52 protein-coding genes and 1 tRNA gene (2 of these 53 cut by a window edge) are annotated in these 56988 nt (G+C 60.3%); 18 read left to right on the top strand and 35 right to left on the bottom strand.

All coding sequences use genetic code 11. The features are described 5' to 3' along the window. Window positions 1–233: the 3' portion of a response regulator transcription factor gene (locus JJT62_RS19490; RefSeq protein ID WP_202071443.1), read on the top strand. Its footprint begins 577 nt before the window's first position; the window shows 233 of its 810 coding nt (coding positions 578–810); the start codon falls outside the window, past its left edge; its stop codon occupies window positions 231–233. Here the strand turns inward: JJT62_RS19490 and JJT62_RS04485 are convergent. Together JJT62_RS04485 and JJT62_RS04480 are read right to left on the bottom strand one after the other, a co-directional pair. Further along, on the bottom strand, window positions 227–1693 hold the full coding sequence (locus tag JJT62_RS04485) for an exopolysaccharide biosynthesis polyprenyl glycosylphosphotransferase (RefSeq protein ID WP_202071442.1): 1467 nt from the start codon (window positions 1691–1693) through the stop codon (window positions 227–229). The genes JJT62_RS19490 and JJT62_RS04485 overlap by 7 nt on opposite strands. A 257-nt stretch (window positions 1694–1950) precedes the next feature. Continuing rightward, entirely contained in the window at window positions 1951–2565 is a 615-nt protein-coding gene (locus JJT62_RS04480) for a WecB/TagA/CpsF family glycosyltransferase (RefSeq protein WP_246744680.1), read from the bottom strand. Between the two features lie 618 nt (window positions 2566–3183). Here JJT62_RS04480 and JJT62_RS04475 point away from each other — a divergent pair. From JJT62_RS04475 to JJT62_RS04460, 4 genes are all read left to right on the top strand, one after another. Then, window positions 3184–3945 carry an RraA family protein gene (locus JJT62_RS04475; RefSeq protein WP_210340542.1) on the top strand — a complete coding sequence of 254 codons (762 nt, stop codon included), beginning with the start codon at window positions 3184–3186 and terminating at the stop codon, window positions 3943–3945. 147 nt (window positions 3946–4092) lie between these two features. Then, window positions 4093–5346: a hypothetical protein gene (locus JJT62_RS04470; protein ID WP_202071439.1), complete on the top strand. Its 1254-nt coding sequence runs from the start codon at window positions 4093–4095 to the stop codon at window positions 5344–5346. Then, window positions 5343–6272, top strand: a complete 930-nt coding sequence (locus tag JJT62_RS04465) for an NAD(P)-dependent oxidoreductase (RefSeq protein WP_202071438.1) — start codon at window positions 5343–5345, stop codon at window positions 6270–6272. The genes JJT62_RS04470 and JJT62_RS04465 overlap by 4 nt, the downstream gene beginning before the upstream one ends. Window positions 6273–6626: 354 nt before the next feature. Beyond that, the gene (locus JJT62_RS04460; RefSeq protein WP_202071437.1) at window positions 6627–7724 is read left to right on the top strand and encodes a glycosyltransferase family 4 protein; all 1098 of its coding nucleotides are present in this window, start codon (window positions 6627–6629) and stop codon (window positions 7722–7724) included. Between the two features lie 294 nt (window positions 7725–8018). Here the strand turns inward: JJT62_RS04460 and JJT62_RS04455 are convergent, their stop codons facing one another. Together JJT62_RS04455 and JJT62_RS04450 are read right to left on the bottom strand one after the other, a co-directional pair. Further along, the gene (locus JJT62_RS04455; RefSeq protein ID WP_202071436.1) at window positions 8019–9254 is read right to left on the bottom strand and encodes a glycosyltransferase family 4 protein; all 1236 of its coding nucleotides are present in this window, start codon (window positions 9252–9254) and stop codon (window positions 8019–8021) included. 45 nt (window positions 9255–9299) lie between these two features. Next, the gene (locus JJT62_RS04450; protein WP_202071435.1) at window positions 9300–10037 is read right to left on the bottom strand and encodes a polysaccharide deacetylase family protein; all 738 of its coding nucleotides are present in this window, start codon (window positions 10035–10037) and stop codon (window positions 9300–9302) included. Window positions 10038–10704: 667 nt separating this feature from the next. Between JJT62_RS04450 and JJT62_RS04445 the strand changes: the two genes are divergently transcribed. Further along, window positions 10705–11877, top strand: a complete 1173-nt coding sequence (locus JJT62_RS04445) for a polysaccharide biosynthesis/export family protein (RefSeq protein ID WP_202071434.1) — start codon at window positions 10705–10707, stop codon at window positions 11875–11877. A gap of 128 nt (window positions 11878–12005) precedes the next feature. Here the strand turns inward: JJT62_RS04445 and JJT62_RS04440 are convergent, their stop codons facing one another. The 6 genes from JJT62_RS04440 to JJT62_RS04415 form a co-directional block, all read right to left on the bottom strand. Further along, window positions 12006–12665 (bottom strand): lytic transglycosylase domain-containing protein, encoded by a 660-nt coding sequence (locus tag JJT62_RS04440; protein ID WP_246744678.1) that lies wholly within the window; start codon window positions 12663–12665, stop codon window positions 12006–12008. 349 nt (window positions 12666–13014) lie between these two features. Beyond that, window positions 13015–14277: a DegT/DnrJ/EryC1/StrS family aminotransferase gene (locus tag JJT62_RS04435; RefSeq protein ID WP_202071432.1), complete on the bottom strand. Its 1263-nt coding sequence runs from the start codon at window positions 14275–14277 to the stop codon at window positions 13015–13017. Between the two features lie 47 nt (window positions 14278–14324). After that, window positions 14325–16013, bottom strand: a complete 1689-nt coding sequence (locus JJT62_RS04430) for an FAD-dependent oxidoreductase (protein WP_202071431.1) — start codon at window positions 16011–16013, stop codon at window positions 14325–14327. Between the two features lie 1287 nt (window positions 16014–17300). Beyond that, the gene (locus JJT62_RS04425; RefSeq protein WP_202071430.1) at window positions 17301–17750 is read right to left on the bottom strand and encodes an Rrf2 family transcriptional regulator; all 450 of its coding nucleotides are present in this window, start codon (window positions 17748–17750) and stop codon (window positions 17301–17303) included. 177 nt (window positions 17751–17927) lie between these two features. After that, entirely contained in the window at window positions 17928–20165 is a 2238-nt protein-coding gene (locus JJT62_RS04420; protein WP_202071429.1) for a family 2A encapsulin nanocompartment cargo protein cysteine desulfurase, read from the bottom strand. Between the two features lie 61 nt (window positions 20166–20226). Continuing rightward, window positions 20227–21174 carry a family 2A encapsulin nanocompartment shell protein gene (locus JJT62_RS04415; RefSeq protein ID WP_202071428.1) on the bottom strand — a complete coding sequence of 316 codons (948 nt, stop codon included), beginning with the start codon at window positions 21172–21174 and terminating at the stop codon, window positions 20227–20229. 324 nt (window positions 21175–21498) lie between these two features. On the opposite strand from JJT62_RS04415, the gene epsC reads away from it, so the two are divergent. Together epsC and cysK are read left to right on the top strand one after the other, a co-directional pair. Further along, window positions 21499–22440, top strand: coding sequence for a serine O-acetyltransferase EpsC (gene epsC, locus JJT62_RS04410; RefSeq protein ID WP_202071427.1), 942 nt, complete (start codon window positions 21499–21501; stop codon window positions 22438–22440). Window positions 22441–22492: 52 nt separating this feature from the next. Then, window positions 22493–23476, top strand: coding sequence for a cysteine synthase A (cysK, locus tag JJT62_RS04405; protein WP_202071426.1), 984 nt, complete (start codon window positions 22493–22495; stop codon window positions 23474–23476). A gap of 119 nt (window positions 23477–23595) precedes the next feature. Here cysK and JJT62_RS04400 read toward each other — a convergent pair whose 3' ends face one another. The 4 genes from JJT62_RS04400 to JJT62_RS04385 all read right to left on the bottom strand — a co-directional run bounded on the left by JJT62_RS04400 (window position 23596) and on the right by JJT62_RS04385 (window position 28589). Next, entirely contained in the window at window positions 23596–24009 is a 414-nt protein-coding gene (locus JJT62_RS04400; RefSeq protein WP_246744677.1) for a DUF6165 family protein, read from the bottom strand. After that, the gene (locus JJT62_RS04395; protein ID WP_202071425.1) at window positions 24006–25826 is read right to left on the bottom strand and encodes a tetratricopeptide repeat protein; all 1821 of its coding nucleotides are present in this window, start codon (window positions 25824–25826) and stop codon (window positions 24006–24008) included. Before JJT62_RS04395 ends, JJT62_RS04400 begins: the two co-directional genes overlap by 4 nt. Window positions 25827–25939: 113 nt before the next feature. After that, a complete protein-coding gene (locus JJT62_RS04390; RefSeq protein WP_202071424.1) occupies window positions 25940–26362 on the bottom strand; it encodes an MORN repeat-containing protein in 423 nt (140 codons plus the stop codon). Window positions 26363–26381: 19 nt separating this feature from the next. Continuing rightward, window positions 26382–28589, bottom strand: a complete 2208-nt coding sequence (locus JJT62_RS04385; RefSeq protein ID WP_202071423.1) for a carboxypeptidase-like regulatory domain-containing protein — start codon at window positions 28587–28589, stop codon at window positions 26382–26384. 230 nt (window positions 28590–28819) lie between these two features. Between JJT62_RS04385 and JJT62_RS04380 the strand changes: the two genes are divergently transcribed. Genes JJT62_RS04380 through JJT62_RS04370 form a run of 3 tightly spaced genes read left to right on the top strand, consistent with a single transcriptional unit; the run spans window position 28820 to window position 31000 of the window. Continuing rightward, the gene (locus JJT62_RS04380) at window positions 28820–30247 is read left to right on the top strand and encodes an aryl-sulfate sulfotransferase (RefSeq protein WP_246744676.1); all 1428 of its coding nucleotides are present in this window, start codon (window positions 28820–28822) and stop codon (window positions 30245–30247) included. Between the two features lie 25 nt (window positions 30248–30272). Continuing rightward, window positions 30273–30449 carry a hypothetical protein gene (locus JJT62_RS04375; RefSeq protein ID WP_202071422.1) on the top strand — a complete coding sequence of 59 codons (177 nt, stop codon included), beginning with the start codon at window positions 30273–30275 and terminating at the stop codon, window positions 30447–30449. A gap of 50 nt (window positions 30450–30499) precedes the next feature. Continuing rightward, entirely contained in the window at window positions 30500–31000 is a 501-nt protein-coding gene (locus JJT62_RS04370) for a cupin domain-containing protein (RefSeq protein WP_202071421.1), read from the top strand. Window positions 31001–31205: 205 nt separating this feature from the next. Here JJT62_RS04370 and JJT62_RS04365 read toward each other — a convergent pair whose 3' ends face one another. The 16 genes from JJT62_RS04365 to JJT62_RS04290 all read right to left on the bottom strand — a co-directional run bounded on the left by JJT62_RS04365 (window position 31206) and on the right by JJT62_RS04290 (window position 46654). Next, window positions 31206–31640, bottom strand: a complete 435-nt coding sequence (locus JJT62_RS04365; protein WP_202071420.1) for an Rrf2 family transcriptional regulator — start codon at window positions 31638–31640, stop codon at window positions 31206–31208. Between the two features lie 276 nt (window positions 31641–31916). Next, on the bottom strand, window positions 31917–32372 hold the full coding sequence (gene tolR, locus JJT62_RS04360; protein ID WP_202071419.1) for a protein TolR: 456 nt from the start codon (window positions 32370–32372) through the stop codon (window positions 31917–31919). Beyond that, the gene (locus JJT62_RS04355) at window positions 32353–33096 is read right to left on the bottom strand and encodes a MotA/TolQ/ExbB proton channel family protein (RefSeq protein WP_202071418.1); all 744 of its coding nucleotides are present in this window, start codon (window positions 33094–33096) and stop codon (window positions 32353–32355) included. The genes tolR and JJT62_RS04355 overlap by 20 nt, the downstream gene beginning before the upstream one ends. Window positions 33097–33121: 25 nt before the next feature. After that, entirely contained in the window at window positions 33122–33892 is a 771-nt protein-coding gene (locus JJT62_RS04350) for a hypothetical protein (protein WP_202071417.1), read from the bottom strand. A gap of 183 nt (window positions 33893–34075) precedes the next feature. Beyond that, complete coding sequence (locus JJT62_RS04345; RefSeq protein WP_202071416.1) at window positions 34076–34825, bottom strand: outer membrane protein; 750 nt, start codon at window positions 34823–34825, stop codon at window positions 34076–34078. A gap of 37 nt (window positions 34826–34862) precedes the next feature. Beyond that, complete coding sequence (locus tag JJT62_RS04340; RefSeq protein ID WP_246744675.1) at window positions 34863–37301, bottom strand: TonB-dependent receptor; 2439 nt, start codon at window positions 37299–37301, stop codon at window positions 34863–34865. Window positions 37302–37587: 286 nt separating this feature from the next. Beyond that, window positions 37588–38334, bottom strand: a complete 747-nt coding sequence (locus JJT62_RS04335; protein ID WP_202071414.1) for a cytochrome b/b6 domain-containing protein — start codon at window positions 38332–38334, stop codon at window positions 37588–37590. Window positions 38335–38372: 38 nt separating this feature from the next. Next, window positions 38373–38870 (bottom strand): cytochrome c, encoded by a 498-nt coding sequence (locus JJT62_RS04330; protein WP_202071413.1) that lies wholly within the window; start codon window positions 38868–38870, stop codon window positions 38373–38375. A 49-nt stretch (window positions 38871–38919) separates the two neighbouring features. Then, complete coding sequence (locus JJT62_RS04325; RefSeq protein ID WP_202071412.1) at window positions 38920–39474, bottom strand: peroxiredoxin; 555 nt, start codon at window positions 39472–39474, stop codon at window positions 38920–38922. A 15-nt stretch (window positions 39475–39489) separates the two neighbouring features. Continuing rightward, complete coding sequence (locus tag JJT62_RS04320) at window positions 39490–40026, bottom strand: rhodanese-like domain-containing protein (RefSeq protein ID WP_202071411.1); 537 nt, start codon at window positions 40024–40026, stop codon at window positions 39490–39492. Between the two features lie 24 nt (window positions 40027–40050). Then, a complete protein-coding gene (locus JJT62_RS04315; protein WP_202071410.1) occupies window positions 40051–40941 on the bottom strand; it encodes a dienelactone hydrolase family protein in 891 nt (296 codons plus the stop codon). Window positions 40942–40970: 29 nt separating this feature from the next. After that, entirely contained in the window at window positions 40971–41384 is a 414-nt protein-coding gene (locus tag JJT62_RS04310; RefSeq protein ID WP_202071409.1) for a hypothetical protein, read from the bottom strand. After that, window positions 41381–41725 carry a plastocyanin/azurin family copper-binding protein gene (locus tag JJT62_RS04305; protein WP_202071408.1) on the bottom strand — a complete coding sequence of 115 codons (345 nt, stop codon included), beginning with the start codon at window positions 41723–41725 and terminating at the stop codon, window positions 41381–41383. The genes JJT62_RS04310 and JJT62_RS04305 overlap by 4 nt, the downstream gene beginning before the upstream one ends. Window positions 41726–41735: 10 nt before the next feature. Beyond that, the gene (locus JJT62_RS04300) at window positions 41736–43190 is read right to left on the bottom strand and encodes a DUF1501 domain-containing protein (RefSeq protein WP_202071407.1); all 1455 of its coding nucleotides are present in this window, start codon (window positions 43188–43190) and stop codon (window positions 41736–41738) included. 22 nt (window positions 43191–43212) lie between these two features. Further along, complete coding sequence (locus JJT62_RS04295; protein ID WP_202071406.1) at window positions 43213–45564, bottom strand: DUF1549 and DUF1553 domain-containing protein; 2352 nt, start codon at window positions 45562–45564, stop codon at window positions 43213–43215. Window positions 45565–46036: 472 nt separating this feature from the next. Continuing rightward, window positions 46037–46654, bottom strand: coding sequence for a helix-turn-helix domain-containing protein (locus JJT62_RS04290; protein ID WP_202071405.1), 618 nt, complete (start codon window positions 46652–46654; stop codon window positions 46037–46039). Between the two features lie 206 nt (window positions 46655–46860). On the opposite strand from JJT62_RS04290, the gene JJT62_RS04285 reads away from it, so the two are divergent. The 5 genes from JJT62_RS04285 (at window position 46861) to JJT62_RS04265 (ending at window position 50327) form a co-directional block, all read left to right on the top strand. After that, on the top strand, window positions 46861–47364 hold the full coding sequence (locus tag JJT62_RS04285) for a heme-binding protein (protein WP_202071404.1): 504 nt from the start codon (window positions 46861–46863) through the stop codon (window positions 47362–47364). A 159-nt stretch (window positions 47365–47523) separates the two neighbouring features. Beyond that, on the top strand, window positions 47524–48174 hold the full coding sequence (locus tag JJT62_RS04280) for a response regulator transcription factor (RefSeq protein ID WP_202071403.1): 651 nt from the start codon (window positions 47524–47526) through the stop codon (window positions 48172–48174). A gap of 116 nt (window positions 48175–48290) precedes the next feature. Next, on the top strand, window positions 48291–48848 hold the full coding sequence (locus JJT62_RS04275) for a DUF3280 domain-containing protein (RefSeq protein ID WP_202071402.1): 558 nt from the start codon (window positions 48291–48293) through the stop codon (window positions 48846–48848). A gap of 272 nt (window positions 48849–49120) precedes the next feature. After that, window positions 49121–49354 carry a helix-turn-helix domain-containing protein gene (locus JJT62_RS04270; protein WP_202071540.1) on the top strand — a complete coding sequence of 78 codons (234 nt, stop codon included), beginning with the start codon at window positions 49121–49123 and terminating at the stop codon, window positions 49352–49354. Beyond that, the gene (locus tag JJT62_RS04265) at window positions 49335–50327 is read left to right on the top strand and encodes a hypothetical protein (RefSeq protein WP_202071401.1); all 993 of its coding nucleotides are present in this window, start codon (window positions 49335–49337) and stop codon (window positions 50325–50327) included. Before JJT62_RS04270 ends, JJT62_RS04265 begins: the two co-directional genes overlap by 20 nt. On the opposite strand, the gene dcm is transcribed toward JJT62_RS04265, so the two are convergent. Both dcm and JJT62_RS04255 read right to left on the bottom strand, forming a co-directional pair. Then, a complete protein-coding gene (dcm, locus tag JJT62_RS04260) occupies window positions 50307–51731 on the bottom strand; it encodes a DNA (cytosine-5-)-methyltransferase (RefSeq protein ID WP_202071400.1) in 1425 nt (474 codons plus the stop codon). The two genes, JJT62_RS04265 and dcm, sit on opposite strands and share 21 nt — an antisense overlap. Before the next feature lie 547 nt (window positions 51732–52278). Continuing rightward, window positions 52279–52363: transfer RNA gene (locus JJT62_RS04255), tRNA-Leu, on the bottom strand. A gap of 201 nt (window positions 52364–52564) precedes the next feature. Here JJT62_RS04255 and JJT62_RS04250 point away from each other — a divergent pair. Next, entirely contained in the window at window positions 52565–53572 is a 1008-nt protein-coding gene (locus tag JJT62_RS04250; RefSeq protein ID WP_202071399.1) for a complex I NDUFA9 subunit family protein, read from the top strand. A gap of 196 nt (window positions 53573–53768) precedes the next feature. On the opposite strand, the gene JJT62_RS04245 is transcribed toward JJT62_RS04250, so the two are convergent. Further along, a complete protein-coding gene (locus JJT62_RS04245; protein ID WP_202071398.1) occupies window positions 53769–54461 on the bottom strand; it encodes a sulfate transporter family protein in 693 nt (230 codons plus the stop codon). Between the two features lie 927 nt (window positions 54462–55388). Between JJT62_RS04245 and JJT62_RS04240 the strand changes: the two genes are divergently transcribed. Beyond that, window positions 55389–56084, top strand: a complete 696-nt coding sequence (locus JJT62_RS04240; protein ID WP_210340540.1) for a hypothetical protein — start codon at window positions 55389–55391, stop codon at window positions 56082–56084. Window positions 56085–56244: 160 nt separating this feature from the next. Here JJT62_RS04240 and JJT62_RS04235 read toward each other — a convergent pair whose 3' ends face one another. Beyond that, on the bottom strand, window positions 56245–56652 hold the full coding sequence (locus JJT62_RS04235; RefSeq protein ID WP_202071396.1) for a DUF3592 domain-containing protein: 408 nt from the start codon (window positions 56650–56652) through the stop codon (window positions 56245–56247). A 254-nt stretch (window positions 56653–56906) separates the two neighbouring features. Continuing rightward, window positions 56907–56988 carry the end of a hypothetical protein gene (locus JJT62_RS04230; RefSeq protein ID WP_202071395.1) on the bottom strand. The gene runs 269 nt beyond the window's last position, so only the last 82 of its 351 coding nucleotides appear in the window; its start codon lies off the right edge, out of view; its stop codon occupies window positions 56907–56909.

Here is a 56988-nt window from a genome sequence, read left to right as displayed (position 1 = left end):
TCGATGGCGATTCCAACAAATCTATCGCCCGTAGAATCGGCATCGCAGAGGCGACCGTCAAAGTGCATGTGAAAGCAATTTTACGCAAAATTCGGCTACAAAATCGGACCCAGGCAGCCGTCTGGGCTCTGAGCCAAAACCAGCTCCTGGTCGCCGAGAGCGCCAAAGGAAAGCTCGACGCCTCAAGCAATCGAGAGTCCGCCGTCGCTCTCATCGACACGCCGCCTCAATAGGCGCGCCCGAGGATAAGTGCGACCGGCGTGCGCATCAGTATCCACATATCCAGCCAGAGCGACCAATTCTTCACGTAAAGGACGTCGAAATCAACGCGCCGTCTCATGTCGCTGAGCATAGCCGTCTCGCCACGAAAGCCATTCACTTGCGCCAGACCGGTCATGCCCGGAAGGACATGTAAGCGATACACATAGTCCTGTATGAGCGCCTTATATTGAGCGTCATGCGCGAGCGCATGGGGGCGCGGTCCGACAAGCGACATATCGCCCTTCAGCACGTTGAACAATTGGGGCAGCTCGTCGATGCTCGTCTTGCGCAACACGCGGCCGACGCAATTGACCCGCGCATCATTCTTCCGCGCTTGCTCGATCGACGCGCCATTTTCCAATACGTTCATCGTACGGAATTTGTAGATGACGAACTTCCTTTCATTGAAACCACTCCGCATTTGCCTGAATATAACTGGACCTGGGCTCCCCGCCTTGATAGCGATCGCCGTCGCAAGCATGACGGGAGAAAGCAAGAGAAGCGCTAAGGACGCGAGTGCGATATCGCATCCGCGCTTGATGGCGCGCTCTGTCGCGCTCATCGCGATGCGTGGCATTTCAATCGACGTCGCGCTGCTCACCAATCTCCGTAAAGATCGGTCCGGAATGAGACGCACGGGAAGCGCCGAACAGCGCAGGCGCAGGTCTATCTCTGCGATCAGATCCACGTCGCGCCAACGAAACGCAATGACGAACTCGTCCGCGTTCGTCTCGGCGGAAATTCTCCTGGCTTCCTCCAATTTGGACTGCCCGCGCTCCGTTAGCTGGCCGTTTGCAGCGGCCTCGTCATCGAGCGTTATGCGAGCAACCTCACTGAGCCCGAAAGACAGATTCAGATGTGCGGCGCTCAAACGCCCTAGCTCCTCGGCGTCGCCGATAACGACCGCCCGACGCCCCGCTACCGAATGTTTGGCTGTGAAGGCTCGCAGGGCGCGCGCAAACGCGCGCCGGATCGCGAGCAACAACGCCAGATCGACTGCCCCTGAAGCGAACAAAAGCCCGACATAAAACGAATCCGCCAGCCGCAAGGGGTAGATGAGCGCAAGCTGCATCGCTAGCGCCAGCAACCATGAGAGAATGACGTGATTCCGATGCTGCCGCGCGTCCAGCAGCGCGCTCATGCGATAAAGACCTTTTGATTGGCAGAGCAAGGCGTAAACAACAAAACCGACCTCGCTCAGCGCAATCGTTCGGTCAAGAAAGGGCGTTAGCGACAGGAAAGATTGCCCAATATACTCGACCGCAAGAGCCCCGCCGAAAATTGCCGCAGCCTCTGACAGCGCCACACCCGCCAGCACAAAGGGATATGAGATGCGCCATCTCGATCTGTCCGAGCTGAATGTGCTTCCTGCTCCCTCCCACCACGACGATGCGCTGCGAACGACATGAGGAGATAAACGCTGCCAGAGCATTGAATATTTCTCCGCCGATAGTTTCGCCCGAGAAATATACTTTTATGTGCCCTGGCCTATTCTACTCAATTGCTTTAGGGAGTTACTCCGCCCGATTGATCTTGCTTCTATTATGCATGTGCCCCCAGGTATGACGCGCTGCTTGCTTGTTTGATCACACTCGAAGGGCCTTCCTCTTCCGCGGCGCCACGCGCGAACCACTTAAGCGTGCGGTGTGTTGAATCCGCCAGTCAGTGGAACACCTCGGCTAACACAGCTTAGACCTTCTGCACCTTCATCAAACGGCGCAGTAACAATTCTCGCGCGCTCAAACATAGGAAGGTGGGCACCACGATCGCATAACGCCGCCAGAGCCGTCTCGGCTCGCAAGCCAATCGAAAAAGCCATTCCAGGCCGCTTCGCTGCAGCCATTTCGGCGCCTCTGGTTTGGTTCCTGCCAAAAAATCGAAGGCCGCTCCGACGCCAACCATGACGGGCGCGTCGATGCGGTCGAAATTCGCCGCCATCCAGCGTTCCTGCTTGGGCGCGCCAAGGCCGATCCATAGGACATCCGGCCTCGCGGCATTGATCTCCTCGACCGTTTCGAGGTTCTCGGCGGCCGAAAGCTCCCGAAAGGGAGGACAGAGTGCGCCGACCACTTCGAGCCCAGGATGAGCGGCGATCAGCTTCGCGCTCAGCGCAGCAGCGGTTCCCGGAGCCCCGCCAACGTAAAAATGACGCAGACCGAGCCCGCATGACATTGCCGTGACTGCCCGCATGAAATCCGTTCCACGCACCCGTTCGACCCCGGATTTTCCGAGCAGCTTCGAAAGCCACACGATGGGCATTCCATCCGGCAGAGATAGGGCTGCGTTCTGATAGATTTCGTTCAACGTCGCATCCTGCCGGGCGGCGAGAAGCGCGTTTGCGTCCGTGACGCAAATATAGACTTTCCGACGCTCACGGATCGATCGCTCTACAAGCGCGGACGCTTCTCTGAGATTCGTAGCGCTGAGCCTAACCCCAAACACACTTACATCCTCAGCGATCTTTTCTCGTACACTCTCTGGACCGGCGCCGTGACAAGAAGCGTCGCAAGATCTTTCGAAAGGTCGCAATGGCCGCATCCTTCTTTCTCGAGCGCCGATACATCGCCCTCGGCTCTGATGCGGCAACGATATGCGGACGACGACAGAATGGATATTGCGCAAGCGGATGCAGCTTGGCGCCCGGGACTAACTCTCGAGGATGCCTCCGATTGGATGAAGGCTTCCCAGCGCCACTCCAACATTCATACGACATTCGCAAACCATCGCCTCGCTTTAGCGAGCGCTGCGGAGGCCCCTTAGAGGTAGCCCGTATATCTAATTCAGTAGAAGCCCAGGATGTGGCATTGAATCTGTGAAAGTTTTTTCTCTGGCGGAGAAAAACTTTTTCGACGCGGTGGGCAAGGAAGACGGCGGGCGTGGATGGAGCGCGCGCATTTCCGATCCCACGAGGGAAACATGCTCATGAAACAATTTGCTTCGACAGCCGTGTCTTCGACGGGAAATGTCGTACCGACGGGGGTGACCCCGCCGCGTTCAGCAAAGATCCACCTTGGCCCCGGATTCCGCATAAGACTCGATTTCGACAGGCCGGCGCCTGAGGTGCTGGAGGCATTCGAAGGGCTCGACGTCGCCGACATCTCCGACCAGATGAACAGGCTCTATGCTGTCGATCCCGAAATCAAGTCCCTGGCTGCGTCTGAAAAGCGATTGATCGGACCAGCCTGTACAGTGCGGGTTTTTCCTGGCGACAATCTTATGGTGCATAAGTCGCTCGATGTCGCGCGGCCTGGCGACGTCGTCGTTATCGACGCTCGAGGATCTTCTCTAAACGCTGTGCTTGGCGACATGGTTTGCACAAAGGCGAAGCATCGGGGCATTGCTGGCTTTGTGGTCGACGGATATGTGCGCGATATAGACGGCGTGCGAGAAACCGGCTTTCCGGTTTTCGCGCGTGGCACAACGCCCGTAGGGCCGCTCCATAGAGGCCCCGGCGAAATCAATTATCCAGTTTGCTGCGGCGGCGTCGTCGTCCACCCGGGCGACATTGTTGTCGGAGACTCGAGCGGAATCGTCATTGTGCCACAGGCGCACGCGATCGAAATCCGCGACCGACTGCAGGACTACCTGCGGAGAAGCGCGGATTACCGGCGGAGCCTAAGGGCAGGAACCTTTTCGAATGCCTGGGTCGACGACATCCTTGGCTCCTTGGGGTGGAGATTCTGAGCAGATTTAGAGGTCCGCGCACTGACATACTCGGAAGATTGGCGATGACGGCACCTGCCTGGCGGTCAATGATGGCCCTGCGTTCGTCACCATTTTTGAAAAAAGACGGGTTCGTCCCACCCGGCTGAAATCCTGCGAGGAGCGTTCATGGTTGATCATAGCGATTTCAGTTCCCCTCAAAAGCAACCAGCCGCCGCGATCGTTATCGACGGGACATACAATAATTTGTCTGTGGCGCGCAGCCTCATCCGCAAAGGGATCAAAGTTTATGTCCTTTGCGATGCGAGCGAACCCGTTCGATACTCTCGCGGCGTCACATGGCTACGCATGTCCGATGGCGGATCGCCCGCGTCATGGGAAAAGTTCCTGCTTGGGCCGGAGTCGGATTACCTTGGCGGAGCGGCGCTGCTTGCCTGTAGCGATCCCGCTATAAAGTTGATCTCTCAAAATAGTGAAGCGCTCTCGCGCAAATTTCTGATCGAGGAGGGTGATCCAGCAACCCGGCTTTGCCTCCTCGACAAGCTGCAAACCTATTATAGAGCTCGGGAGGCCGGCGTGCCGACGGTCGATTTCGCGCTCGTCGATTCCGCTGCTCAACTCTCCGAGCTGACGTCCAAGTTTCGCTTTCCGTTCATTCTCAAACCCCTCTACTCTCCGGACTCGGCTCGGCTCGGCGGAAAATTCCTGATGGCTCGCAATGAGAGCGAGCTGCTCGCTCTCAAGGATCGGCTCGCGACAGGGATCAAGACCGTTGCAATGGAATTTGTTCCGGGCGGCGACGATCTCCTCTGCAGCTATTATTGCTACATGGATGAAAGAGGGGAACCGATCGTCGAATTTACAAAGCGATTGCTTCGCCGCTCCCCGATACACACGGGCAGCGCGTGCTACCATATTTCGGACTGGAATCCCGAAGCCGCCGAGCTGGGACGAAAATTCTTCAAACATGTGAAGCTCCGCGGGATCGGAAATATCGAATTCAAACGCGACCTACGGGATGGCCGTCTGAAGGTCATCGAAGCCAACGCCCGCTTCACCTTGGGAGACCCTTTGCTTGTGGCAAGCGGCGTCGATCTTGCCTGGATCACCTACGCCCGTCTGACAAGTCAGCCAGTGATCCCGACGCAGGATTATAAGAGGGATCTCGTATTTTGGCTGCCTGCTGAGGATCTCCGCACCTTTTGGCAATTGCGATCGCGAGGCGAGATTACCCTTTTTGAATGGCTGCGCAGCATATCGCACGCGCGCGTCCTTCCCTATTTTTCATGGAAAGACCCAGCGCCGAGCCTCTACTGCAATGCGCAGCGCGCCTTACGGCTCGTCGAGATGTGCCGCGCGAGACTCCTCGGGAAATCTATCGACTTCCGCCTTCCCGGAGTCCAGGCGGGTAAGAACCCATGAGCCGAATTGCACTTTTGTCGCCCGGAGGGCTTGGCGCGGCAATCGGGCGCGCTTTGGCGGCGACGGGCCATGAAGTCTTCTGCGACGTTTCCGGTCGAAGCCAACAAACCAGGCGGCGCGCCGCCGAAGCCGGCCTTGTTCTGACGACATCGCTTCCTGAGGCAGTCGACGCGTGTGATGTGATCCTTTCTTTTGTGCCCCCTGCCCAGGCATTATCTGTCGCTCGACTGGTTGCGCGGCGCCGGAGCGAGCGCGACATTCTGACATCCTCCTCTCGGCCCCTTTATGTGGATGGCAACTCTATTTCGCCATTGACGGCGCAAGACGTGCTCGACGCGCTTGTGCCGGCCGATGTCGCTTCTGCGAAGGTAAGCGTGTTCGGTCCATCGGATAGCCTGACCATAGACAACATCATCGTCATAAGCGGAGAGAACGCCCGTGAAGCAGCGGCGCTTTTCGAACCGCTTACGCGAGTCAAAATAGCAGGCGACGATTTCGTCGCAGCCGCCGCCGTTAAAATGTCTATGGCGAGCGTGACAAAAACATTGCCGGTTCTTTTTTTGGAGGCGATGGGCGCCGCCGCCAACTCCAGCCAGCTCGAGCTCACGATAAGCCTTTTTGAGGAACTCTATCCGGGCATGTTGCAGTTTCTGCGTCGAACGCTTCCAACCTATGTCCATCACGCAAGGCGCCGGCTGGATGAAATGCGGGAAATCGAAACTTGGGTCGACGCGATGGGAGGAGACGCCGCGATCACGAGGAGCGGCAGGCTTGTCTTGGAGCGGCTTCGATTGGAGGAAATACCGGCCGAGGAGTCCAAGAACCTGGTTGCTCTTATAAAGGCCGCGCTGACGCGAACTACTTTGCCGCGGGATTCGAATGACGCCGAGCAGAACGTCCGGCATGAAATTCATGCCCAAGCATAGCCCAAAGGTTTAGAATTATGCGACTTCGGATTATCTCCGAAGAGCATTTTCCAACCTGCAAGGGACGCCTTTAAGAATTTGCTCAAGGTCCGCGTAGCGCATCCTCGCGCCTCGCAAAACCCTCCGATCCGTTTAACGTCAATTATGCGGGGCTTTGCTGTGAAGATCCTCATGAGCGCATTTTCATGTGGCCCGGGGCAGGGATCCGAGCCTGGCGTCGGCTGGAATATGGCGATCGAAACAGCTCGATTGGGTCATGTTGTTCATGTGCTGACCCAAACAGAGTTCCGTCCCGAAATAGAAAGAGAGATCGGTGCGGGAGCTTTGCCGCCAAATCTTACTTTCGACATATACATGCCGCCCTGGCTCGAGGCGTTGCGGGACCGCGGCTTGAAGATGGGTTTCTTTTCCCTCACCTGGCACACGGTGAATTTCCTATGGCAGTTTTGCGCGCTTCAGCGCGCCTGGCGCCGTTATCGACACGCAGGCTTCGACATTATTCACCACGTTACGCTGGCGGGAATCCGCTATCCGACTCTTCTCGCGTCACTTGGGCTTCCCACAGTGATCGGGCCCTTAGGCGGCGGCGAAAGAGCGCCGCTCGCGCTACGCAAAAGCATGCCACTGAAGGATCGGCTTTCGGAGCTTTTTCGCGACATGCACAATGTGGTGTTGCGGATCGACCCGTTTACCCGCTCGGCCTTCCGTAATGGCGCGCTTATTTTCGTGCGTTCTGAAGAATCTCTCGCAGCGGTCCCGCCTCGATACCGGGACAAAGCCGTTGTCGACGTCGGAATGGGCATCGCCGAGGCTGAGGAAACGCGACCGCAGCGTCGCGTCCCGGGTCGTCCATTTCGGCTGCTTTATGCGGGACGGCTGGTTTATTGGAAAGGCGGCCATCTGGCCATCCGCGCGCTCGCCGCTGCCCGTTCGCGCGGCGCCGAAGCGACATTGACGCTTGTCGGAAGCGGGCCTGCGCGAGCGGATTTCGAGCAGTTGGCGCGGCGTCTTGAGGTTTCCGAGCATGTCCGATTTCGTGGTCAGGCGCCCCATGATGAAACGCTGACGATGTTTCGCGAACATCACGCCTTTCTTTTTCCCAGCCTGCATGACGCAGCCCCGACCGTGGTGCTCGAAGCCTTCGCCAATGGATTGCCCGCGATCTGCCTGGGGTTGGGCGGTCCGGCGAAAATGGTGGACGAGACCTGCGGATGCGTCATTCCGGCCGCGGGGCGAAGCGAGGCGGAATGCGTCGGCGCCCTTGCCGATGCGATAGCTTCTCTTGCGCTGGATGAGGACAAGCGTCTCGATTTGGCAAATGGCGCAGTCCGACGCTACCAGCGCTACAAGTGGCCGTCCGTGACGGCGGCGCTTTACGCCGAGATCGAAAAGCGTTTACCGGCGCGGTACATCGAAAGTCGCGACGCGGAGCAGAGCTTATCCGCTCGATGAAGGTCGTGATCCGCTTGCGTCGGGCGCGGTTCCCGGCCGCAAGCGCGTGATCGGGAATCCAGAGCCACAAGAGCGCTGGTTTTGCCCAGAGCCCGTCATTGCGAGCGAAGCGAAGCAATCCAGGGCGGCGATGCGGCCCTGGATTGCTTCGTCGGCTCCGCCTCCTCGCAATGACGGCGGTGATTTCCTGTGTATCCAAACGGCGCGAGCGTCGGGGACGGCGCAGAACCAATCAAGCGAATCTCGTATGACAGACACCGGTGCGAGCCAATTCCGGAAATTGTTCGACTCGATTTACTGAGGCGTTTTTTGTCGGGTCTCGGCGTAAACGCGTATAGATTGGCGCCGCCTGCTCTTTCCGGCGTCCGCCGTCGCGATAGCCCTTTCGTAGATTCGCATGAGCGACTTGTGATTGGCGTCTTCGGTAAAATTGTCAGCATAGGCCCGATAGGCAGCTCGGCGCATATGAGCGCGCGCTACTCCATCCGCCATCATGCCTCGAACTTTCTGCGCGAGATCCGATGCATCGCCCGGTCGAAACAACAGGCCGGTCACGCCATTTTCAATAATCTCCACAATGGGCCCGAAGCCTGGCGCGATGACGGGCGTTCCTTTGCCAAAGGCCTCGACGATCACGCGCGGGAAATTTTCGTAGCATCTTGACGGCACGATCAGCGCATCGGCGTCTCCAACGAGTTCGTAGACAGCTTCTATGTCGAGCTGGCCCAGCCACTCGATCGCAGGCTCTTGCGAGCAAGCATCTTTTACGCGCCCCGCCATCGGGCCGTCGCCGATAATCTTGAGAGGAACCTCGCGGCCGAGCGCGCCCCAGGCCTCCAGCAATAGATCGACGCCCTTCTCGCTAGAAAGGCGTCCAGCATATATGACGTAGCCGCCGCGCCCGGGACCCGGCTGGGCGTCACGAGCGAGGAAGTTAGGCTTCGTCGCTACTCTACTGGCTGGAAAGCCGCCCGCGACGAGCTTGCGTCTGCCGAATTCACTGAGTGCAATATACATATCAACGGCGCTGCGCCATGTCCCTGCGAGTTTATGGATCGCGAGCATCCCGGAGATTGTCGCGGTCGCTGCGCGATTTGCTCGGTAGCACTTATTTTTGATCGCGGGCCAAGGAACCATTTTGCCGCAGCAATCTTCACACACCCTTCCCTGACGGAAGAAAAGCCCGTTGGGGCAAAGAAGCCGGTAATTATGCAGGGTCTGAACGACTGCCGCGCCGTGCTGCTTGGTTGCGTAATATGCAGAAGGAGAAATCAGCGGCAAAGTGTTGTGGAAATGCACGACCTGGGGGCGCCGGTCACGCACGATCGCGCCAAGGTCGTTGAATGCTTGTCTGCTCCAGATGGTGTTGGCGGCGAGCGTGAGGGGCGGCATCCCCTCGAGAGAGTCGTTGTGGACAAAGTATTCGATCACATTGTGGCCGTGCGACCTCAGCATTTTCACCTCGTCCTCGACGCACTGATCCTCTCCGCCTCTTTGCTGATAAAAGTCGTGCGCGACGACGATGTCCATCGGGGAGCCCTCGCTGCCTTCAAAATTTGGAGATGTATCGCCGTCTCAGCGACTCTCTTCGGCGCATAATTGCCCGTTCGAGAGCGTGCGCGCGTCTTTTGCCAGATCGCCGAGAAGCGCGAGGATATATTCCAGACGCTCCCACTGATTATTGTCTTGCAGCTCCCATGAATGGCCCCAGAGGTGAAACACGCCCCCTCTTGTCGTGGCCTCGCAAGCGAGCGAGCGCGCCAATACGGGCCAATCGCGCGAGCGGCCATGGGTGACGAAGCGCCATATGCTCCTGAGCGCCGCCCGCTTTAATGTATTTCTCGCATAGACCATCGCGTCGTGGGGGTGGGCCTGGATCGTCGTCGGCATCAGCATGATGCCGCCCACGCGTTGCGGAAGATCGAGAGACAGCAGCGCAACGGTTCGAAACCCGACATAGCCCGCCCGCTCCGCCATGAGCATATGCTGACGGCTGTATCGCCCCTGAGGGGGGCAAAACATTCTGCAAGAGACGCCGGTGACACTCTCGACCCAGCTTTTCGAGCCGGAGATCTCCGCCTCTGCGCGTGGAAGGGAAACCTCGGTCAGAACTTGATGCCCAAGCGTATGCGCGCCGATTTCGAACGCCGCGCTCAACTCGCGGATTTCGCATTCTGTCAGAGTTGCTTTCTCATTGGCGCGAGGGATGTAGAAGGTGCCGGACACATCGAATTTCGCCAGTAGCTCCGCCACGCGCAGATCGAGCGGATGTCCGTCGTCCCAACTGGTCGTAATAAAGGTTTTGGAGGCCACGGATTCGGTTCTCCTCAATCGGAAGCGGCGCTTTCGAAACGAAAAAGCGCTACTCGGTCGCTGAGGCATTAGCGCCCGGGCGCGCACATCTTTGAATTGGTCAAAGGTAGCGGCGCCAATCTCTCACGCTCGAAGTCGTGGTAATCCGGACTTGCCTTGGCATAGGCGCGTTCGCGTCTTGAGCGTCCGCTCGACCCGCCAATTTCGAATGTCCATATGCGGTGAGCAGAGCGACACAGCGGCGCCCGGACCTCGCCGGTGTTGCCGAGATGATCGTGCAAAGCCCGGCGACCGATCCGAGCGCGACCTTAACTATAAGAACGCGGATTTCGCCGGGATAATGCTCAAGCCCAAGCATCTCGTCGCGGTAATTTTCGTCGACCTGGCGACGGAGCGCGTCGCAACTAGGTCAACTCCCAGTAAACATTGAGATTACCTCGAAAGTTGACGCCTTGTGACGCCATTCTCTTGGCGCCGGAGGGTTCCAATTATCTGGGTCTTGGCCATTTTGCTTGTTGTGAGATTGCAACAGTGAGCATAAACTCTCGTACGTACGTAACATTCTCGATTGCGTAAATTGGCAGAGGCATGAGACGTTCATGCAGAAATATCTATAGCGTAACGCATCCTATCGCCGTGTAGCTCAACGAAAAGGATTACCCGATCCATGCGAGGCTTGATCCCCTTCACGGGCTTGCTGTTGCTGCCGCTCGCCCTCGAAGGATGTTTCACGCCCGGCTCAGGGCCGCAGATCGAGGCTGTTTACGCGAATGCGGTAACCCAAGATGGCGAGGTACTCCGTCCGAACTATGAGCTGATCGAATACTCCAGCCCGATCCTCGAGATCCTGCGGCGCCGGTCCAGCGACAGCCTCTATGGCCACTTCGGCGGCGGCCGCTTGGGTCCCTCGCAGGTCACGATCGGGGTTGGCGACGTCATCGGACTTTCGGTCTACGAAGCCTCCGCGGGAGGGCTCTTCACGCCGGCCGCAACGGACACGATCCGACAAGGCAATTACGTGAATTTCCCGCAGCAGGTCGTCGAGCAAGACGGAACCGTGAGCGTTCCTTACGCCGGCCGCATTATGGCGAGAGGAAAGACAACCCGTCAGCTCGAGCAGGAAATCGTCAGCCAGCTCAAAACGCGAGCGGTCGAGCCGCAGATTGTCGTCAGCCTCGTCGATTCGCGTTCGAGCCTCTTTTCGGTTCTCGGCGAAGCGCAGAGGCCCGGTAGCTTCCCAGTCAACTGGGCTGGCCAAAAACTGCTCGCGGGCATCGCTCTCGCAGGCGGCCCGAAGTGGGCCGATTACGAGACTTCCATCACGATCAATCGTGGGGGGAAGACCGCGACGGCCATGATGCAGAACATCATCGCCGATCCTCGCGAGAACATCTTTCTGCGCCCCGGGGATTCGGTCTTTTTGCGACGCGAGCCGAGATTCTACACAGCGCTCGGAGCGGCAGGCAAAAGCGGCCATTATCCAATCGACGTGCCCAAGATCACCCTTGCGGAGGCCGTCGGCCGCGCGCAAGGACTTCTCGATACGCAAGCCGATCCGACAGGCGTGTTTCTGCTCCGCTGGGAGAAGAAACAAGCGCTCGAGAAAATCGGGCGCCCGGTGGCGAGCTACGTTACGCCGACCGTCCCGACCATCTATCACTTTGATCTAAGAGATCCCAATCATTTGCTGGCGTCCCAGCAAATCGACGTCATCCACAGCGACGTCATCTACATCAGCAACGCGCCGACGGTCGAGCTGAGAAAGACGCTTCAGGTGCTGGCGGACCTTTCCTACATAACGCTGAACGCCGCCCAAACGAGCTTCGTGTTGCACTACTGATACGAGATCCGTTTGATTGGGTGTCATTCCCGACGCTCGCGTAGCGAGCGATCGAGAACCAGGGTAACATCAGCGCGTTTGCGGCTCTGGATACCCGCTCGGGGCTTAAGCATGGCCTAACCCGGCCGTCAGCCTCTGTTTCGGGCAAATAGGAAACGCCCCCATTTGGCATGGACCTTTTGCTTGAGCGCCCGGATGCGCGCCTCATGCCACACCCAGAAATTTTCGGAGCTTTTGAACCGTTTTGGCGATTGCGGCCTAATAAGAAGTTTGGCCGGAAGCGGCGCCCCGGCTGACACATTTAAGGTCGGGGCAATCGCGCGCGGTTCAGCATTCGCGCTTGAAATGAGTCGCGGCGCGATTGCGTCCTCGCGCTTGAACCCGGAGTCGATCTGCGAAAGATACAGCTTTGCGCGCCGACAATAGTCGATCGAGCGCGCGGTCATGCGCTCTTCTCCGAGGCCCGCTCGGTATTTCATCAATGCGCGACAGATGTCGCCGTTCGACAGACGCCAGGCTTTGGCGAGGTAACCCACGCCGTAGTAGATATTGGTTTGCGGCGCAGCTAGGTCGCTCATGGCGCCCTTGAAGCCCATCATGGCAGCGGTGCTGGGAAGCACTTGCATCAGCCCAACCTCCCCCACCGCCCCCTTCGCCTCCGGATCATAGGCGCTTTCGATATAGGCGACGGCTTCTGCGAGGTCTTCTGGAAGATTCCTGATCTTTGCCTCGGCGCGCACCATGCCGATCAACCTGGCTCGAGGCGAGGTGAGATGCGCGTCGATCAAGAGCTTTGCTTGCGCTGGCGGCTCCTCTTGCGCCGTCAGGAGCTTGATGCCGCTCGTCGCCTCGCGCGCGGACATAGGGGCCTCGATAGGCGCCGGCTTTTGCGGTCGATTGCAAATATCTGAAGCGAGCGCGCCCGATAGCAGGCAAATCCCAAAGGATGTGCGCGCCGGGCGGAACAACCCGGACAATTGCCGGTTCTCACGTCGCTGCATTGGATGCTCGCATGTCAGCAGGTCTCGCGTCGGAGTTGAAAAAGTAATGGCGCCGATGAACGCCTCGCGCCGACCGATTGATCTATTTCCTCGAGACCAGCGCGCTCGCCGCCGGGTCTCGTGAAACGCAAAGCGCCTAAACTCTTTCCTTTGGCGCGTTGTCGATACTCGGAGATTGGACATCCTGCGCGTAGTTCGCCAGTACCTCGGCGACGCAGCTTGCCAGCTCCTCGGCGTAAGACGCGGTGATTCTCGGATGCGTCGGCAGCGTGAGAATGGCGCGCACGAAGGCGGAGATCGTGCTGGAGCGTCCTGGAATGGTCGCATTCGCGGGAAGCTCGTGCACATTAGGATACAACATGAGGCCGATGTCATAGCCGCGCCGCAACACTTCCCGATAGACGCGCTCCCTGTTCTCTTTTCCGACGACGATCGGATAGCTGAACCAGGACGAGGACGCGCGCGTCTCTTCGTCCGTTTCCGTCGCCGCGCAAAGGTCTCGGAATCTTTTGTCATAGATCGCAGCGATCTTTCGCCGATGCGCATTGATGCGCTCGACATCGCGGGACTTGTAGTTCCATTCCGCAAAGGCGCCCAGTGACGGACGGGTCGTGATCGTCTCGTCCAGAGTTGGCGTTTCGATCAGAACGCGGGGAATAAGATCGGCGATTTTCCCTTGCTGCACGCTTAGTCTTCGTGCCCGAAACGCGAAGGGAAACACCAGCGGACTTGTCAGAAATGCATAGCGAAGCACCGTCTTCGCCATTCCGAGATACTGCCGCGGCCGCAGACGTGGCCAGCGCGACACTTCGCGCGAGAGCGCGTCGAAAAGCTCGGCATCTCTTGTGGCGATAAAACCGCCCCAGATGAAGTTCTGAATCTTGAAGCCCGACAGGCTGAACACGCTGGCGTCGCCGAACGCGCCGACCGGCTGTCCGTCGAGCGTCGCGCCGAGAGCCACGGCGCAATCCTCGAAGACTTTCACGCCGTTACTGTGGCACAGGCCGACAATCTCCTGCGTCCTGTTCTGGGTGACGCAATAATGCGTGAGCAACACGCAAGCCGCGCTGTCGTCGATGAGAGAGCGCAGATGGGCGACATCCATATTCGTGGAGTGGGGAAGGCAATCGACGAACACCGGCTCGCCGCCGGCAAATCTCACCATGTTGACGACATCGGCAATCGTCAAAGGCGACATCAGGACGCGCCGCCTCGTATCGGTCAGCGCGCTTTTGACCAGAAGGTACAACCCCGCCCGCGCCCGACCAAGCGGGAGGATATAAGCGCCGCCCAGCCTCTCCGAGCTTTGCGCAATGAAGGTTCTTTCTGATTGCGCGTTTCCCGAGACCCACGGCGTGAGGTACCGCATCGGGTAGACGATCTGCCTCGGCTGGACCATTCGAACAACTCCACATTTGCTTCAGGCGCACAACAGGACCGAGCCTGTCATGGCGTTCGAAGCGTGCTTTCTGCGTTCGCCAGTTTCGTAACGATGTCGGCGCTCGAACCACGCTCCAGAGTGGATGCGATATGATCGGCGAGTCGAAGCGCCAGAGCGACGATGGTCGTCGTTGGAAAATCGCCGCCTGCTGTGGGAAAAATCGAGCTGCCGGCAACATACATATTCGTGATTTCGTGAATGCGGCAGTTGGGATCGACGACGCCGAGCTTGGGCGACTCATGCATGCGCGTCGTTCCCATATGGTGCCAGCATCCCTCCTGCGAGAAACTTTCCGGCCAGCCATTTTCGACGATGGGCGGGTCGAGCGCTATGTCGGCGACTCCGGAGCGGCTCAACTCTTCAGCGACAAGAGCGACCGTACGGTCGATGGTTCTCTTGGTTTGGTCGCCGAGGCGCCAATCGACTTTCACCCGGTTCAAGCCGAGCTGATCCCTCGCCATGGAAAGCGTCACGCGGCTATCGGGATTGGGAGCCGGTTCGCAAATGACCTGGAGCCGTGTGTGGTCGATGAGCGAGCGCATCTGCAGCGAGCCCATTTGCAGATAACGCGCGGCGATGAAGCCGAGAGTATTGAGCGGCTGCCCCGCCAGCGTCAGGAATTCGCGCAGCAGGGAGCGTTGCGTTTCTTGAACGCCTTCGAGTCGGCGCTTGAGGCGGACAAGCGCGTCTTTGACGCCGGTGTATTCGCCCGGGAATATCGGCACGAAGGTGATGTTGGTATTCAACAGCCGCTCGCGCTCGCGCGCTTTGGGACTTAAAGAGAGATGCCCGGCGATGCAGGTGCCGTGGGCGGCGACGGCGTCGTTGCGGTAATGGAATTTCGCGTCATAGAGCATGTTGTCGGACCATCCGTCGCGGAAGCGGACGGTTGCCGTCGTCAGGCAGGGATGATCCATGAAAAAGCGTCCGACCAAATCATGATGATTGCCGAGCCCCTGCGGCCGATCCTTGTTGGACAGCAACAACAGGCGCGCGTTCTCTATGCCCCCGGTCGCCAGAATGAAGATTTTGGCCGAGACGGTCGCCGAGCGCCCGTTCAACATTTTCAGTTGTGCATAGCGAATCGACTCGCCCCCTCCTGTCGAAATGTCGGTGACATTGGCATTGAGGAAGACGGTGACATGACGCGCTTGCTTCAATTGCGGGCGGTAGACCTGTCCAAATCGAACCGGCGGGCTGAACTGAGAAATAACGTCGATAACATCGTCGCCGGCATAAGAGTGGCGCCGGACGTTGCTGCGTCCGATCGCGTCCACCCAGAAAGACGCGTCGAAATTGGTTGGGCCAAGCTGCAGAATGGAATGGGTGCGCTCATAATAGCGCTCGAGCTCCGATCTTTCGAACGGCCAGCCGCTATAGGGGACCCAGTGGCGCGCGACGAAGTCGTCTTCTTCGAAGGGCCTGCACCAGCCGCCCCAGCAGTTGCTGCTTCCGCCAAGGTAGCGGCTACGGCAGCCATCGGCGAAACGATAGGGCAGCCCAACGCTCTCCCCACGATAAAGGTCGCGGTTGGCCTCTTCGCTTTGGAAGCCGCCGCTCTCGATAAGAACGACCTTTATGCCGCGTTTCTCGAACTCGAGCGCGAGGGTGATCCCCGCAACGCCCCCGCCTATGATGCAGATCTCGGATTCTATCCTGTATTCATCGTCCAAACCTAACGCGTCGATGAACATGATCCGCTTTTCCTTGAATAATTACGGATCGATCAGACCATGAGAGCAATATTATATCAATAACGAGCGGCGTTGAATTCTGGATATGCTTGGCTGGCAAAAAGGTCTAAGCCGAATGGGCTAAGTATGATTTTTTCGAGACAGGGACATTCTTCATCATTTGCGCTTGTGTGGTGAAACGCGGTTGCGCTCGAACGGTAGCAACCGAGAGAGAAGGCGAGGCGCCTTTCCGACCCTTGCCGCTTGAGTCGCGCTTGGCAACGAATACTTAGGCGTCGGCGGGAACGACAACCGGCTCATGTTTACGGGAGGCGCCAAGCTGCAAACCGCCATTGCGAGCGAAGCGAAGCAATCCAGAGCAGCGGTGCGGCCCTGGATTGCTTCGTCGCTTACGCTCCTCGCAATGACGGCGTCCAGTTGGAGTCCGGTGCCGGCATCACGGCGCCAAGATTATCGCGAGGCAGGCATGGCTCGCAAAGAAAAGCGCGCCGCTGTCATGAGCGCTTGGGAAAAGCGCGCCTCGGCGTCAGCCCAAAGCGCAGCAAGACGCCGGAGTCAGCCGTTTGCTGGCTCCGGCGAAATTCAGAAGTGAGGAAGAGTTGGCTGTCAGCCGATCAAACCGGTGATGTTGTGAAGCACGATGATGAATCCCGCTGCGACTGCAGCGACGACAACGAGGGCCCTAAATAGTTCTTTGCTGTTGTGGGCTGTCTGCATGATTTGTTTCCTCCAGCAGTCCCCTTATCGGGCTTTGCGAGGAAAGGTTAGGACCGGCGCCAAATTATCTCAACGAAGATTACATGCGACAAATATACGCATCTCTGTTTATTTTAATAGTTCTATATTATAGCATTTCTAATCTCATCTTTTTCTACAGCATTCCCGCATTCAAATCCGTTTAGGCACTCTGGTGTCGTCGTGCGCTGCCGCAGGTGCGAACCGAGAACACACTAAACTGCCTGGTTGGTTCATCGTCATTCCCGACGCTCGCGCAGCGAGTGATACCGTTTCCGTTTGAATGGCTCGCATTGGCGCTTGTCATTCCCGATGGGCCGAAGGCCCGATCGGGAATTCAGAGCCACAAAAGCGCAGGTTTGCTCTGGATTCCCAATCACTCGCTGCGCGAGCGTCGGGAATGACACCGAACCAATCAAGCGGATTTCGGATGATGGGGAATTCAGTGCAGAACCAACGAGGCTCTGGATTCTCGCCCGTCGGGAATGACACATCCCAATGCGAGCTGTTCAAACGGAGATAGCGTGACGCGCCCCAATGCAAGTGCACGGGTCAGATCTCGAAAAAGATCGCTTCCGCGTTGTTTTTCGCTCGGTCGCCCATCTCTTGAAGAGAACAATTGTCGAGCACGTTCGACAAGGCTTCCTGGGCGCGCTGCATGATCTTGCGCACGGCGCAGGTGTTTTCGTCGAAGCAATCGTCACAGCGCCGGTAGCGCGTCTTGCTGGCGCAAGGCACCGGCGCCAAAGGCCCGTCGATCGCGCGCACGAGCTCGCCGACGGTAATCTCGCTTGCCGGGCGCGACAGGGCGTAGCCGCCGCCTTTCCCCATCTTCGAATGGACAAATCCCGCGTTGCGCAGCTCGCAGAGGATCGCGTCGAGAAACTTTTTCGGGATGCATTGCTTTTCGGAAATTTCAAGCACGGGAACCGGTCGCCCGGGCTCCGACTGCGCCAGATGCACCATGGCTTTGAGGCCGTATTTTCCCTTTTTTGTCAGCACGCGGATGACTTCCCGAAAGCGAGCGCTTTCCGCTGTTATCCCCATGCAGCTAATCAGTCAACTATTTCCATAGATTATACAGGCTTCAAAACAGACAAACGGTCGAGCTTCTAAATCAGCCGATCAAGCGGGTGAATGGGCGGCTGACGCCATGCCGCCCCTCTCTTTTGCCCCAGCTCAGAAGCCGCCGCGGCCCGCCTGCAGCTTCAACAGCGCCGCCACCAGCGCATCGACGTCCGCGCAGGTGTTGTAGAAGGCGAGCGAAGGCCGCACCGTCGCCTCGAGGCCGAAACGGCGCAGGATCGGCTGGGCGCAATGATGGCCCGCGCGCACGGCGATGCCTTCCCGATCGAGCGCCTTGCCGACCTCCTGCGTGCTGTGGCCGTCGAGCACGAAGGACAGCACGGAGGCCTTCTCGGCCGCCGTCCCGATAAAGGTCAGGCCAGGCACCAGGCGCATTTTCTCGGTGGCATAGACGAGAAGGTCATGCTCGTAACGGGCGATGACCTCCATGCCGATGCTCTCGACATAATCGAGCGCCGCGCCGAGACCCACTGCGTCGGCGATATTGCCCGTACCCGCCTCGAAACGCTCCGGCGCGCCCTGATAGATCGTCTTCTCGAAGGTAACGTCGGCGATCATATTGCCGCCGCCCTGCCAGGGCGGCATATTCTCGAGCACTGCGTCCTTGCCATAGACGACGCCGATGCCGGTCGGCCCGAAGACCTTGTGGCCAGAGAAGATGAAGAAGTCGCAGTCGATCGACTGCACGTCGACCGGCATATGCGAGACGGATTGCGCGCCGTCGATCAGCACGCAGGCGCCGTGGCGATGCGCCATGGCGGTGATCTCGCGCACCGGCGTCACCGTGCCGAGCGCATTGGAGACCTGCGTCACGGCGACGATGCGCGTCTTTGGATTGAGCAGCTTCTCATATTCTTCGAGAATGAGCTGGCCGCGATCGTCGACCGGCGCGACGCGCAGCCGCGCGCCTTTTTCGGCGCAGAGCATCTGCCAGGGAACGATATTGGCGTGATGCTCCAGCCAGGAGACGACGATCTCGTCACCCTCGCGCACATTGCGGCGGCCCCAGGCCTGGGCGACGAGATTGATGCCCTCCGTGGCGCCGCGCACGAACACAATGTCCTTGACGCTGGGCGCCTTCAAAAAGCGGCGAACCTTTTCGCGCGCGGCCTCATAGGCGTCGGTCGAGCGCGCGGCGAGCGCATGGGCGGCGCGGTGGATGTTGGAGTTTTCATATTCGTAGAAATGCGACAGCCGGTCAATGACCGACTGCGGCTTCTGCGTGGTCGCCGCATTGTCGAGCCAGACGAGCGGCTTGCCATGAACCTGCTGCTGCAGGATCGGGAAGTCGCGCTTCACCCGATAGGGATCGAAGACCTGGCGCGTCTCTGCGGAACTGGGCGAAAGCTGCGGCGCGAAGCCCTGCGGCTCGGCGGCAGGCTGCGCCGGCGCGGCGGCGGGATGGCCGCCCGTATGGCTCACGAAGTAAAGCGCGTCGCTCGCGGCGGAGCCGGATTGGCCGGGCGTCGGGAAGCTCTCGAAGCTGCTCGAAAACTGCTCGCCGCCAACGGGCGGCGTCGCGAGCGACGCGGAATCGGACAGGCGGTGCGGGTCGGCTTCCGACGGTCCTGAGATGGCGAAGCGCTCCGGCGCGGTGGGAGCCCTGGCCTCAGCTTCCGACGGCGCGCTCGGCGCGGAGACCGGAATGTTCGGCTGTCCAAGCTCCGGCTGCGGCGCGACCGCCGGCGTATGCGGCGGGAGATAGGACGGTGCGGGCGCGGACGGCGCGCTCGTGGGGGCCGCGCGCTCATGCAGGAAGTAGAGATTATCGACCGCAGGGCTCGCGCTTACCCCGGCGGGGCCGATGGCTTCCGGCGCGCCAGAATGGCTCTGCGGCACAAGCGACATGTCGGCGGAGAGAAGGCGCGGAATGAGGCTGTAATCGACGTCCGAGGGAATAGCGGAGGGCGTGGAGCTGCCGAGCGACGCGCCTGGCTGCGGAATTTGGTCGAGACCGAGCGGGCGCGTCGGCGACTGCAAACCCGTCGGCGCGGCCGGCGCGGGGATGTTCGGCGTCGGGATGACGGAGAGAATTGTCGTTGGCGGCACGTCCGGCGGTCCCATCTGGGCGCGCGCGGGGGCGAGCGGCGCGACTGTCGTCACGACCGACGGCGCCGGCGCGTCGGGCAGGCTCGGCGTCAGCGCCGGCGGACCGAAGGGCAGCGAGGAATTGGCGAGCGGCACCGGCGGCTGCTGGAAAAAAGCGTTGGCCAGCCGCGCGATCATATTCGGGTCGATCGTCGGCGCAGCGTGATGGCCGGCGTCCTGAACGGGGAGATTGTCGAGCGGCAAATCAGCGGAAGCGGGAATGGCGGGCTTCGCAGGCGACATGAAGGCGGCTTCCTCGGCGTGAAAGAGAGCCGGCGGCGCTGGGCCGCCGGCGTTGTTGCGATCAGACGCGCTTGTCGTCGTATTCGTGGAACTTGCTCACGTCGACATCCTCGAGCACGCCGAGGGCGTCATGCGTCAGCACTGCGGCCGAGCAATAGAGCGAGATCAGATAGGAGGCGATCGCCTTGCGGTTGATGCCCATGAAGCGAACCGACAGACTCGGCGCCACCTCGCCGGGGACGCCCGGCTGGAACAGGCCGATGACGCCCTGCTTCTTCTCGCCGGTGCGCAGCAGAAGAATATTTGTCTTGCCGTTCTCGTCGATGTAGAGCTTGTCGCTCGGCACCAGCGGCAGGCCGCGCCAGGTGATGAAGGGCGAGCCGAACAGCGTGACGGTTGGCGGCGGCACGCCGCGGCGGGTGCATTCCCGGCCGAACGCCGCAATGGCGCGCGGATGCGCCAGGAAGAACGCCGGCTCCTTCCACACTTTGGAGATCAGCTCGTCGAGATCGTCCGGCGTCGGCGGACCCTTGCGGGTCTTGATCCTCATCGACGGATGCGCATTGGCGAGGAAGCCATATTCCGCATTGTTGATGAGTTCGGCCTCCTGCTTCTCCTTCACCTTCTCAGTGAGGAGACGGACCTGCTCTTGAATCTGATCATAGGGATGGTTGTAAAGATCCGAGACGCGGGTCTGAACGTCGAGGATCGTCGTCACCGCGTTCATCGAGTATTCGCGCGGCGCATCTTCGTAATCGACGAAGGTCTCCGGTAGGTCCGCATCTCGATCGCGCGCCGGGCTGCATTGCACGACGGCGTCGCTCAACGCCGACGATTCCTTGACGCGGTTCAGGCGGTAGATGCCGGCTTCGACCGGCACCCAGGGGAGGAAGGACACGAGCCAGCGCGGCGTGATGCCCGACCATTGCGGGCGGGTTTTCGTTGCGTTGGCGAGCTGGCGCGCCGCCGCCTCGCTCAATGTTCGGCGGACTTCGGGTTCTGCAGTCATGCAATCGTCCTAGGAGGGTCGACGGGAACAGACGGGCGCCGCGCGGGAGGGCGCGTCGTCTTTTCAAATAGAAGAAATCGCTAACATGTTGCTTGCGACAGCGTGAACTCTACACGCTATCGTTCTGGATTCAAGAGTATTTCATGGAATTAATACATGACAAAGTTCTACTATATTAGAATACATATACTAATACGACCAGCCGTACATGCTGCTGACAGCCGAGGCGAAGATAGCAAAGCGCGTTTTGCGGCTATTGCCCTTTCTGATGATATAGTCTATCACTTTTATCGATTAATTCGCGCGCTGCTTGAAGGCCGTGGAATGACGCAACAGTTCGAGACAATTTTCCTGGACCCGGACGGATTCGACGTCGAAGACATCGTCTCAGCTCTCGCCGTCTTGCGGCGAAAATCGCAGACGAATCGTTACGGAAACGGCCGGCTTCCCGAGCTGCCGTCGCGCGCGGCCATACTCGACACTGTCGAGGATTTGACCGCGGTTCTCTATCCACGGCATTTCGGCCCTTATGAGCTGACGCCGGAGACGACGGACGCCTTCTTGACCCGGACTCTCGGCCGCGCGCTGCGGATGCTGCGTGAGCAGGTCCGCCGCGAGCTCAAGCTCTTCGAACCCGAAGCCGCCGACGATGCGCTCGCGACCCGCGCCAGACTGATCACAGAAGAATTCGCGCAGGCGCTGCCACAGGTCCGCATGCTTCTCGATACGGATATTCGCGCCGCCTTCACAGGCGATCCGGCGGCCAAGAGTCTCGACGAAGTCGTCTTCTGCTATCCTGGCGTTTCCGCCATCATCCGCCATCGTCTCGCGCATCGGCTTTATTTGCTCGGCGCGACGATGATCGCCCGCATCGTCGCCGAGATCGCGCATTCGCAAACCGGCATCGATATTCACCCCGGCGCGACCATCGGCGAAAGCTTCTTCATCGATCACGGGACAGGCGTCGTCATCGGCGAGACGGCGGTCATCGGCAAGCGCGTGCGCCTCTATCAGGCCGTTACCCTCGGAGCCAAGCGTTTCGACGTCGACGAGAACGGCGCGCTCGAAAAAGGCAAGCCGCGCCATCCGATCATCGAGGACGACGTCGTGATCTATGCGGGCGCCACCGTGCTCGGCCGCATCACCATCGGCCGTGGCTCCGCCATCGGCGGCAATGTCTGGCTCACCCAGAGCGTGCCGCCCGGCGCTAACATTTCCCAGGCGAAGGCGCGCGTGGAAGTCTTCGACCATGGGGCAGGCATATGAGTTTCGATCGGCGGACCGGAAGCGCTTCGGCAGGAAGTGAAAGGATAGACAAATGACTATTCATAGCGTGAATTTCACGCCGGCGGCGCGGCCAGGGCGCGGCCGGATCTACGACTCCATCACCCAAACCATCGGCGACACGCCGATCGTGCGGCTCGACCGCATTGCGCGCCTCAAAGGCGTGAAGGCAAATATTCTGGCGAAGCTCGAATTCTTCAATCCTATCTCGAGCGTCAAGGACCGCATCGGCGTTGCGATGATCGAGACGCTCGAGAAGGAGGGGCGTATCGCGCCCGGCAGGACGGTTCTGATCGAGCCCACCTCCGGCAACACCGGCATTGCGCTCGCCTTCGTCGCCGCCGCGCGGGGCTACCGGCTCGTTCTGGTGATGCCTGAATCGATGTCGCTCGAACGGCGCAAGATGCTCGCTCTGCTCGGCGCGGAGCTCGTGCTCACGCCTGCCTCGCAAGGGATGAAGGGCGCGCTCGCGAAAGCCAATGAGCTTCTTGCGCAGAACCCCGACGCGCTCATCCCCCAGCAGTTCGAGAACCCCGCCAATCCCGAAATTCATCGCGCGACCACGGCGGAGGAAATCTGGAACGACGCCAATGGCGAGATCGATTATTTCATTTCAGGCGTCGGCACGGGCGGCACGATCACCGGCGTCGGACAAGTGCTGAAGCGGCGCAACCAAAATCTGCGCGTCGTCGCCGTGGAGCCGGAGGACTCGGCGGTGCTCTCCGGCCGCCCGCCGGGACCGCACAAGATTCAGGGCATTGGCGCTGGCTTCGTGCCGCCCGTTCTCGACCGGAGCGTGATCGACGAGATCGTCCCCATCGGCAATCAGACGGCGCTCGACACCGCGCGGCTCATTGCACGGACCGAAGGCGTCCCCGTCGGCATTTCTTCCGGCGCGGCGCTCGCGGCCGCATTGGAGATCGGCGCCCGCCCGGAGGCCGAAGGAAAGAATATTGTCGTGATCGTTCCGTCTTTCGCGGAGCGTTATCTCTCCACGGCGCTTTTCGAAGGGTTGTAGCCGCCGTCATTCCCGGCGGGCTGCAAGCCCGACCGGGAATCCAGAGTCCGCAACAGCGCTGTTTCGCGCTGGATTCCCGACCGCTTGCTTTGCGAGCGTCGGGAATGACGCGACGCGGCTCAGCAGTAGGATTTTTCCTCGACCAGAGACGAGCCGCAGAGTTGGTTCAGCCGATATTTCAGCGCGGCGCGCCGGTCGTTCTGGTGATAAACGCTGCGCGCAAGCTCGATGAAACGCGGGCCGAAATCGCCCTTGCGCTCACAGTCGCGGATTTCGTCCTCGATCGCCCAAAGCGCCGCATTCACCTCGTCCAATTGGCGACGTACGAACTCCAGATCAGAGCCCCCGAGACCGAGACGGAACTCCGTTTCGCGCAAGAGCTTCAGCTCCTGCCGAACATTGGCAAGCTTCTTTGCATCTTCGATGTGATGCTCCTTGAGCTCCAATATGGAGATGCGATCGAAGAGCTCTCCGATCGAAGACGGAAGCATCAAGGGATCATTGTTTCCGAAGATCGACTGCTTCGTCGTCATAGCCTCGCTCGCAACGCCTCCGTCATATCCGCAATCACGCCGCCCCAATCGCCCGGCGCGCTCTGTCGAAAAAGCTGCGCTGTCGGATACCAGGGGCTATCCTCGCGCTGCAGCAGCCAGCGCCACTCGGGCACATATTTGAGGGCGATCCATAGCGGACGACCGAGCGCGCCCGCGAGATGGGCGAGCGACGTGTCGATCGTGATGACGAGGTCCATCGCCTCCATCGCCGCCGCCGTATCGAGAAAAGCATCGGGCCCCGCGTCGAAATCCGGGCCCAGCTCCTCGATCCGAAACACCCCATTGGCCTTCGTGATTTCCTGCACGCCCTCGTTCTTCTGCAGGCTGATGAGACGAACGCCCGGAAGCTCGGCGAGCGGCGCGAAAGCGGAAAGCGGCGCGCTGCGGGTATCATCCGACTGGGCGGTCGAGCTGCCGCGCCAGGAGACGCCGATCTTGAACCCGTGGGCGCCGATCCGCTGCCGCCAGACGTCACGCCGCCGAGGATCGGCCGCGAGGTAACGCGCGGGCGCCGGTATGCTGTCGACCCTCGTCCCTAAGACGAGCGGAAGGCTGCAAAGCGGCGTGAAGAGATCGAACTCGTCGACCCGCACATCCGTCACCAGCCCGGTCGGCGGGTCGAGTGTCTCGATCAAAACGCGCATGCTCGCGCGACAACCAAATGCAACTCGGCGCGCAGGTTCTCGCGCCAATAAGGGAAAATAGCGGCTATATTGGATGACGTCGCCGAGACCGGCTTCATCCATCACCAGCAGGCGCTTACCTGTTAAATCCTCGCCGCGCCATTCCGGCCAGGGCAACCGCGCTTTCAAGTGTAGAGTGTGGCTATTCGCCCGCCGATATTCGAAGAGCGGAAGCCCCTCGGGATAGCGGCCAAGCAGCAACAAGAGAGCGCCCTTGTTGCTTTTCACATCTTCATTTTCGGGGTTGATCGCCAGCGCCGCATCGAATGTGCGCAAAGCGGCGTCGACCTCTCCGAGTTCTTTGAGCGCAATGGCCTGGCCGCTCAAGGCATCCGCGTCATTGGGGGAGAGCTCCAGCGCGCGGATGAAGGCGTCCCGCGCCGTCTCAAACAAGCCGAGCTTCAAAGCAACAGTGCCATAGGCGCGCCAGGCCAGCGACACGTTTGCGTCGCAAGCAAGGGCTTCCTTTGCGCTGGCGAAGGCTTCGTCCCGCCGGTTGAGCGAGAGAAGCGCCGTAGAGCGATTGACGAGAAGCTCGACATCGCGCGGTGAGAGGCGCAACGCAGCATCGTAGACTTGCAACGCCTCGTCGAAGCGTTTCGCCGCGAGCAGCGCATCGGCCTTGAGGCGCAAGGCGCGCTGGTTGCGCGGGTCTTTCTCGAGCAGCCGATCGCAATAGGCGATCGCCTCCAGAAAGCGCCCACGCTTGCTCTCGGCGAAAGCCGCCGAATCCGCGGCAATCGCATAGCTCGGGTTGATTTCCAGCGCCCGCGCAAAGGCGAGAAGCGCGTCGTCGACCGCGCCGAGCCCCAATAATGAGACGCCGAAATTGTACCATAGATCCTCTTCTCGCGGCGCAAGAGCGAGCGCGGCGTCGTAATCGAAGAGGGCTTCATTGTCGCGGCCCAATGCGTGCAGAGACAGCGCGCGTCCCCTCAGCGCGTCGATGCAGTTTTTATCGAATTTGAGCGCCTTGCTATAGGCGGCATGCGCCTGCGCATAGCGCCGCGCCAAAAGCTCGGCCGCGCCTTTCGCGACAAAATACGCCGCGCCTACTGGCGGCGCGAAGGCGCTGGGCGCATGTCGTGCTGTCTGATGTCGAGACCGGGCCATAGGCAAAGGTGAGCCGAAAAAAGGAAGTCGCCGGCTGCAAGCCTATGAAGACAAGCTTTCCGCAAGCTGACTGCCTCGACCGGTCCAATTTGCGCCAGGCATATGCGTAGCGATCAGCGCGGCGTCTGCGCGCCCTGCCCCGCGAAGGCGCCGTCGACCCAGACGCCTTCCTTCAAAATCTTTCCCGATTTATCAGTGAGCACGCCGCGCCCATTCGGTCTATCATTTTTGAATTCGCCCGACCATTTGTTGCCGTTCTGGCTCGTATAGACGCCTGCGCCTTCGCGGCGGTCATTCACGAAGCCGCCGGTATATTGCTGCCCATCCGGATAAGTGATCGCGCCCTGCCCATGTCTTTTATCGTCTTTGAAGGCGCCGACATATTTCGACCAATCGTCATAAGTGTAAGCGCCTTCGCAATCGGTCCACACGACCTTTCGGCTCGCCGGGCAAGGCGGGAGCTTGCCGGCCGCAATGACTGATTGCGGCGCCGACATCGACAGCAGGAGCAGCGTCAGAAGCAGAAAACGCGACAAGGGGCCTCCTCCTCGGTTCTCAATGTGCAAGCGGCGACGGGCGAAGCTGGAAGTTCACGACAAGCGGCGCCGAGTAGGTTTCCGGCGTCTTGCCCGGCGCGCCCGGCGCAGGGGCGTCGATCGCTTCGATATGGAAAGGCGTGCGATTGCCGGAAGTCGTCCAAAGGCCGCGGCCTTTCCAGCCAGCGGACGGATCGTCGATGCGGCCGTCGACGCCCTTTGCATAGAAACCCATCGGATAGGGGACGCGCAGCTCGACAATCTGTCCGTTCACCAGCGCGTGCAGCGAGTCCGATTGATTGCCGGTGGCGAAGGGCGTGTTCGGCCCGAGGCCCAGAATATCGTGCTGATCCACCCAGGCGTAATAGGGCGTCTCCGCCGCGCCCGGCGCGCCGGCGAAACCGGGGCCCGGCAGCGGATAGAAGCTCCAGCCCTCAGGGCATTTCTCGCCATTTTCGGCGCCGGCCCCGTTGAGCGGCCCCTTGCATTTGCGGCGGTCGAAGCTCGCCAGATGCCCGCTGCCGAGCGCCGCCCAAAAGACGCCGTTGCGATCTACGTCCGCGCCGCGAATGCCATAGCCCGGCGACGGCACTTTGTAGATTTCGGTGAGCGCCGTCTCCGGCGGATTGGCGCCGAGCGCGACGCGCACCGCATAGCCGGGGAAAGTGAGATTGGAGCCCCACACGGAACCGTCGAGCGGGCTGGAGGCGACGCTGTAGAGCCCGTAAGGCACGCGCGTGTCTTTCGTCGCGTCGATCGGCTTGCCCGGTTGGTTGTAGTCCTCCGAGCGCTTGCCGTCGCTATTGGTGTCGACGACGAGCGCCGTCCACCCCTGCGATTGCGCGCTGTCGCCGGTCTCCCAGAATTTCCTGGTGTTGACCCAGCCGAGGACGGCAAGCTCCCCCTGCCCCACATTGTTGAGGAACAGCGTGTCGCTCTTATCCTCGGCAAAATTCAAATGATGCGAGCCGAAGCAGGTGTCGATGAAGGCCCATTTCTTCGTCTTCGGATCATAGACCGAGACCTGACGCGCATTGCCGACGAAGCCTTCGGGCTTAGCGGGCAACGGATAAAGCTGCGCGGAACGCAGTGGGGAGTCCTTCGTGCAATAATCTGGCGTGTTCTTTGGCGAGCGGATTTGCGCCGCGAAATAGACGCGGCCTTGCGAATCCATCGTCGGCGTATGGGCGTTGAATTTGCTGTTCCACAAGGCCTCATTGCCGAAATAGGGCGAAGGCGCGATCACCGGATTGGCGAGGAGCGAGCTTGGCGCATCCGCGTCGCGCAACTGCGCGGGCAGCAGCGATTTCGTGTTCCTGACCGGATCGAGAACCGGAATGTCGTCGCTGCCGAGTTCGGTCGCGCCATAGATCAGGCCATAGGGATTGACGGTCGGCTTGCGCTTGTCGGTCAAAGTCAGGTCGTGGAGATAATGCTTCGCGTCCGCATAATCATGCACGGTGACGACGATGTTGCGCTCGACACCGGACGGGCGAGGCGGCGTCTCATTCGGCAACTCTCCGCCGGCGATACGGTCGGTCCAATCAGCAAAAAGCGCGAGCTGTCCGCCATCCGGCGAATCGAGACGGGCAATCCCGTTGATCATTGCCGTGCCGCCCTGACCCGATTGCAGGCGCCGCCGCCAAGCCTCGATGGATGAATCGAAGTGCCCCAGCGAAGCGGGAATGGCGCGCGTGGCCAGATTGCCGAGCTGATGACAAGGACCGCAACCATTAGTCTTCACAAGATCGAGCCATTGCTCTTGCGATGTAAAATTCTCAGGCACACCATTGCCGCTCGCTCCCGTGCCGGGAAACTTCTCACGGCCGGGAACTTTGAGCAGGGAAAGCCAGTAGATCGGCGGATAATATTGCGCCGCGGCCGAGAGGCTCGGCGCAACGACTGCCTGCAGATCGATCTTTTGTCCCGGCTCCGCGGCGACCTTTGGCGAATCGACCAGCCCATAGCCGCGCACCCAAAGCCGGTAATGCGCTTTGGGCAGATCCGGGATGACGTAGCGCCCCGCCTCGTCCGTCACCGCGATCTTCGCGAAACGAGTCCCGAGTTCCGTCGTCTCGGCGATGACCCATACGCCCGCCTCGGCGCCGACGCGGCTCGTCACGACGCCGCCGATGTCGTCGGGGTCGAGCGTGAGCGCTGTTTCGGCGCCGGCTTGGGCCGCGGCGGACAGCGAGAGGCTCAAAGCAAGGACGACGGATGATTTCATAGGCGCTTCCTTCGAGGCGACGTCTTCGGCGCGGCAAACTAACATGTTCTTACCTATCCACAAGAAGGATATTTTATATTGCCGCGACAAGCGCACGCTCGTCATGCACAACTTTTTCCTTATATAAAAACACCAAACACTCTATTCTCCTCGTCCCGGTCGCAGGCTATTGCATACCAAAACACTATAGTTATAATCGCCTCAGTTCCAGGCGACGGAGAGGTAGACTCATGGCTCATTCGACGGCTTGCGCGCTCGTTCAGAACCAATCTCGCAAGCAGCGGCTCCTCGCTTTGACGGGCGCCGCTTTCTTTTTCTTCGCGATGCGCGCGGCGCCGCCCGCCCACGCCGAACCGAGCGTCTACCCCACCGGAACGACGATCTACGATCCGGCCAAGGCCTATAATTCCTACGTGCTCTTTCCGGGCGGCGACGACGTTTCCCGCTTGATCGACCTCACCGGAAAGGTCGTGCACGAATGGAAATATTCGGGGCAGCCCGTCGCCTTTATCGATCCGGCGCTTGTCGGCGGCGCGCGCGGCCATGTCTTCGTCACGCTGGAAACGGAGGAAGGCAAAGGCACGGATCTCGTGCCGGGCCGCACCTTCACGCGAATCCGCAAAAGCGTCGGCGAGGTGGACTGGAACGGCGCCAAGCTTTGGGAATTCGGCGCCAACGCGCCCGGCGGCCGTGCGCAGCAACATCACGACATTGCACGGCTGCCAAACGGCAATACGCTCGTGCTCTCGAATATCGTCTATCCTCTGCCGGGCTTCGCCGCGCCGCAAGTGCTCGACGACGTCGCCTATGAAGTGAATCCGGAGGGCGACATCGTCTGGACATGGGCTGCATCGGACCATATCGACGAGATCGGCTTTACCGCCGAGGAGCTGAAACTCGTAAAGAACTCGAAAAGCGCCGACTATCTTCACGTCAATGATCTGAAGCCCGTCGGCCCGAACCATTGGTTCGACGAAGGCGACCAGCGTTTCGCGCCGGACAATCTCATTTTCGATTCGCGCTCTGCGAACTTCATCGCCATCATCGACCGCAAAACGCGCAAGATCGCCTGGACCCTGGGGCCGCATTATCCGGGGATTTCGGAAGATGGGAGCCCCGCCTCGCGGAAGGTGCCGCGTCCGGTCGATCAGATCTCCGGCCAGCACGACGCGCATATCATCCCAAAAGGCTTGCCGGGCGCGGGCAATCTCCTCGTCTTCGACAACCAGGGCGAGGCCGGCTATCCGCACGCCGCCGTCTCCATCACCGGCGGCTCGCGCGTGCTCGAGATCAATCCGGTGACGAAGGAAATCGTCTGGCAATATACGGGCGCCAGCTCGGGCCAGCAGGGATGGGCGTTCCGAAGCACGCATATCAGCAATGCGCGCCGGCTTCCCAACGGCAACACCTTCATCGACGAAGGCCAGATCGGCCGTTTCTTCCAGGTGACGCCGGCGGGCGAGATCGTCTGGGAATATGTCAATCCTTATCCGCGCCGCGGCAAAGATCCCGAGACCGGTCGCGCCACCGTGAGTTACGCGGTCTATCGGGCGCAGCCGGTTCCTTACGAATGGGCGCCGGAGGGAACGCCGCATAGCGAAGAAAGCGTGACGCCGCCAGAGAACGCCAGCTTCCATATTTCGGCCAAGGCAAAGTAAGCGCGGCGATCGAGCGAGGCCAGCGATGTTTCACGTCTATTTGATCAAAATCGGCGTCGACGCCGTCGGCGTCGTCGCGGACGGACCCGAGGGCTACCGCTTCTACGCGATCGAAGACTCTTTTCGAGAACTCGAAGACCTCGTGTTCGACCGCGCGGAGGATGCGAGAAGCGCTGCGGTCATCTTGTCCGATAGCAAATGAGGTCGGTGCATGGCCGCTCGAGCCGCTCGTATCCGGGAGTGAGATAAGACATGGGTAAATTGCTGAACGCGTCGCTCGGCGCGGGTCTTGTTTTGAGCCTCGCGGGGGCGCTTCAAGTCGCCCTCCCGAGCCGGGCGGACACGGAAAACGGATTCATCCGCCTTTTGCCCGAGCAGGCGCCCTTCAAATCGCCGCTTGGCGCAGGGCCGTCCCAGGCGATCATCTATGGCGATCCTTCCAAGCCCGGCCTCTATGTCGTGCGCAACCGCTTCCCACCCGGCGCGCATTCCAACCCGCATTTCCACTCCCAGGACCGGCACGCGACCGTCATCAAGGGCGTCTGGTACACTGGAGTGGGCGAGAAGATCGACTTCAACGCCGCCGCGCCGCTGAAGGAAGGCTCTTACATGCTGCATCCGGCCAATGGCGTGCATTGGGACGGCGCCGGCGCGGAAGAGGTTGTCGTGCAGATCATCGGGGTCGGACCGGTAACGACGACGCAAGTCGGCGCGCCGGATCCGCAGAGCAGCAATTGGCCGAAACCGAAGTAAACGCGTGCGGAGCGAAAGAAGGCTTCGACGCCGTTTGCGCGTGAACAGCTCCCTTGGGGATTTTGTCCATTGCCGGCGGGCTGAAAGCCCGACCGGGAATCCAGAGCCGCAGAAGCGCTGGTTTTGCTCTGGATTCCCGATCGCACGCTGCGCGAGCGCCGGGAATGACACGTGATCAAACGCGTTTCGTACGAGTTGGCGCTCGTCACCGCAAAATCTGCGTCTCTCGATTGCCGCGATTGCGCAGCGACGCAATGCTGGTGCGGTCCAGAATGAGCGCGATCGAATCGCGCACGTCCAGCATGATGTCGCGGATCGCGCAGGCGTCTTCGTCGGGGCAGTCGGCGCAGCGCTGATAGGCCGTGCGGCTCGCGCAGGCGATCGGCGCGAGCGGGCCGTCGAGGATGCGGATGATCTGGCCGACGGTGATCTTCTCCGCCGGGCGGGCCAGGTGATAGCCGCCGCCCTTGCCCTTCCGGCTGTTGAGGATGCCGGCGTTGCGCAGCTCGACCAGGATAGCGTCCAGGAATTTTCGGGGGATGTTGTTGGCGGTCGCGATATCGCCGGCCAGACATTTGTCGTCCGCCTTGGCGAGATGGATGAGCGCCTTCAGCCCGTATTTCGCTTTATTCGAGAGCATTCTTCTTTCGAGGCCAAATCGGCCTGCCCGCGCGCTTGGGAGGCCCTCCGATGCGGACCCGCCCCGATCAACGCTAGCTATCATATAGGAACATCCGGCGAAAGCAGAAGCGCAAATCTGCCCGCCTATCGCGCCTCCGCCGCTTGGACGGCTGGGGCAAGCAACTGATTTTATAACCTGAAATTATCAAAAAACACGTCCCGGGCCCGGGAGAAACTGGGCGCTCCGAGGACGGCGGAGCGCCTCGAGGAAACGAGCCCGGGACGTTTCGCGCGCCTATTGCGCCGCCGAAGCGGCCCTGGCGCCCGATCCAGCGCCCTCGGAGACGAGAGCGACCTTCACATAGCCGGCGGCGTTGATCACGCCCATCGCTTCGGCGACCTTGCCATAGGCGACGGCCTTGTCTGCGCGCAGATGGATGCGGCGGTCCTTGTTGTTCTCGCTGTTCTCCTTGAGCACGGCGAGCAGGCCTTCGACGCCGGTCGCCTCTTTCTTGTCGACGAAATAGGAGCCGTTGGCGTCGACGCTGACGACGATCGGCGGCTGTTGGTCGTTGAGCTGCTTGGCCGCCGTCTTGGGCAGATCGACAGGCACGCCCGAGGTCATCAAGGGCGCCGCCACCATGAAGACGATGAGCAGCACCAGCATGACGTCGACGAGCGGCGTGACATTGATGTCGGCGATAGGCTGCGAATCGAATTCCGAATCGTGCTTACGCAACGCGAAGGCCATTGCGCTCTCCTCTCTTGGACAGATGACGGGACAGTTCCACCTCGAAGACGCCGATGAAGGCGGTCAGGCGTTTGCCATAGGCGCCGATGTCGCCGCTGATGCGGTTGTAGAAAATGACGGCGGGAATGGCGGCGACGAGGCCGAGCGCGGTCGCGAAGAGCGCTTCGGCGATGCCGGGCGCAACCACCGCGAGGCTGGTGTTGTTCGACGCCGCAATGCCCTGGAACGAGTTCATGATGCCCCAGACCGTGCCGAAGAGGCCGACGAAGGGCGCCACTGCGCCGATGGTGGCGAGGAACGGCAGCCGCAACTGCAGTTGATCGAGCGCATGGGAGCTCGCAAGCTGCGCAACGCGGTGAACGCGGTCTTGCAGGGAGTCGCGCTGCGCCTCCGTATAAACGAGATCCGCCGAACGTGTCTGCTCGTCGACCATCGCCCGATAGACCTGCACGAGCGGATCGTCCTCGGAGGCCGAGCTGAAGCTCTCCGCGACGGCCGCAACCGGCAAGCCGTCCTGAACGCTGGCGATGAGCTTGTCGGCGCGCTTATGCAGAATGCGAAGACGGATGAGCTTCTCCGCGATCACCGCCCAACCCCAAGCCGAAGCGATGATGAGCAGGATGATGACGCTCTTCACGATGGCGTCGGCTTGCAGGAAGAGCTCGATGGGCGTCAGCGTATGCGCGAGCGCCGTCGAGGCCGTGTTGGTGACAGGATCTGCCATTTATCTGCCTTTCAATTGCTGGGAATCAGGGGCTGAAGGTGAAGGAGCCCGAAAGCGAGACCGGCTTGCCGGGCGCGGCGACGGAGCCGCAACGGCCCCCGAGCCGGTTGGCGACCGCATCGAAAGCGCCATTACCCGAAGGCGTGATCGAGAAAGAGGTCATCGATCCCGTGGCGCCGAAGGTCGCGCGGTAGCCGATATGCGCGGTGCGCGGCGCCTGCGAATCCGGATAGGCGTTGGCGGCGGCGCGCTGCATGCAAGCATGGAACTGGTTGGCGATCGCCGAGGGTGTTGCACCCGAGGGAGCCGCCGGCGCACGAACAGCAGGCGCATCCGTTCTCGCGGCCGTCGGCGCGCGGGCGGCCGCCGGCTTCGCGGCGACCGGCTTTTCGATTTTCTTCTCGAGCTTGGGCTTGATGGCGGGTTTCTCGATCGGCTTCGGCGGCTCGATCGGCGCAATCGGGTCCAAGACCGGCGGGGGCGGCGGCGGCTCGTCAGGGAGCACGAGCTCCTCGGGCGGCGGCGGCGTGTCCTCTGGCGGGGGCGGCTCCTCGGCCGGCACGGGCGCAAGTTCGATCACTTGCTGCTCTTCGACGGGCGCCTCCGCGGCTTTGAAAGACAGGGTGACGATCAGGCCGAGCAGAAGAGCGTAGAGGGCGGCCGCCCCCAATTGGGCGGGATAATTCGGCCGCAACCCACTCGGCTGCAGCAATCCCTGCACACCCTGCGGATCAACGAGGAAATCATCGCCGGCGGCGTCGGCGGAGTCGAAATTCGGCGCGGCGGCTGTCGCCATCGATGTCGCCCTTTCTCATGAAAACCAGACGCCCAATGACTAGCGTATATTTCCTATAGACGCAATGTGATTATAGCTGCATCGCACATTCTTTTCACTTCATCGCGCGAGCCACAGCCGCGCAACAAAAAAAGGGCTCGGAACAAATGCCCCGAGCCCAAAGCGCTGCAAAATCGGCACAAGCTATTTGACGAGCGCCGGCGGCGCCGCGAGCGGGCCAGCGGAGAAATGATAGTTTATTCCAGCGCGCACCACATGTCCGGCGCTCGAAACATTCGCATTGAGGACGCCGCGATTAGTGTTGTAGGCGACGCCTGTCTCGGCAAGCCAGGCATAGAGATATTCGCCCTTGATCGAGATTTTGTCGTTCCAGGCATATTCGAAGCCGGCGCCGGCGGTCCAACCGGGACGCAGCGTCGGCCCCGAGCTCAACTGCCCATAGGTGAAAGGCGGAAGGCTCGAAAAATTATTCGAGATGAAATTCGTTCCGTAAGCCAAGCCGGCGCTGACATAAGCGAGCCAGCGCGGCGCGAAGGCGTAGCCCACTCTGCCACGCAGGGTCCCGAGCACCCCCGAGTCGGTCCGGCCGGGATAGCTCCAACCCGTGCGACCAGGCTGAATGCTGCCGCGGTAGCCGAAATCGGCTTCTGCGCCGAGAACGATCGTATCGGTCCATTGCCAATTATAGCCGATCGTTCCACCACCAACGAAAGCCGAGCCGCGCAGGGGCGTTTGATTGACGAGCGTGAATGCGCCCTCGCCGAGAATTGCGCCCGCGTAAACGCCGACATAGCCGCCCTGCCAGCTAAACACCGGCGGCGGCGGCGGGGGCGGTGGAGGCGCTTTGGCGCTCGGCAGATCGGCCGCCGCCGCCGATCCTGCGAGCAGCGAGATCGTCATAGCGGCCAGATGGAAGACGGTAATTCTCTTCATCGTACGAACTCCTGAACGTGTAGCGGAAGGACGTTGCTCAATAGAGCTTGACGCGCAGCGTCGCGCCGAAGGTGCGTGGGTTGTATGCGTCGAAGGTGACGGTGGACGGCGAGGGTGAAAGGCCCGTAGACGCGATCGTTTGTGCGACGATGATGCGCTCGTCGAGAAGATTGCGGACCCAGAGATTGAAACTGTAGACATCGTCGTCAGTCTTCAGACCGACGCCAGCGTTCCAGATCGCGTAGGCTGGCATGAACAACGGATAGATGGACAGCGGATTGGAAAGCTGCGTGCGCGCCCGCCATGCGGCGTTGGAATAGCTGAAGAGCGTCACCGGCCCCGTATAGCCGACGTCGCGGAAGATCGCGCCAAGCGGATATTCGTGATTGAAGCCGAGATTGAAGGAGAACGGCGCAACGGGGTTATTTCCCGAAACGCCGCCGGTGATGCTGTGGCCCGAGAGGCTCATATAGGCCGGCGCCGCCACGCCGCCGATATTGCTCGAGGCCGGCCACAGGAATTCCGGCGATGGCGAGGCCTTGGGGAAATCGACGTATTGGGCGTTGGTATAAGCGCCCGAGAAGGTCAGCCACAGGCGATCGATCGGGCTCCAGCGTCCGTCGATTTCGAAACCGCGCAGACGCACATGACCGATGTTGCCGAGATAGTTCTTGCGAATCGGCACGCCGGAGACGTCGGTATAATCCGTGTTCACGAGCACCGACTGGAAATTGTAGATATCATTCCAATAGGCGTTGGCGTTGAGGATGAGCCGGTTGTCGAACCAGTTTGTCTTGACGCCGATTTCATAGTCCCATGAGACTTCCGGCTTGGTGATGACGGGCTGCCACCCTTGGAAAACGCCGGCGCTGTTGAGGATCGGCAAGGCCTGGGTGTTGACCGCGCCGGATTTTTCGCCGCGCGCCACCGAGCCATAGGTCATGACGTTTTCGTTGATGCGATAGGAGGGATTGAAAAGTCCCGAGATCGAATTGACGCGTTTCTGCTGTCCGCCCGTGTCGAAGAACGTCGTGCCGCCGGTCGCCTGCCTGACCGCCGCGAGCTGGCTGAGGCTGGAAAGCCCCTGAATCCAGCCGAAATCCGAGCCCTCGCGTATCTCGTAAGTGTCGCGCAACCCCGCCGTCAGCGCCCATTTTTCGTCGATGTGCCAAGTTCCCTGGCCGAAAGCAGCCGTGCTGAAAGTGCGCGCGACGCCGTCGTTGCGATAGGAGAGGCCCCAGAGATTATAGGGATTGGCGTTGATGTTGTTGGCGAACCACTGGCTCGCCTGTGAACCGAAATCGACGTGGTTATACGACCAGACATGTTCGTAGAGATTGTAGTTGCCGATCGTCCATTCGAATTCCTGGCCCTGCGGCGAAGCAAGGCGCGTTTCGTGCGAGAATTGATCGACCTTCACGTCATAGGCGTTCGCGCTGATGTCGGTGAGCTGATTGCCGGTCGTGTTGTTGGGATGCAGAATGAATTGACGCCAGGCCGAGACGCCGGTCAGCGTATTCTCTCCCAAAGTGTAATTGAACTCGTTCGAGACGCCGGTCGTGCGCTGATCGAGCTTGCCCAGTCGCGTGAGATAAGGCTGGTAGGGATCGAATGTGAGGATCGGCGTGCGCAGGCGCGTCCAGAGATTTTGCGCATAGGTCCTCGCCAGAGCGCCATTTGCCCATAGCGGGAAGGAGTTTCCGACGACGCCGCTGTAGTTGTTGTACTCATCGGAACGCAATCGGTCGAAAATCAGGCGATCGGTAAAGTTCTCGCCGACATAGAGCAACTGCCCGCGAATGCCCCAGCGATTGTTGTCCAGGAGCTTCTGGCTGTTGAACTGGTTATGGATCCAGCCGTCGCCACGATCGTAATAGAGCGTCACACGATAGGCGAGCTTGTCGTCGATGATCGGACCGGTGACGTTGAGCTTTTGCGTGACGCGGTTGTAGGCGCCGATGGTCGTCTCGGACGTCGCAGATCGGGCAAAGGACGGCAATTGCGTGCGGATCACGACGGCGCCCACCGTCGTGTTTTTGCCGAGCAGCGTGCCTTGCGGGCCGCGCGCAACCTCGAGCGATTGCAAATCGACGAAGTCGGCCCATTGGAAGCCGACATGCGTGTAGAAGACGTTATCGACGATGAGGCCCACCGCCGACTCGGAACCGTCTGCGCCGCCAGAGATGCCGGAAATACCGCGAATCGACATCGCCGAGGTGCGCGGATTGTTGATCGACGGCACGAAATTCGGGACTTTCTGCGCGAAGTCCTGCAAGCGCTCGAGACGCTCTCTCTCCTGCGTCTTGGCGCCGACCACGCTGACCGGCAACGGCACATCCTGCGCTTTCTCCTCGCGCTGACGCGCCGTGACCTTTACCTCCTCCACCTGCGCATCCTGGGCGCGGGCAGCGTCGGCGACCAGCGTCGCAAGCGCGCCAAGAGACAGCGGCGCGAGTGCGGCGCTGGAAAGAAGCATTCTACGAAACGCGAAGCCGTTACGGCGCATTGGAACACCACCCGTTTGCTTATTATATCCACCAACTATGTATATTTCTAACTGCCGGTCAAGCTGGCAATCGCTTTCGCGCCCGATCTCGCCGCCAGACTGCGCCCAATATCGCCTGATGTTGCAAAACAGCAACAAAACGCACCACAAAACAAAATCGGCCGCGATCTCGTGAGAGATCGCGGCCTTGTCGCCACGTAGGAGAACGCGAGGGGACCTACGCGACTATTCCATCGTTCGTGACTATGGATAAGGTTCAGAAAGCGGCGATATCGACCTGCGCCCCGGGCACAAAGCGCAGGCCGAACGCGAAAGCGGCGACGATCGCGACGAACAGGAGAAAGGCGACCGCGCCGCGAGAAGATCGCAGCGTTTCCTCGGGCGGCACGAATTCACTGGGTTTGCTTCCCGTCACCATGGCGCGGATGATCGGCTCCCGCGCAACGACGACATGCGCGAGCACTGCGGCGACATGCACGAAGACCGCCGCGAGAATGACGTAGAAGAGCTTGCGATGAAGTGAGGTCAGAAGGAGGCTTGCGTCCTTGCTGACGAGGGGGGCAAGCGGCCCCGCATTGAATATCTCGTCGTCGCCGAAGAGCCCGAAAGCCGCCTGCGCGCCGAGCGCCGCCAGCAGCGCGATCACCATCAATGCGCCGAGCGGGTTGTGCCCAACATAGCGTGTATGTCGACCGCGTCCAACCGCGCTCACATAATGCAGCACGCTGCGCGGCCCTTTTAAAAAACTGGCGAAACGCGCATGCCGCGCCCCGACAAAACCCCAGACGATGCGGAAAGTCACGAGGACGATAACCGCATAGCCGAAAAACAAATGCAGCGAGAAATAGGCCGCGCCGAGCTTGTTGGACGCATAGGCTCCGGCGAATGCGGCGACGAGGCTCCAATGGAAGAAGCGTGTCGGCCAATCCCAAACCTTGCGATAAGTCCTCGTCTCACTGTACGACGTTGCAGAAGAGAGACGGTCATTCTCGATGGTGGTCATATCGGCCTCGTCACCGTTTTAGTCTTATTTCACCTTGGTTATTTCGCCTTGTAGGTCTCGTGGCAGCCCTTGCAGTCACCCGCCAGAGCCGCGACGGCCGCTTTGAAAGCGTCGGTCGCGCCCTTTTCTTTAGCGTTGACCTCGACGAGCGCCTGGGCGTGCGCCTGGAAATCTTTCAGCTTCTTGTCGAAATCGGCGCGGTTGCTCCAGACGTCGGCCTTGGCCTTGGATTCGGGCTCGCCGGGGTTCGAGCCTTCGGGAAAGGCGTCTTCGACAATCGTCGACAAAAAGGCGATTCTTGACGCGCGCTTTGTCGCCTCAGCTTCGTCATACGGGGCGGTCCCCTTCGAAACAGCGCCGAAATAGCGGAAGTAATTGCCGATCAGCAGGAAACCGGCCTTGCGGTTCTCGACGGCTTGCTTGCCAGGCGCGGGCGCGTTCTGCGCCTGAGCGCCAGCCACAACGGCGACGCTCACGAGAGCAATGACGCCGGCAGCGATCGTGAGCGGCGCGGCGCGGTGTGATAGACGAGACATATGCAACGAACTCCATTTGCGATGAGTAATAGTGGTGGAAACAGCCGGCTTACGGCTTGTGCTCTTCACGCCATTTGCGAACGAACTCGAGCGTGCTCTCGACATGCCGGCTCGGGTTGGAGTCGGTCAGTGAGAAAGCGACTTTTCCGTCCGGCAGGATCACATAAGAGATGCGGTCGGCGACCGTATCTCCCGAGGCGCTCGGTTTGAGCCGCTTGGCGTCATAGGCGTTGATCACCTTGAAGGCCGGGTCCGCCGCAACAGGAAATTTGTCCCGGCACTCTTTCGTCGAGAATTCTCGCTGCGTCTCGATCGTGTCGCTCGATACGCCGATGAGGGACGCGCCCGCCGCAGCGAAACTGTCATAACTCTCGGCGAATTCATGCGCCTCGATCGTGCAGCCGCGCGTAAACGACTTCGGATAGAAGTAGAGGACGACGGGGCCCTTCTTCAAAGCCTCCGTGAGGGAGAAGTTGAAATCCTTTCCGCCGATCGCCGCTTGCGCGGCGAAGTCCGGCGCTGCGTCGCCGGGCTTCAACGCGGCATGCGCCGCGCTGACCGACAAAGCGAGGAATAGCGAAATGATAACGCGCGTGATGTTCATCGCGACGGACCTTTTCTATTTCGCCTGTTGAGCAGGAGCCGCGGCAGCGGTTTGCGCGGCCCCGGGCGCGGCGGCGCTCTGCGCAGGCGGCGCGATCTTCAACAGGGAACCGCCCTCGTCTTCATAATCGCGCACGCCGATGGCGCCGACGACACGGAATCCATAAGACGAGAGCAGGTCACCGACAGCGCCGGCGCGATGCGCGCGATTTGAAACGACGACGATCAGCCGATCCCGCGGGATATAGGCGAGACTATTCTGCACCTCTTTGGTCTGGATGCTGAGATAGACAGGAAAGCCGCCAACTTTCGTAAGCTCGTCGGGCCGCCGCACATCGAGAACGAGCAGTTCACCGGGACGCGCCGCGAGCGCATCGAAAGCCGCGCGATTGAGGCGAAGCGTCTTATAAGTATAGGCCGGGTCATTTGCCGGCGTGACAGGCGCCGGATTCGTCGCCGCGGGCGCCGCCGCTGCGGGCGCAGCCGGATTGTCGGCGGCGAAGGCCGTCGTGGCGGCGAGAAAAGAGACGAGGAACAAGAGCGGTGTCTTCATGGCGTGTATCCTTTGGGAACTCTGTCAGCCGCGCAGATGGGCGTTGAAGAAATCGATGGTGCGCCCCCATGCGAGCTTCGCCGCAGCCTCGTCGTAGCGAGGCGTGGTGTCATTGTTGAAGCCATGCTGCACGCCAGGATAGACGTGCGCTTCGTAGGAGATCTTCGCGTCCTTGAGCGCCGCCTCATAGGCCGGCCAGCCTGCATTGATGCGATCGTCATTGCCGGCGTAATGGAGCAGCAGAGGCGCCTTGATGTTCTTGACGTCCTCGGCCTTCGGCTGGCCGCCGTAGAACGGCACGGACGCCGCCAAATCCGGAACTTTGGTGGCCAGGAAGTTGGAGACGCCGCCGCCATAGCAGAAGCCGACCACGCCGACCTTGCCATTGCCGTCCGGCAGCGCCTTCAGCGCCGAAACCGCAGCGAGGAAATCCTTGCGTGTTTTTTCCTGATCGAGCTTTTGGAAAAGTTCGCGCGCTTTGTCTTCATCGCCAGGATAGCCGCCGACTGGCGCCAGCGCGTCCGGCGCAAAAGCGATGAAATTGGCGAGCGCCAAGCGGCGCGCAATATCTTCGATGTGCGGATTGAGGCCGCGGTTCTCATGGACGACGAGAACGACAGGCAGCTTCCCGCTGACATTCGCCGGCTTTACGAGATAGCCCTTCACCACGCCATTGCCGTCGGGCGAGGGATATTCGACTATCCGCCCGACAATACGCGCATCGTCTTTCTTGACTTGTTCGGCCTCGGCGAAGCGCGGATTCAGGGCGTCGAGCATCGCAGCCGCGCCAGCGGCTCCGAGGCCGAGCTTGCCGACGCGATCGAGGAAGCCGCGCCGGTCGATGTCCCCATGGACATAGAGATCGAAAGACTTCAGCACAGCGGGACTGAAATCCTTAGCCGTCTTGCGAGTCATGTTGTTCCCTTTGGCGTTGGATTGAAGGCCTAGCGCGCGAGACGCGGCTTGTAGATCTCGTGGCAGGATTTGCAGAGGTCGGGCGCGCCGCGCGCTGCCGACGCCGCCGCATCGAAGTCGTTGCTGTCGACGCTCGCCAATACGGCGCTGATGAGCTTCACGCCCTTGCGCGAGATTTCGACGGCGTCGTCGGCGCCCTTCTTGGCGAAATAGTCTTCTGTATATTTGAAGCCGTCGAGCAGCACCTGCGCATCTTCCTTCGCCGCATCGGCATTCTTCGCGGTGATGTCGGGCTCGAAATATTTGACGGTCTTATCGAGGTCCCGCATGAGATCATTGTCGTAGTCACGCAGATCGATCGCTGCGATGACGGGCGCGCTCACGAGAACCGCGGCGAATGCAATCAGGAAGTCGACACGCAGTAGCTTGAGAAACTCGATCATTTGGTCACCGTGATTTTCCCTTGCATCCCCGAGTGCACGCCGCAGTAATAAACCGCTTCGCCTGGCGCTGAGAGCACGACGCCGAAGCTCTCGCCCTCGTCGAGCTGCTCCTTGGAGCGAAAGGTCTCGCCATTCGGCCCTTCGAGGACAATCGAATGGGGAATTTGGTCGTTGTTAGTGAATTCGATCCTCTCTCCGACTTTCACGCTAAGAGCCGGCGGACCGAATGCATAGTGTTCGATGACGATCTTTGCCGGCGCGCTTTGCGCCCCTGCTGTGGAAGGACTGGCGGAGACCGCCAGTCCAAGGAGGAGAAAGAAAGATCCGCGACCAGGCTGCATGCAGCGACGCCTAGGCGAGGATGTCTTTGACGACCTTGCCATAGACGACGGTCGGACGTTCGGCGCGGCCAGCGCGCAGATAGATCGTCTTCAGGTGATCCAGGCCGAGAAGCTGAAGAACCGTCGCATGGACATCGTAGGTGTCCACCGGATTTTCGACGGTCTTCAAGCCGATCTCGTCGGTCTGACCATAGGTGAGACCGTGCTTCAGACCGCCGCCGGCGAGCCATTGCGTATAGCCCCATGGATTATGGTCGCGGCCGTCGCCACTCTGGCCGTAAGAGGTGCGGCCGAATTCCGAGGTCCAGATGACGAGCGTCTGATCCAGCAGGCCGCGCGCCTCGAGGTCGGCGAGGAGAGCGCCGATCGGCTTGTCCACCGCTTTGACATGCATGCTGTGGTTCTTTTCGAGCTGGCGATGCGCGTCCCAGTTCGAATCGTCGCCGACGCCAGAGCCTTCGATGGGGCCCGAAACGACCTGGATGAAGCGAACGCCGCGCTCGACGAGGCGACGCGCGCGCAGCAGCACCGTGCCGTAGTCCTTCGTGGCGTCATCATTGAGGCCATAAGCCGCTTTGGTGGCCTCGGTTTCCTTGGAGAGATCGACAGCCTCCGGCGCCGTCGCCTCCATGCGATAGGCGAGATCATAAGAGCGCGTGCGCGCTTCGAGCTCGGTGTCCTCCGGATGCGCTGCGCCGCGCAGATCGTTGAGCTGCTTCAAGAGGTCGAGGCTCTCGCGCTGCTGCTGCAAGCCGATGAGATCCGGCGGCGCCTGATGCAGGATCGGCTGCGCGCCGGGACGGAAGGCCGTGCCCTGATAGACAGCCGGAAGGAAGCCGGAACTCCAGTTCACCGAGCCCGCGCGCGGTTCGCGCTTGCCGCTGTAGAGCACGACATAGGGCGGAAGATCGGGATTGGCGGAGCCAAGCGCATAAGTGACCCAGGCGCCGAGCGACGGGCGGCCCGGCGAGAGGTCGCCGGTGTTGAGCTTCAGGATCGAAATATCATGCGTGGCGCCGACGGTGACGCTCGATTTGATGAAGGTGAGCTTATCGGCGTGCTGCGCGATGTTTGGAACCCAGTCGGAGAACCAGGCGCCGCTCTGGCCATATTGCTTCCAGGTGCGGTTGGTGGCGAAGAGCTTGCCGACGCCGCCCTGCGTCGAAGTCTTGATGCCCTTGAGGAAGGATTCCGGCACCTCCTGCCCGGCGAGGCGCACGAGCTCGGGCTTGTAGTCGAAGAGATCGAGCGTCGAGGGCGCGCCATCCATGTGAAGCCAGATCACCGACTTCACTTTCGGCTCGAAATGCGGGGCCTTGGGGGCCAGCGGATCGACGAAGCTGGCGGCGTTGGCCGCTGGAGCGCCGAACCAGCCGCCCCCCGGCATCATGCCGCTGACGGCGTAGCCGCCGAGACCGTAAGTGGCGCCGCGCAACCAGTCGCGACGAGAGGTCTTGATCAACATGACGAATGTTCCTTTCGAAGGATCAGAAGCGATAGACGAAGTCGTTGGAGTTCATGACCGTGTGCACGAGATCGACGAAGGCCGAGGCGCGCAGCGGATCGGAAGGCTTTTCCTTGGCGCCGATCGGCAAAGCGATGGCGAGCTTTCCGTCTTCGGCCTTTTGCGCGATCGTCTTCTGGTGCTGATCGAGGAAGGCGCGCAGCGCATCCTTCTCGGCGTCGGTCGCTTTGCGCGAGAAGAGGATTTGATAAAGGCGGTCGATGCGCGCCGTCTCGTCCGGACCGGCTTCATTGATCACGCGGCCGGCGAGCGCCTGCGACCACTGGAAGAACTGATCGCTGTTGTAGAGCGTCAGCGCTTGCAGCGGCGTCGTCGTCACGTCGCGCTTGCTGTGAATCTGCTGCGCGTTCGCCATGTCGAAGGTTTCGAGCAGCGGATAGGGCAGACTGCGACGCGTGAAGATGTAGAGGCTACGGCGCGCATGGTCCTTCGGGTCTTTCGACGTCGTCCAGGCCGGGTCCGCGTTGAAGTTGTTGCCGCCGCTCACATTGGCGGGAAGCGGCGGAAAGACGCTCGGGCCGCCGATTTCTTCATTGAGCTTACCCGACGCGACGAGAACAGAGTCGCGAATCTCTTCGGCCTCGAGACGCTTGCGCGGGAAGACGGCGAGGAGCTTGTTCTCCGGATCGGCCTTGGCGATATCCTCGCGGAAATCGGAGGATTGGCGATAGGTCGACGAGAGCAGAATGTCGCGATGGAGCTTTTTGACGCTCCAACCGTCCTTCACGAAATGATCGGCAAGGTAATCCAGCAGCTCCGGATTGGTCGGCTTGTCGCCAGCCTTGCCGAAATCGGAGACCGTGCCGACAATGCCCTTGCCGAAATACTGGTTCCAGACGCGATTGACGAAGACGCGCGCGGTGAGCGGATTCGTCGCGCTCGCCAGCCAGCTCGCCAGAGCCGTGCGACGGCCCGACGATGTCGCCGTCGGCTTGATGTCGGGCTTCTCGCCGGTGATCGCCTCGGGGAAAGCGGGCTGGACTTCTTCCAGAGGCTTCTCGTGATTGCCGCCGAACAGGACATAGGTTGGCGGCGCATCCGGATGGCCGAGTTCCGTCGCCGTCGTGAAGGTGTTGGCGCCGCGCGCGGGCTTTTTATCGGCGAATTTTTGCAGCTCACGCTGGAGCTTCTGATACTCCTCGTATTTCTGCACTGCCTCTGGGCTGTGCTCGGGCGCCGATTTATCCTCGGCGGCGTAACGCAGATAGGCGGCGAGCTGCGGCCGGTCTGTCACCGCGTCGAGACGATGATTGACCCAGCGATCGAGCGCGTTCCACTGGTCCTTCGGCTTGAAGATGGATTCGCGGCTGTCGGTGAGGTAGCGCTCTTTGTGATATTTGAGCGCGGCTTCGTAAACGCCATCGATAATGGCTTTCTGCTTGGCCCGAATATCCTTCGTGGCCTCGTCGTAAATCGCCTGCGCCTTTTCATAGGCGAGCTCCTGCTCGCCTTTCTTCGCGGGCGCCTTCTCCTGGAAGGCGGTATTGGCGAAGAATGCCTGCAGCGAGAAATAATCTTTCTGGGTGAACTTGTCGCTCTTGTGATTATGGCAGCGGGCGCAGCTCACCGTCGTGCCGAGAACGGCCTGGCCGATCGTATCGACGATGTCCGTGGTGATCTGATACTTGCGCTGCACGAGGTCGCGCGAATTGCTGTTGTCGGGATATCCCGCGAGAAAGCCGGTTGCGACGAGGACGTCCTGATCGTTCGGGGCAATCTCGTCGCCGGCAATCTGCTCCTGAATGAAACGCGAATAAGGCTTGTCCTCATTGAACGCCTTGATGACATAGTCGCGGTAGCGGAAGAGATTGGGCCGCGTATTGTCGTTCTGGAAGCCGGTCGAATCCGCATAGCGCGCGAGATCGAGCCACAGGCGCGCCTGACGCTCGCCGTAACGCGGCGAGGCGAGAAGGCGGTCGACAAGCTTCTCATAGGCGTCTGACGCGGTGTCGTTCACAAAGGCGTCGACCTCCTCCGGCGCCGGGACAATGCCCCAGGCGTCGAGCGTGGCGCGCCGAATGAAGGTGGCGCGGTCGGCGTCCTTGGAGGGCGCGAGGCTCTTGCCTTCGATCTTCGCGAGCACAAAGGCGTCGAGGGGCGAGCGCACCCACTCCTTCTGCTTCACGACAGGAACGAATTGCGCCTGGACGGGCAGCCACGACCAATGCGGCTTAGATGAGGGGCTTGCGGCCTTCGGAGCTTCGGGCGCCGCCGCGGCGGAATCATTGGGCTTCACCTCCGCCGCCACGGCAAGCGCGGCGAGGGAGACGCTCATGAGCATCGCAAGGTAGGCTTTCTTCGCAGTTTTCTTCATTTCTTCTGCCTCGATCCAATGGCTCTCTGCGGATTCGCTTTTGGGATAGGCGTGTCCCGAATGAGCGAAAGCTAGCCTACCTAAACTATGAAGTCTACCTATATTGTATGTTTTAAATCCAGATTTTTTGGCGCGGCGGGCCTGGCGGTTTTGACGGCTAGCCTTCGGGTTTCGCTATAGCAATTGAGAGGCCCCCCTGCCCCGAGGGCGAAGGGAGTCGCACATTTCGAGGACCGTCATAGGCGAGCTTGTCCCGGCGCCCCCCGCCCCGGGCGCAGCTCAACGAGACGCGTTATCGCTATGGATAAAGCTCGGTACAGGCTTTGCGGTCACGCCGACCTATGACCGGCATTCGCCGTTGTTTGCGTGGCGTGAGCGGCCGGGAAAAGCCCGGCCATGACGAGGGCGGCGACATGAAGATATGTGCATGCGAGCAGCCCTTGCGGGGCCGGCCCAAACTGATCGAATTGTCTCAAAGCGCCCCGTCTGGAGGGCAAAATTCATAGGACATGACTAGATAAAGCGTCGCAGGCGCGTCGCCGAGGTTCCGATACAGGTGCGGCACATCGGCCAGGAAATCGATGGCGTCGCCCTCCTGCAGAATTTGCGGGCTCTCACGGCCGACGACGATTTCGATCGCCCCCTTGGCGACGACCAGATTCTCTTTGGTGCCGGGCGCATGCGCCTCGACATGCTGGCTATGGTGGGGCGCGAGCGTGATCTCGTAGAACTCCGCGCTACGGAGCCCGTCATAGGGAAAGAGAGGACGCGTGCTGAAATTTCCGTCCTGCGACGTGACGCTCTGACGCGAGTCGCTGCGCAAAACCAGGACGCCGCGGCGTCCCGCCGAGGCGACGAGACGACCGAAGGGAACCCCCAGCGCATTGGCGATGCGCCAGAGATGGTTGATCGTCGGCGCCACCGCCCCCGCCTCGATCCGCAAAAGCTCGGAAGGATCTATGCCGGTCAGTTGCGCAAGCCTCTTGAAGGAACGGCCCTCGAGCGTGACGAGTTGCTTCAATCGATCGGCGACAAGCGCGGCAAGGGCGCTTTCCGCTGCGGCCTCGCGCTTCTGACCATGCTTGTTCATGTCTATAGACCCTATCATCTAACCATTTATGTCTCCAACTCAGCCGTGGTCAAGGAGTTTTGTTGGTTAGGCAGAAAGGGATGGGTATGCCTACCCATCTGGCGCGATATGGGTGCGATCTGCGCCGCTGTCTTGACTGAGTAAAATGCATAATCCTAGTATGAATATGCCTGCCGACCCGGCGGCCTCAGTTTGGAGCTGAATTTATGAGGTTTCTTGCCACTTTCGCCGCCGTCGCGACGCTTGGCGCTTCTCTCGGCGCGCCCTTCGCTTTGCCGGCGCGCGCCGAGCTTCTCTCGCTCAAGGCGCTGTCGGCGCCCATCGCCTTGAGCATTGCTCAAACCGCCTATGACGCCTGCCTGCAGCAGGGCTATCATGTGTCGGTGACTGTCGTTGGTCTCGAAGGCCAGCCGCTGATCTCGCTTCGCGGAGACAGCACCTCGCCTCACACGATCGAGAATAGCCTCCGGAAGGCCTATACCTCGCGCACCTTCCGCATCCCCTCCGGCGAATTTGCGCAGCGCGTGAAGGACAATCCGACCTCGGGGCAAGTGCATCTCGCCAATATTGTCGCCGCCCAGGGAGCCCTGCCGATCAAGACCGGCGACACAGTGATCGGCGCCGTCGGCGTCTCCGGCGCGCCCGGCGGAGAGAAGGACGAAGCCTGCGCGAAGGCGGCGATCGACAAGGTAGCGGATCAGCTCAAGTAAAACGTCTGCGAGAAGAGAGAGGCCGCGAATGGGCGCGGCCTCCATAGGCAATTTGCCCGACGTCATACCGTGCCGGCCAAAAGCGCGCCGCTCATATTGCACTCATCCTGATTGCTGATCTAATGGCCGCTCCCTTGGGCCCCGATCACACAATCGAACATGAGCGATGTGAGAATCCTTCTCGTCGACGACCACCCTGTTGTTCGGGAGGGCTATCGCCGTCTCCTGGAGCGCCACGCAGGCTTCTCGGTGGTCGCGGAGGCCGAAGACGCCGTTGCGGCCTATCGCCTATATCGCGAGACCTCGCCTGATGTCGTCATCATGGATCTGTCGCTCCCGGGCGCCGGGGGCATAGAGGCGGTGCGCCATATCCGGCAATGGGACAAGCAGGCGCGCATTCTCGTTTTCACCATGCATAGCGCCGCGGCCTTCGCGCTCAAGGCATTTGAAGCGGGCGCCGCTGGCTATATCACCAAGAGCAGCGACGCCGCGGAGCTGCTGCGGGCCGTGTCGACCGTGGCCCATGGCGGGCGCGCCCTCAGCGACGACATTGCGCGGGAAATCGCCGCCGAACGCCTCGGCGAGGGCCGTTCGCTCGCCGACGAGCTCGGCCCGCGCGAGACGGAAATATTGCGTCTTGTGGCGTCGGGGCGAACGAGCGACGAGATCGCCGCGCTGCTCAACCTCAGTTGCAAGACGGTTCAGAATTATCACTACCAAATCAAATCCAAGATCGGCGCGAAGACGGACGCCCATCTGGTTTGGCTCGCCATCGGCGCAGGACTCGTCGGCGACGCCGACGTGACGTGATCTCCGGGAATTTTGCCCGGCAGGCGGCGGGAAAAGCGCCGAGGCCGGCATTCCGGGCCCTCTCCTAGAATAGCCGCGCAGACGCAAAGTCTGCGAGACGATTTCAGGAGACGCCTATGCGCATCCGCGCCTTCAAACTGGCCGCACCCGCCTGCCTGCTCGCCTTCGGGCTGTTTTTATTTCAGCCCTTGGCGGGACGTGCCGAAACCCCGCGCCCGATCAAGCTTGCCGTCTTCGATATGGAGCTGGACGATTTCAGCGCCGGCGGCCCGCTCGCGGGCGAGAGCCCTGCTGAGACCGAGCGGCTCCAGCGCATGAATCTCCTGGTGCGCGACTTATTGGCCCGCTCCGGCCTGTTCGAGATCATCGACGCAAGCAACTCCAGTCACCCGATGGCCAAGGATCACTGGCTGCGAAAATGCAACGGATGCGAAGCCGACGCGGCCCGCGAACTCGGAGCCGACATGTCCTTCATGGGCTTCTTCCGCAAGATCAGCGTCATGGAGCAAAATCTGGAGTTTCGTATCCGCGACGCCAAAACCGGCGCGCTCGTCAATGTCTCGCAAACCGACCTGCGCAACGAAACCGACGAATCCTGGAGCCGGGCGCTGAAATTTCTGATCCGCTACAGTCTGGTGGAGCCGGAACTCGCCAATGGGAAGAACGAGCGCTGACCAGCATCGGTGGCGAACGCCTGAGTCTTACGGAACGATCCTTGAGAGGATGGTGCCCAGAAGCAGCCGAGCCCTACCATGAGGCCATCACTAACTATCTGACAAATAAGAATCTGTGCCAGAATAGGATAGCGGGATTGCCCAGTAAAATTACCCATTCTCGGAAGGCGGTCAAGGCTTCTCACCCTCGGACAAGGCATGAGACTGAATAAGCCACCCCATGTGACGCATTGTCCGTGGACGCAAAGGCATCACCCGTATTCCATTCGGCGATGCCGAAGTCACTGATTCCTCTGGGAGAAAGCGTTCGAAAGCGCAGGGAAGCTCTCGGTTTTTCACAAGAAGAATTAGCCGATAGATGCGGTTTTGATCGGACCTACATCAGCATGATCGAGCGCGGCAAACGAAACCCCGCGTTTCTCAATCTTCTGAAGCTGGCAGAAGGGCTCGAGACCTCGGTTTCTAAATTAACCGAGGTGTATAGCCGTGGCACTGGCACCGATTGACGAAACGCATGCGCTTCAGATTCAGGCAGGAACCATAGGAAGAAAAGCAGGCCACGCCTTCGAGGATGAAATCACCCTACGCATAAATTCGATGGAATACCCGCTGCCAACGAGCCGCCCGAACGGCGCGAAGCACGTTATAGTGGGAGATCCTGCCATGACCCTGCTTAATTACATTGGCTCAAGCTTGGGATTTAAAGTCATTTCCCGAGCTGTTGCTATTTCAACCGGCGCGCTAGCAACCTCTGAAGCTGGGCAAAAGTGGCTTTCGATAAACGGCGCAAACGTAAGGCGGTGTAAAAGCGACATAGTCATTACGATCTCCGACTCCCACGCCAGTCAAACAGTGGGGATTTCAACGAAGCAATGCAGCAAAAAGACCCCGACTAACGCCCAGCTCTTCTTTACAACCGCTAGGGGGTTTGTGAAGCTTCTACGGGATAATGGTATAGCCGTTTCAGATGCTGCGTTGAGTGGGTTGAGGGAATTCTGCGGCGACGCCGGTTTTAGGCCGCTCGACAACGCCGAAATACTTGCCACGCGAATCGTGGACCCTCGAAGGTTTTTCTGGGAAGAAATAGACGCCGATGCCAGGGACGAATGGGAGGTAACGCTTGCGCGGCATCAGGAAAAAATAACGCGCCTACTCTTGCAAAAGGCCTACATCGATGACCCATTCATCCCCGATTTTATAACGCATAAGACCAAACTGGCCAACGATTGGCACACTTCGGAAGTGGCTTTATATTCGATTGATGAGCTAGTTAAGCTCTCTTGTAAATACCAAGGTTTCGTTAGGCGCCCATACCGAGTCAACAAGGGTAGCTACCGCGACCCCCAAGGGGTGCAGCATTTGGCTCCGCGTTTCGGAATTGTTCAAATGCAAAGGGGCGGACAAGCGCAGCATCCTGAACAGTTGCAATTCAACCTTGAAGCCGGTTATTTCTATGGCCTAGAGAAACTCAGCGATTAGGTGTTGAGCTACAACTCGGGCCAATAAGGGAGGAACGGCGTTCCCTATTCCCGTGCGAATTGTTCCGGCGGAACCTTCGAAGCGGAACGAGTCGGGAAAGGATTGTATCCGAGCGGCCTCCCGAATTGTCAAAGACCGAGTCGCGATCGGATGCACGTTTCGGCAACCAGAAATCATACCGAATGTTGTCTGGACCGTCGAAGCAGGTTCTCGCCAGATCTGCCGTTTGTAAGTTGTATTGTAGCCCGACGGAGGGCGCTTCGCTGGGTCAGCATTGTCGTGAGCGCTAAAGCCCTCCTTTACATCCCAGAGCCAATCTATGACGTGCTTGGGGTGGGACACGGAGACATGCAATGGGTCGCCCGACCCCTCCCCCGACTCAATGTATGCCAGATCAGAACAAGCATCAGCAAAAGTGAGACAGGGAAGCTTCTCTGAAAACAGGCCCACTTCCTCGCCATGCGACGCCGTCGGAAAGGAAGGAGCTTTATTGATGTCTTCTCGCACAGCTATGAAAAACACGCGCTCCCGATGTTGCGGAACCCCGAAGTTTTTTGCATTGATTTCGAACATGCGCGCGCTGTATCCATGATCTCCAAACTCCGACCTAATCTGATTCTTAACATAATTACCGTCTGGTGATCTCATCGAAGTTAATAGACGAACATTTTCCAAAATCGCAACTTTCGGCCTGTAGACATCAACAAAACGAAGATAATGCCGAAATAATGCATTGCGTGGATCGTTCACATCTCTTTTGCCCGCGAGGCTAAATCCCTGACAGGGCGGCCCTCCAATTATTACTTCGACTTCTCCAGTCGATCGCTTTATATCCTCGATGTCAGACGTCGGAACAGCCGCAATATCGCCGCCGATTTTAACAGCTTCAGGAAAGTTTTTCTGGTAAATAACCTGTAGGTCTTTCTCCTTTTCCAAGAACCCCCGTATCTCAAACCCTGCCGAAGCGAACCCGAGAGTAAAGCCACCACAACCAGAGAAGAGGCTAATAGCCCGGTGGCTATAGCGCTTTGGTTTGGTCTCAAGCATTTTCAACGCAGAAAGATATGCTTCATTACCGTTGGAAGGCGCATGCCGAGCCACACGCTTGGAATCGTGCTTAACCTCAACATAAGTATGCTCACGGTAGCGCTTCTTTCGAGCTACTATCGCTCGCAGCCCTTCAGAGTTTCTAAGGACGGCGAGAAGAGCTTGCTGGTGAGCGTCAGCCAACTCGTTCTTGCCTAATTCAAACCCAGACAAAATGTATTGCGGAATGCCGGATGCTTCCGCCAGCTTGGCTTGGGAAAGACCAAGAGAGTCCCGAAGGTCGCGAAGAGTGTTGCCAGAATCGAGTCGCATGTGGCTTATTGTCTGCAGATACCCTGCCCTGTCAAACTTCATCATAGGCGATCTAGTGGCCTGTTAACAAAGCGCTTAGAAGTATGGATTTAAGAGATTCTAGCGAGCTTCAGGCTGAGCCCGTCTTTGAACGAATCCTCCTCTCGTTCCCACGAAGTCAGCAGCCCGCATGGCGCGCGTTCGGCAGAAGAACACTGCGCCCGAGCTTGTGTCGCCAAGCACGGCGTTGCGGCTTTACGAACTTCAGGGACTGGGAGGTCCGGGTCGCCGCGCATGGCCTTCCACAGCGCATCATTATCTGCGGCTATCTTAGCAGCCTTGAGAGCCGCAACGCTTTCGTCAGTAATCCGGAGGCTGACTTTCTTCCGCACCCTCCCGCCGAACCTTGAACGTAGCTCCCCGGGGGTATTTGCGGTTGTAGTAGTAGTATAGCCCCCCGCCAACGAGGGTAAGGTGCTTTGCCACTAGGAAGATACCGGAAGACAATCTGCGGATAAGTTTCATGGAGGTTGCCCAGAAAGTTGCCCACCTTGCAAGCAAGGCGGTGACTTGGCTAACCTGCTGAAATGTTGACGGATTTATCGCGTTAGGATGGTGCCCAGGAGAGGACTCGAACCTCCACGGCTTTCACCACTGGTACCTGAAACCAGCGCGTCTACCAATTCCGCCACCTGGGCACGTGGGACGCTCTCTTAGGGGCGCCGCATGGCGTCTGTCAATGTGGCTCTGTGGGAAAATGCGCCTTCGAACGGAAAAAGAGCGTCGGCGGGGCGGCCAAAGCCTCGCGGCGCATTTCCTTCCCCACCGAATTTCGCTAGAGCACGGGCGACGAATTTTCCAGCCGGCCCGGCCGGCGCGGCGAACGGAGCAAGAGAACGATGAACGGCGTGAACGGTGGCGCGGGGCGCGTTGTGACGGTATTTGGCGGTTCGGGCTTCGTCGGGCGCTATGTCGTGCGGGCGCTGGCGCGCGACGGCTGGCGCGTGCGCATCGCCTGCCGCCGCCCTGACCTCGCCTTTCACCTGCAGCCGCAGGGCCGCGTCGGCCAGGTGATGGCGGTGCAGGCCAATGTCCGCCATCCCGAATCGGTCGCCGCCGCGCTACGCGGCGCTTCGGCCGTGGTGAATCTCGTCGGCATCCTGGCCGAGAGCGGCGCGCAGAAATTCTCCAAGGTGCAGGCCGAGGGCGCCAAGACCATCGCCGAGGCCGCCAAGGCCGCCGGCATCGACACTCTCGTGCATATTTCGGCGATCGGGGCGGACCCCAATTCGGCCTCGCAATACGCCCGCAGCAAGGCCGCGGGCGAGGCCGCTGTGCTCGCCGCGGTTCCCACCGCCGTCATTTTGCGCCCCTCGGTGATCTTCGGCATCGAGGACCAGTTCTTCAACCGCTTCGCCACCATGGCCCGCTATTTCCCGGCAATTCCGGTCGTCGGCGCGGAGACGAAGTTCCAGCCGGTCTATGTCGGCGACGTCGCTGAGGCGGTCGCCGCCGCTGTCGCCGGCCGCGCCAAGGCGGGCGCAGTCTATGAGCTCGGCGGCCCGGAGGTGCGCAGCTTCGCGGCGCTGATCGACTTCGTCCTGAAGGTCACCGAGCGCGAGCGGCATGTCGCCAAGCTCTCCTTCGCGACCGGCAAGCTCGTCGCCTCCATCACCAGCCTCTTCACCAAGCTGTCGCTCGGGCTGTTCCCGACACTGCTGCGCATGACGGCCGATCAGGTGGAGCTGCTGCAGCACGACAATGTCGTGAGCGCTGCGGCGATCAAGGAAGGCCGCACGCTGCAGGGGCTCGGCGTCGAGCCGCAATCCTTCGAGGCCATCGCGCCGACCTATCTCTATCGCTACCGCAAGACCGGGCAGTATCAGGCGCAGCGCCTGGAGGCGTGAGAGGAAGGCGGGATGCGCTCGCGACGCCCCCTCCCTGTCCCTCCCCCGCCATAGGGCGTCTGAAGGACGCCCGTCTTTCGACGGGCTATGGCGGGAGAGGGGACGCTCCCGATCAGCATTCTTGATGAAAGCGACAATCTGCTCCCTCTCCCGCGAAGCGGGGGAGGGTTGGGGAGGGGGCTTCCAGACGCTTGGATTACCGCCCCGCCCAACGCGCCTGCCGCTCCGCCGACAGCATTTTGTGAATCCGCGCCATGAAGGCGACGCCGAAGAGCGGCGTCAGCACATTGAGGCCCGGCGTCACGACGAAGGCGGCCATGAACAGGCCGGCGAGGAAGAGCTGCGGCGCATAGCGCCGGCGCAGCTCCGTCGCCTCCTCGAGCGAGCGGAAGCGCGTCGCGGCGAAGAGGAAATATTCGCGCCCGAGCAGATAGGCGTTGGCGAGCAGAAAGGCCACGGCGTTTATGCCGGGCAGAAGCAGCAGCAGCAAAGCGAGAAAATTCACGCCCGCCGACACGGCCGCGAATTTCACGCCCATCATGACCGCCTGAGAGACCGGTATGGCCGTGCCCCTTTCGCCGGGCGGATAAAGATCGGCTTCGACGACATCGGCGAGATCATCAAGAAAAAGCCCCGTGACCAGCGCCGATATCGGGCCGATGAGAAAGGCGAGAAAGACAAACAGCCCGACGCCCGTCGCATAAGTGAGCGCGAGCTGCAGCCAGGAATGGTCGACGGAGATATAGGACAGAGCAAGCTTATCGAGCCCGACCCATGCCAGCGCCAGCAGCAGGAAGGTCATCCCTAAGCTCTTGAACAACACATTGCGGAACGGCGGCGAGACGATCTCGCGCAGGGAGGCGAGGGCGGCGTCGAACATGAAAGTCATGCATGGCCTCTTCTTGGAAGCGCGCCTTTGATGAAAACCGGCGATCGTTGCGCGCTCCGGCAGCCGCCCGCGCGGCGACCGCCCAGCAAATGGCGATAGAACGGCACGGACGCAAGGGGGCTTGCATCCAGCGTTTCATTGGATGGGCCAGGGGGCGATGCAGCCAAGGCGACCTCTCTCCAGCAAATTCACCGACACGAAAAGCCCCGCCGTCTCTCGACGCGAGCTGTAAGGGAAGTCCGGAACGCCCCGGCCCCGTTCGGCCGAGATGTATTTTGTTTATGCGCACCGGAGCTAAAGCGTCCCGGACACGGTCTTTATACACGCGCACCTTTTCCCGACGGAGTGACCTCGCTCCCGGACACGGCCCCTGACAGGACCGCTTCTTTCCCGCCTGACGCAAAACGCCAGACGGGCGCGCGCTCGAACGCCGCGGGCAATGTCATTCCCGCAGTTTTCCAATGCCGTCTTCCTTGGGGCGCGGGCTCCCTTTTCAGGAGTGACCGCGGCGCAGCCCGAAGGAATATTGAGGCCCAGCCTTTTGCGCGTGAGCGTTCACGCGCCCCCCGCCAAGGGGAAGCCCGACCGACGACCCGCCCACATCCGCCGAAAGGCCCGGCGGACGCTTGACCGACCCCGCCGCGCCGCCGACCTTGACGACGCCCCTTAGGTGGCGAGGCGGGGGGAACGTAAGGGCGAGTCTGGGGGATGGGGATAGATTTATTTGACGCAGAAGGAGGCCCGGCCCGTCGTCCCCAGAGTGGAGGGTGTGATGGCGGCGTTCGTGAAGATTCCATAATGGAGGGTTTTATTCGAACTGTGACGCGCTGGGTTCAGATAACGTTCAAGTATGGAAACGCGATTTCGGCAGCCCGCAACGGATCGCCTGCCTCTAAGTGGGCCTAATTCTTGAAGTAAGCTGCACGTATGATTCGATCCAAAGATATGGGCGCGGCAGTCCGCGACGAACTCGATGAATTGATCGATCGAGCTTGCGAGGCCGATCCCCTGCCGCACTATGACGAAGAGCTTGAGCCGCCGCGTGGACCGCCCCTATCGCCCGACGAGCGCCGTGATGGGCATCTGTGCCTCGCGATGTCCCAGATGCCGGCCGAGTTTATCGCGAACACAAATACCTTGTGCGGCCGCTGCAACGCGGAGGATTTCTTCAATCGCCCATATCTGAAATTTCTACATGATGCTCACGTCCTTGCCAAATTCGTGGAGCTGACGGCGGTGGAGAACGTCCGTCTCGCCGGCGTTGCGGAGCAGTGGCCAGATGGCTACGTGACGCTAGCAGGCAAGACCCACAATATCGAAATTACCAGCACGCATGGAGGGCGGAAGCTCGGAAAGGAATATCGAGGCCGGTGGACGACAAAAATGGACCCTGTGGAGAGCTGGGTCGCACGCGCCGAGTCGATCCCGTCCAATCTTCGTGAAGTGATAGAAGCCAAAAGCAAAAAGAACTATGCGAGTCCTTGCTGGCTCATTGTCTACCTCAACATCAATGAATGGGGAATTCGCCAAGTTGAGACGGAAAAGGCTATCGAAGCTATAAAGGCAGAGTTTGCGGCTCCGTTCGAAGCGATTTCCGTGTTGTGGAAGGAAAAACTCTACTAAGCCGCTCGCGCGTTGTGCAAAACTCCAGCTTTTTACAACAGGCGGACCCCTTACTTTTCAAGCCCTTCCAACGTGCAGAAGTCTGTTGCGAAACCCGGACTACCCCTCTCCCCGCGCGCGGGGAGAGGCTGGGCCCTCGCGCCCCAATTATGATCTCGGCTCACTCCTGTAGGAGGCCCGCCTGATAACCTCGGAACAAGATGACGAACAGTAAAGCAAGCAGAGTCGCCATAACAGCAAAAATTTGCTGTTTGGTCGCTGCCCGCTGATGACCTTCAACCGCCTCGTCTGGTCTGCGCGCCGGATAGGTCAGTATAATGGCTTCGCCCAGTGCGGGCTGCACACGGCGCATGATTCGCCGTTGGTAGAGCTTGCCGTCCACTTCATATTCTACCCTGCATCGAGTGACCCACCGCGAACCGTTATCGTCCTGCTCGAGGAAGGGCTCGACGTCCGAAATCCTTCCCGCGACTTCCCGTCTCGCGCCCAGAAAAAAGCGCAGCTGTCGGCGAATCGAAAATCCAAAAACGACGATCACAATCGCGGCGACAAGAAGAAATTCCCACATAACAACACCTTTTTGGGGCAGCCTTCAGCGCGGATACAGTCTGGATTTTTTTAGCGCTTTTGACGACCTAAGCTACCTGCCTCCACTTGGATTAGCCCATGATGATCATCGGGCCGGTCTTCGGCATCTCATAAGGTCTATAGAGTCGTGCAAAATATCAAGAATTATGCATATGGGCGCAGCGCTAAGAAAAGGACGCGGTAAAGTGCAAAAGCCCGCCGGAAGGGCGGACTTTTGCGTAATTTGAGCTGGTATCACCTGACGAAGGAAAGCGCCTCCTGCGAGAGGCCAAGGGCCGTTAAATCGTCGGTCGTGACGACCGCCCACTCTTTCATA

It is taken from the genome of Methylocystis sp. Sn-Cys (assembly GCF_016745395.1).
Classification (GTDB): domain Bacteria; phylum Pseudomonadota; class Alphaproteobacteria; order Rhizobiales; family Beijerinckiaceae; genus Methylocystis; species Methylocystis iwaonis.
The sequence above is the reverse complement of the archived record's forward strand: the minus strand, read 5'-3'. Positions and strand labels throughout refer to the sequence as shown.

Bases quoted from the DNA above. Each gene is read 5' to 3' on its own strand.
- JJT62_RS04465 (WP_202071438.1), top strand. From the start codon at position 5,343: ATGAGCCGAATTGCACTTTTGTCGCCCGGAGGGCTTGGCGCGGCAATC.
- JJT62_RS04250 (WP_202071399.1), top strand. From the start codon at position 52,565: ATGAACGGCGTGAACGGTGGCGCGGGGCGCGTTGTGACGGTATTTGGC.
- JJT62_RS04355 (WP_202071418.1), bottom strand. From the start codon at position 33,096: ATGGCAGATCCTGTCACCAACACGGCCTCGACGGCGCTCGCGCATACG.
- JJT62_RS04420 (WP_202071429.1), bottom strand. From the start codon at position 20,165: ATGTCGCCTGCGAAGCCCGCCATTCCCGCTTCCGCTGATTTGCCGCTC.
- tolR (WP_202071419.1), bottom strand. From the start codon at position 32,372: ATGGCCTTCGCGTTGCGTAAGCACGATTCGGAATTCGATTCGCAGCCT.
- JJT62_RS04365 (WP_202071420.1), bottom strand. From the start codon at position 31,640: ATGCTCTCGAATAAAGCGAAATACGGGCTGAAGGCGCTCATCCATCTC.
- JJT62_RS04370 (WP_202071421.1), top strand. From the start codon at position 30,500: ATGGGTAAATTGCTGAACGCGTCGCTCGGCGCGGGTCTTGTTTTGAGC.
- JJT62_RS04340 (WP_246744675.1), bottom strand. From the start codon at position 37,301: ATGCTTCTTTCCAGCGCCGCACTCGCGCCGCTGTCTCTTGGCGCGCTT.
- JJT62_RS04270 (WP_202071540.1), top strand. From the start codon at position 49,121: ATGCCGAAGTCACTGATTCCTCTGGGAGAAAGCGTTCGAAAGCGCAGG.
- JJT62_RS04345 (WP_202071416.1), bottom strand. From the start codon at position 34,825: ATGAAGAGAATTACCGTCTTCCATCTGGCCGCTATGACGATCTCGCTG.
- cysK (WP_202071426.1), top strand. From the start codon at position 22,493: ATGACTATTCATAGCGTGAATTTCACGCCGGCGGCGCGGCCAGGGCGC.
- JJT62_RS04485 (WP_202071442.1), bottom strand. From the start codon at position 1,693: ATGCTCTGGCAGCGTTTATCTCCTCATGTCGTTCGCAGCGCATCGTCG.
- JJT62_RS04460 (WP_202071437.1), top strand. From the start codon at position 6,627: ATGCCGCCCTGGCTCGAGGCGTTGCGGGACCGCGGCTTGAAGATGGGT.
- JJT62_RS04400 (WP_246744677.1), bottom strand. From the start codon at position 24,009: ATGACGACGAAGCAGTCGATCTTCGGAAACAATGATCCCTTGATGCTT.
- JJT62_RS04430 (WP_202071431.1), bottom strand. From the start codon at position 16,013: ATGTTCATCGACGCGTTAGGTTTGGACGATGAATACAGGATAGAATCC.
- JJT62_RS04305 (WP_202071408.1), bottom strand. From the start codon at position 41,725: ATGCAGCCTGGTCGCGGATCTTTCTTTCTCCTCCTTGGACTGGCGGTC.
- JJT62_RS04470 (WP_202071439.1), top strand. From the start codon at position 4,093: ATGGTTGATCATAGCGATTTCAGTTCCCCTCAAAAGCAACCAGCCGCC.
- JJT62_RS04415 (WP_202071428.1), bottom strand. From the start codon at position 21,174: ATGACTGCAGAACCCGAAGTCCGCCGAACATTGAGCGAGGCGGCGGCG.
- JJT62_RS04380 (WP_246744676.1), top strand. From the start codon at position 28,820: ATGGCTCATTCGACGGCTTGCGCGCTCGTTCAGAACCAATCTCGCAAG.
- JJT62_RS04285 (WP_202071404.1), top strand. From the start codon at position 46,861: ATGAGGTTTCTTGCCACTTTCGCCGCCGTCGCGACGCTTGGCGCTTCT.
- JJT62_RS04335 (WP_202071414.1), bottom strand. From the start codon at position 38,334: ATGACCACCATCGAGAATGACCGTCTCTCTTCTGCAACGTCGTACAGT.
- dcm (WP_202071400.1), bottom strand. From the start codon at position 51,731: ATGATGAAGTTTGACAGGGCAGGGTATCTGCAGACAATAAGCCACATG.
- JJT62_RS04240 (WP_210340540.1), top strand. From the start codon at position 55,389: ATGATTCGATCCAAAGATATGGGCGCGGCAGTCCGCGACGAACTCGAT.
- JJT62_RS04455 (WP_202071436.1), bottom strand. From the start codon at position 9,254: ATGGACATCGTCGTCGCGCACGACTTTTATCAGCAAAGAGGCGGAGAG.
- JJT62_RS04435 (WP_202071432.1), bottom strand. From the start codon at position 14,277: ATGGTCCAGCCGAGGCAGATCGTCTACCCGATGCGGTACCTCACGCCG.
- JJT62_RS04300 (WP_202071407.1), bottom strand. From the start codon at position 43,190: ATGTTGATCAAGACCTCTCGTCGCGACTGGTTGCGCGGCGCCACTTAC.
- JJT62_RS04295 (WP_202071406.1), bottom strand. From the start codon at position 45,564: ATGAAGAAAACTGCGAAGAAAGCCTACCTTGCGATGCTCATGAGCGTC.
- JJT62_RS04350 (WP_202071417.1), bottom strand. From the start codon at position 33,892: ATGGCGACAGCCGCCGCGCCGAATTTCGACTCCGCCGACGCCGCCGGC.
- JJT62_RS04445 (WP_202071434.1), top strand. From the start codon at position 10,705: ATGCGAGGCTTGATCCCCTTCACGGGCTTGCTGTTGCTGCCGCTCGCC.
- JJT62_RS04475 (WP_210340542.1), top strand. From the start codon at position 3,184: ATGAAACAATTTGCTTCGACAGCCGTGTCTTCGACGGGAAATGTCGTA.
- JJT62_RS04385 (WP_202071423.1), bottom strand. From the start codon at position 28,589: ATGAAATCATCCGTCGTCCTTGCTTTGAGCCTCTCGCTGTCCGCCGCG.
- JJT62_RS04290 (WP_202071405.1), bottom strand. From the start codon at position 46,654: ATGAACAAGCATGGTCAGAAGCGCGAGGCCGCAGCGGAAAGCGCCCTT.
- JJT62_RS04325 (WP_202071412.1), bottom strand. From the start codon at position 39,474: ATGAACATCACGCGCGTTATCATTTCGCTATTCCTCGCTTTGTCGGTC.
- JJT62_RS04280 (WP_202071403.1), top strand. From the start codon at position 47,524: ATGAGCGATGTGAGAATCCTTCTCGTCGACGACCACCCTGTTGTTCGG.
- epsC (WP_202071427.1), top strand. From the start codon at position 21,499: ATGACGCAACAGTTCGAGACAATTTTCCTGGACCCGGACGGATTCGAC.
- JJT62_RS04310 (WP_202071409.1), bottom strand. From the start codon at position 41,384: ATGATCGAGTTTCTCAAGCTACTGCGTGTCGACTTCCTGATTGCATTC.
- JJT62_RS04330 (WP_202071413.1), bottom strand. From the start codon at position 38,870: ATGTCTCGTCTATCACACCGCGCCGCGCCGCTCACGATCGCTGCCGGC.
- JJT62_RS04275 (WP_202071402.1), top strand. From the start codon at position 48,291: ATGCGCATCCGCGCCTTCAAACTGGCCGCACCCGCCTGCCTGCTCGCC.
- JJT62_RS04235 (WP_202071396.1), bottom strand. From the start codon at position 56,652: ATGTGGGAATTTCTTCTTGTCGCCGCGATTGTGATCGTCGTTTTTGGA.
- JJT62_RS04375 (WP_202071422.1), top strand. From the start codon at position 30,273: ATGTTTCACGTCTATTTGATCAAAATCGGCGTCGACGCCGTCGGCGTC.
- JJT62_RS04395 (WP_202071425.1), bottom strand. From the start codon at position 25,826: ATGGCCCGGTCTCGACATCAGACAGCACGACATGCGCCCAGCGCCTTC.
- JJT62_RS04315 (WP_202071410.1), bottom strand. From the start codon at position 40,941: ATGACTCGCAAGACGGCTAAGGATTTCAGTCCCGCTGTGCTGAAGTCT.
- JJT62_RS04320 (WP_202071411.1), bottom strand. From the start codon at position 40,026: ATGAAGACACCGCTCTTGTTCCTCGTCTCTTTTCTCGCCGCCACGACG.
- JJT62_RS04245 (WP_202071398.1), bottom strand. From the start codon at position 54,461: ATGACTTTCATGTTCGACGCCGCCCTCGCCTCCCTGCGCGAGATCGTC.